The organism is Neoroseomonas eburnea, from assembly GCF_018129005.1.
GTDB classification, from domain to species: Bacteria; Pseudomonadota; Alphaproteobacteria; order Acetobacterales; family Acetobacteraceae; genus Neoroseomonas; species Neoroseomonas eburnea.
Map to the genome: position 1 here is coordinate 165,829 of NZ_JAAEDL010000002.1, position 55,224 is coordinate 221,052.

Sequence of the window (55,224 nt, forward strand, 5' to 3'; positions counted from 1 at the left end):
CGGCATTCCCTTCATCCAAGCAGCCCAGAACCAGAAGGAGGTGACCGCCAACGCCGCCTTCGAGGCGCTCGACGCCAGCGCTAATGCGGCGATCTCCATCGCCATGGGCGACACCAACATCACGCTCACCGACGCCCAGGCGCTGCGCGCCGGCCTCGTCACCCTGACCGGCAGCAACACTGGCGTGCGCAAGGTGACCCTGCCGAGCAAGGCGCGACGCATTGCCATCCAGAACAGCACTGGCGGCGCGCTCGACATCACCGTGGGCTACGCCACCGGCGCCACGGTCACGGTGGGCAACGGCGCCATCGTGCTGATCCAGGGGAACGGGACGAACTGCTATGGGGTGGGCGGCGCTGCCGCGCTCGGCGATCTCGCCGACGTGGTCGGGCCGTTCCTGAACGGCGACCTGCTGCAATTCGACGGCTCCGCCTGGCGGCCGCTGGGCACAGGCATTCTCTCGCGTGTGATGCTGCCGTTCAAAGGCGCGCTGGTGCGGCGGGCCACTACGCTCTCCATCACCACCACGCCGACATCGGTGCCCTTCACCGACGCGACCTACGATACGGACGGGTTCTGGAGCGGGGCACTGCCCACCCGTCTTACCGTGCCGGCGGGGGTGACCAAGGTCCGGCTTTGGGCGCGGCTGCGCTGGACCGGCGGCAGCGCCAATCACGGGGCGCGCATCTACAAGAACGGCGCCGCCTTCGTCGGCCAGGGCGATTTCAAGGCAGCCTCCGGCTACACCGACGCCGACTACAGTTTCGGATCCGCGGTCGTCGCCGTCACCGCCGGCGACTACTTCGAGCTGCAGCCCTACGCCTCGGCGACGCGGACGGGCGCAGCCAATGAGCTGCAGTTCGCCATCGAAGTGGTCGAAACCGCCGATGCGGCGAACCCGACCCTGCTGGCGCTGACCGACACGCCGGCCTCCTATGCCGGGGCGGCGGGAAAGCTGCTGCAGGTCAACGGCGCTGGCACGGGCGTGGAATTCGGACCCAAGCACAACCTCACCGCGACCGCGGCGCCCACCGCCACCGACGACAGCGCGGCCGGCTACGGCGTCGGCTCGTACTGGCTCGATTCCGTCGGCGCCAAGATCTGGTTCTGCACCGATGCGACCGCCGGCGCCGCGGTGTGGAAAGGCGTGACCATCGCCTGATCGGCCTGACCCCGCCCGGCGGTCCCCCGCAGCACCACGCCCCCCGCCGCCTGCCTCACACTCCCAGGAGAACATCATGGACCTCACACCGACCCTGCTCTGGCAGGTGGTGACGACGCTCGCCATCGCGCCGCTAGCCTATTTCCTGAAGGCCTCGCTCGACCGCCTGCGGCAGATGGAGCTCTGCCTGTCGCGCACGCGCGAGCAGCTGGCGCGCGAATACGCCACCAAGGCCGACCTGCATGCCGATGTCGGCCGCGTCCTCGCCCGCCTCGACAAGCTCGACGGCAAGCTCGACCGGCTGCTCACGGCGCGGTTCGGGGGTGGCGAATGACCCCCCGCCGCATCAGCGCCGAGGCGCTCGACCTGCTCAAGCGCTGGGAGGGCTGTGTCCTCCACGCCTATGACGACGCCGATCCGGCGCGGCCGCCGCGGTTCATTCAGCCTGGCGATGCCATCCGCGGGACGCTGACCATCGGCTACGGGCACACCCGCACCGTGCGGCCTGGGCAGCGCATCACCGCGGCCGAGGCCGAGCGGCTGCTGCTGGAGGATCTGGCGCCAGTCGAGGCGGCGATCGCGCGCAGCGTCACGGTCCCGCTGACGGACGGCCAGCACGGCGCGCTGGTGTCGTTCGCGTTCAACCTGGGGCACAACACCGCGGCGGGGAAGCCGCTGGCCAACATCGCGGCGACGCTGAACCGCGGAGACTACGACGGCGCGATCCGGCGCATGGGGCTCTACGTGAAGCAGCGGCAGCATGGCCGCCTGGTCACCGTGCCGGGGCTGGTGAACCGTCGCGCCGCCGAGGCCGGGCTCTGGGCGCGCGGGGAGTTCGTCGCCAGCCGGCATGTCGCGCCGGCGGCGCCGCCCACCGAAGGGGCCGAGGCGGCGAAGCTGGGCGGCTATGCCGCGGCGGCGGCAACCGCGGCACCCGCGCTGCAGGCGTTGGCAGGGGTGCCGGTTTGGATCGGCGTGGCGTTGGTACTCGCCATCGCAGCAGTAGCCGTGTCCGTCCTGCTGCGGCGGGAGCGCGCGGCGTGATCGCATGGCTGTGGGCGCGGGTTCAGGGCTGGCTCGCACTCGCTGGCGCGACGCTGGCCGCGATCGGTGCTGCGTATCTGGCGGGGCGTCGAGACGGTCATGACGCTGCGAAGGCAGATGCGGCCACAGCGGAGCGAACAACGAGGAGGGCAGCGGATGCAGCGGCTCGTGAGGCTGAGCGTGCTGGTGCTGCTGAGCGCCTGCGGCGCGGAGATTTCTGAGCGGCCCTGTCCGCGAGTGACGGAGTTCCCCGCCGATCTGCAGCGGCAGGCCGTCGCCGAACTCGCGACCGCGCCGGCGCTCGCGCGCATGATGGACGCGATGGCAGCGGATCGCGCGTTCAATCGGGCCATCTGCCGCTGACGGTCATCGCGCCGACCGTGCCCGGCGCTCCAGGCGTCACACGCCGAGCGGCAGCAGGCACGGTCGATCGCTCATGATGCGGCCGACCCTATGACGGCCGGCCTGGTGGGCACCAGCGGGTCCGCCGCCATTCCCACCGCCGCCCTTGATCCACCCCTCGTGTGGCGTCTCCGGCGGTCCCCGCGCTTTCGGGTCCGGGTCCCCATCGATGACGACCATAGGGGAGGCACTGACGCCTGGTCACGTAAGGAGACGAGCGTCAGTGCAATATGTTGAATCCGCGCAGAACGGAATCGTCGACTTCGATGTGCAGATCAAGCTTGGGGTGCGGCGGATGCTGCTCAACACGCGCCGCGACGTCGAGAACGGTATTCGGGCGCTGCTGCGCGACGTCGGGCTCAAAGTCGGCACGCCGAGCCGCAAAGCCTTCCCGGCGCGCGTGCGCGAAGTGGCCGCGGATGACGCGGTGCTGGCAAGCACGAGCGTCGCCAAGCGCCGAGGCATGGCACGCGCACGCGTCGCGGTCGCCCGCAAGCTGGCCGTAATCCTCCACCGCATGTGGGTCGATGGCGGCGAGTTCCGCTGGGCAAACAGCATACGGCGAAGGCGGTCGCTGTATGACGAGAGGAGTTTCAGTTCCTGTCGGACGACGACGGAGCCGCGCCGTTCCCGTGGGGACGATGGCGAGGCGATCTCGCTGAGAGTCCGCAGCCGGAGCGCAGCAATGCCTCGAAGGTCGCTGACCTGACCCCATTATGTGGCGACCGCACGTCGACCGCGAAGAGAAGCGAGTTGACCTACGGGAATGGCTCGAGGCGAGAGGGACGGGACAGAGGGACAGCTGGACGCCCACAACCCCAATCACAGAGGGCTCTCAGGTTACACAGCTTGCGGCCTTGCTCGAGGAGAAGGTCGTGGAGCTCGTCCTCGTCCGTTCGCGGCGTGACACCGGCCGAGCTTTTGGCGGCGCCGGCGCGCCGGGGGCTTCCCTCCCGCGCCGCGATGTGCTGCACCCGCACATCCATGCCTTCACCGGCGGCATTTTCCCGCGCCGGTCCGGGGCGCGCCGGGCGCGCGCGCCGCGCCATAACCGAGAGGACCTTAGGTGCGTATCGTCTCCCTGGCCTGCGCGACGCCTTCGATGCGGATCGACAACCCCACCTTCCTCACTCTGCTCGACGAACGGGTCGCCGCCGACGGAATGCCGCCGGCGGCGCGGGCCGAGGTGGCGGAGAAGGTGCGCCACATCTTCGACCGCGCCGGTACACGTGAGCGCTACATGCTCTACCCGCCGCGCCCGGGCTACGCTGCGAGCCTGCTGCAGCGCGCGGCGGAGGATGCTCTCGCCGCCGCCGGGCGCGACGCGGAGGACGTCGACCTGATCGTCTACTGCGCGGTGGCGCGCGGCTGGATGGAGCCTTCCACCGCCGCCGCCGCGCAGGCCCTGATCGGCGCGCGCAACGCCTCCTGCTTCGACGTGATGGAAGCCTGCGCCGGCTGGATGCGCGCCATCGAGGTGGCCGAGGCGCTGATGCGCTCCGGCCGCTACCGTAACGCCCTCGTCCTCGGAGTCGAGGCGGGCATGCAGGACACGATCATGCCGCGCGGCGGTCAGACGGCGGTCTTGGACGAGCACTTGGCGGGCTTCACCCTCGGCGAGGCGGCGTCCGCCGTGCTGCTCGAACCGGGGGAGGGCGCGTCGCCCGAGATCGTGCTGCGCTCGGATGGTGAGCTCTACGACGTGTGCATGATCCCGCTGCCGACGGTCTCCGCCTTCCTGCCGGCGGAGGCGGCTGCCCAGCCCGAGCCCGGCCGCTTCCTCTCCCATGCCGACCGCCTCTTCACCCGCGTCATCACCGCGCTGGTCGGCGTGATGCGTCCCCGCTTAGCCAAGGGCGGGCATGAGGGGATCGACCTCTTCATCCTGCACGCGGCCAGCTCCCGCGCGGGTGAAGTGGTGCGCCGCGCCCTCGACATCCCGCCAGAGAAGTGGCTCTGCCCGCACGACGTGTTCGGCAACACCGTCTCGATGTCCATGCCGGTGGCGCTCGACCACGCGCTCAGGACCGGACGCGTGAAGAAGGGCGACCGGGTGTGCTTCCTGGTCGGCAGCGCGGGGATCTCCTACGGCTACGGGATCCTGACAGTGTGAGGCGCGCCGCGGCGCTCCTACTGCCCGCCATGCTGGCGGCGGCGGTCGCCCTCGCGCAGGATGCGCGGGGCTTCGTCGCGGAGGTCGAGGCGCGGCTGCGCGCCGCGCGAGCCCTACCTGACCCGGCGGCGCGCCAGGCCGCGTGCCGTCAAGCGTTCGCGACGGCCTTCGACGCGCACGCGCTGGCGCAAACCGCCGCCGGGCCGCGCTGGGAGGGGTTCGATGCGGCGCTGCGGTCCGAACTGACCGCAGCCACGGGGGCGCGGCTCGGCCGGGAATGCGCCCCCCTCCTCGCGGCGCCGGAGGCGGGCGCGGCTGAGGTGGTGCGGGAGCGGGCGACCTCCTCGGGCTGGCGCCTGACGACGCGCCTCGCGCGCGCCGGGACCGGCGACCTGATCCTTGTCTGGGCCGTCGCGCCGGGCGGCGCGATGGGCTGGCGCCTGACCGACATGAGCGTGGACGGCGTCGGCTTCGGGGCCACGCTGCGCTCGGAGCTGGACGCGCTGCTCGCAGTGCACGAGGGCGACGCGCGCGCCGCGGTCGCGGCCCTCGCGGCGGGCAGCCGGCGATGACACCGCCCCTGCTGTCCCTGCGCGGCGTGCGTCGCACCTTCGACCACGGGCGGATCGTCGCGCTGGACGGAGTGGACCTCGCGATCGTGGCCGGCGAACGGCTGGCGATCCACGGGCGCAGCGGCAGCGGCAAGTCGTGCCTGATGAACATCGCCGCCGGCCTGGACCGTCCCGATGCGGGCTGCGTCGCTTGGCGCGGGCGGGAGGTGCGGACGCGGCGCGAATGGGCGGCGCTGCGTCGGCAATCCATCGGCATCGTCTTCCAGGAATTCCACCTGCTGCCGACGCTGACCGCCCAACTCAACGTAGAGCTCGCCCTGATGGGCAACGGCCTGGCCGCGACGGAGCAGGTCGCGCGGGCCGAGGCGGCGCTGCGGCGCGTCGGGCTCGGTGGCCGGCTCGGCCACCTCCCGAACGAGCTTTCGGGGGGCGAGCGCCAGCGCGTAGCGATCGCGCGGGCGATCGTGCGCGAGCCGGACCTGCTTTTCGCTGACGAGCCGACCGGGAACCTCGACCGCGCCAGCGCGGCGCAGGTGGCGAGCCTGCTGTTCGAACTGCAGGACCGCACCGGGATGGCACTCGTTATCGTCACGCACGACCCCGGCCTCGCCGGGCTGTGCGGGCGGCAGGTGCGTATCGAGGATGGCCGCGGGGCTGAGGAGGCGGCGGCATGACGCTGACCGGCTTCGCCCTGCGCAACCTGTTGCGCCGGCCGGCACGGACCATCCTCACGGTGCTCAGCATCGCGCTTGCGGCCGGAACCGTGGTCGGGCTGCTCGCTCTGGGGCGCGGCATCACCGAGAGCGTAGCGCGGGGGCTCGAAGAGAGCGGCGCGGAGTTGATGGTGGCGCAGCGTGGTGCGACCGAGATCATCAGCGCGCGCCTGCCCGAGAGCTACGGGGGCCGGATCGCGGCACTGCCCGGCGTGCGCTCGGTCTCGGCCGAGCTCTATGCCTTCGCGGCGACCGCCGAGGGCCGGCAGTTCCTGCTGGTCGGCTGGTCCACCGGCGCACCGTCCTGGGCGCGCGCGCCGCTCGCCGCGGGGCGACTGCCGCGGCCGGGGGCGCGGGAACTCCTGCTGGGCGACGTGCTGGCGGAAAGCCTCCGGCTCGGGGTCGGGGCGCGCCTCGAACTCTTTGAGGAACCCTTCGAGGTCGTGGGCATCACGCGCTTCGGCACGGCGATGAACCGCGGCCTCGGCATCCTGCCGCTCGATGTGCTGCAGGCCGCCGCGCTCCGCCCGGGGCAGGTCACCGCCTTCTCGGTCGGCGCCGCCGAGGGCGCGGACCAGGCGGCGCTGCGCGCCGCCATCGCCGCGGCATTGCCGGTCACCGTCTCGGACACGCGAGAACTGCTGGAAGGAGACCGCAACATCGGCATCCTGCGCGCGGTCTCGCGCGCCATCTATGCGGTGGCCCTGGTGATGGGCGGGCTGAGCCTGTTCTCGACCCTGCTGATGTCCGTCCAGGAGCGCACGCGGGAAATCGGCGTGATCGCCGCGATGGGGTGGTCTGATGTGCGTATCATCGGGCTGATCGCGCTGGAAGGGCTGATCCTGGGATGTGCCGGCTGCGCGGCGGGGCTGGTCGTGGGACTCCTCACCTCCAGCATCTTCGGAGCGCTACCGGCAATCGGCGACTTCGTGGCCTTCACGCCCGACCTTGCCGACATCGCGCTGCCGTTCCTGGCCGCGCTGCCGCTCAGCGCGCTGGCCGCGGCCTATCCGGCCTGGCGCGCGGTGCGGCTGATGCCGGCGGAGGCGCTGCGGCACTTGTAGGGCGCGGGCGGGCCGGACGCTGGCCTGCGCCGGGGCAAGCGGCGCCTTCCGGATCCCCGCACCATCCAGGAAGCCCGAACCCCGCGGCCCCCCTGGTGGAAGCCGAGCTCGATCAGTCGACCCTGCCCGGCAATGGGCTTGCCCCGCTTTTGTGGACACGGTTACGCGGCTATTGCCGCTGAATGGAACGCTGCTGCCTTCTGCTCGGGTGTGATGTAGCCGAGCGCGGAGTGCAAGCGGCGCTTGTTGTAGAAACCCTCGATGTAGTGGAACACATCGGCCCTGGCTTGGTCGCGCGTCTGGTAGTCGGCCTCCTCGACGAGTTCGCCCTTCAGCGTCGCGAAGAAGCTTTCCATCGGCGCGTTGTCCCAGCAGTCGCCCTTGCGGCTCATCGAGCAGAGCATGCCATGCGCCAGCAAGCGGGCGCGATAGCGATGCGCGGCGAATTGCACGCCGCGGTCGGCGTGGTGGATCAGGCCGGGCAGCGGCCGCTGGCGCGCGATGGCCATGTCGAGTGCGGCAAGCGCCAGTTCGTGGCCGAGGTGGTCGGCCATCGCCCAGCCGACGACCCTGCGCGTGTAGAGATCGAGCACCGCGGCGAGATACAGCCAGCCTTCCGCGGTCCAGATGTAGGTCAGGTCGGCAAGCCAGACCCGGTCCGGCGCCTCCGCCGTGAACTTGCGTCCGAGCAGGTTGAGCGCGATCGGGAAGGCGTGGCTGCTGTCTGTCGTCCGCCGGAAGCGGCGCCTGCGGCGCGCCGCCAGGCCCATGCCGCGCATCAGGCGGGCGACCCGCTTGCGGCCAACCCGGCGGCCGCGGGCGCACAGTTCGGCATGCACGCGCGGGCTGCCATAGCGGCCCCGGCTGGCCGCGTGGGCGGCCTGGATCTCGGCAGCCAGCGCCCGGTCGGCGGCCGCCCGCGCGCTCTCGGCCCGGCTTGCCCAGGTATAGTAGCCGCTGCGGCTGACGCCGAGCACCTCGCACATGACGTTGACGGGGAAATCGGCGGCGTGGTCGCGCATGAACATGAAGCTCACCTCCGGTCCGCCGCCTGGCCGAAGATGAGCGCAGCTCGCTTTAAGATGTCGCGCTCCATTCGAACGCGCTCGAGCTCCTTGCGCAGCCGGGCGATCTCGGCGGCCTGATCGGCCGGGCTCGGCCCGACGCGGCGCGCCGGCGCCGCCTGCTCTCGTCGGGGCGTCGGCGCCGGCGCGCCGCTTACCCCGGGCGAACGCCCCTCAGCCCAACGCAGCCAGGAACGGACCAGACGATCCGGCAGACCCAGTTCGGCCGCCACCTGCGATGCCGAGCGACCGCTACGCATCGCGGCAATCGCCTCCCATTTGAACGCGTCGGGGAAACTCCGACGCCGTTTCACGCCCTCCACCATCGTCACCTCCTGGCCCTTCAGCCTATCAAAGGTGTCCACTCAGGCGGGGCAGGCCCAATCCGCCGTTGGGCCTTGCCCGCGTGCGCGAGAGCGTTGCGTGCGAAGTGGACGCGGCAGCGCTGCCAGGTGGCCCGCAGCACTTTGGTCACCGCCGCCTTCAGGCCTTCGTGGGCGTCGGAGATGACGAGCTTCACGCCGGCCAGGCCGCGCCGCTTCAGGGTGCGCAGGAAGTCCAGCCAGAAGGGTTCCGCCTCCGAACTGCCGACCGCCATGCCGAGGACCTCGCGCCGCCCGTCGGCGTTGACGCCGACCGCGATGGTCACGGCCACGGGAACGATGCGGCCAGCCTCGCGGACCTTCACGTAGGTGGCGTCGAGCCAGAGATACGGCCAATCACCCTCAATGGGGCGGGCGAGGAAGTCGCGGACGCGGTCATCGATCTCGGCGCAGAGGCGGGAGACCTGGCTGCGGCTGATCCCCTCCATGCCTCGCGGAGAACGGGAGCTTCTTGCTGAAGGACGCCGATTCCGATCCGGATTACGGCGCTGCCTGTGGGCGCCATTGCCGTCCTCATAGTCAGCGGCGATCATCAGCAGGCGGAAGCGCAGCATGTCGGCAGGGCTGCGCCGGATCCGCTCCGGGTGTGGCGGATCGCTGATCCAGTCGGCGAGGCGCTTGGCCAGGCCACAGCACGCGTTAGCCTCGCGCAGCGCCGGAAGTCTGCGATCCGATGATGGGGCGCAGCCGTTGAGGCGGACGCCGGTCGGGGTCAGCGCTGGCCGGGGACAATACCGCTGCCCCCTGGAAGCGGTGAGCCAGCGCAAGAATCGGAGTGTCGACCGGCCAATGCTTTCCTAACGTGGCCCATCCGGCCATCACGGAACATGCCTGCCTGATGACTCAAGACCTCGCCGCACCCGATGCGCCGGATTCCCTCACAGGCTGGCTCGCCACCCTCTCCGCCTTCATCGCCGGTTTCGTGGCTTTCGGCGTGATGTACAGCTTCGGTGTGTTCTTCACGCCGATGGCGGCAGAGTTCGATGCCAGCCGCACCTCGACCTCCGCCTTCTTTGCGATCACCAGCGTCCTGTTCTATTTCTTCGGCTCGGTCACCGGCCGCCTCAGCGACCGATTCGGTCCGCGCCGCATCGTCTCGGCGGGCGCGGTCATCATGGCCGCCGGACTGGTGCTCACGGCCACGACGACGCAGATGTGGATTGGCTACCTGACCTATGGCCTTGGCGTCGGCATTGGGGCGTCCTGCGCCTATGTCCCGACGCTGGCAATCGTCGGCGGGTGGTTCAACCGCCATCGCACAACCGCCCTCGGCCTGGCCGCGGCCGGCACGGGCTGCGGGACATTGCTGATGCCCCCCGTGGCAGCGATGCTGATCGAGGCGCATGGCTGGCGGGCGGCCTACGCGGTGTTCGGCGCGGGCGCCTTCGTGCTGCTTCTGCTCTGCGCTTGGATTGCCCGCCCGCCGCCGCCCGCTCCGGAAAGCCCGGCAACGAAGCTGCGGCGCGTCGTGCGGTCGCGCTCTTTCGCGCTGCTCTATATCTCCTGGGTGCTGGCCACGACCGGCCTCACGGCGTCGATGGTCTTCCTGGCACCTTTCGCCCAGGCCACCGGCGTCAGCCCCGTCGCCGCCGCAATGCTGGTCTCGATCATCGGCGGAGCGAGCATCCTGGGACGGGGTGGCATCGGCATCATCAGCCAGAAGATGGGTTCAGTACGGCTGTACAAATCCTCGGTGCTGGTGATGGCTGTGAGCTATCTGCTGTGGCTGCCATTCACCGGCTACGGCTGGCTGGTGGCGTTCGCGGCGACGCTCGGGCTTGGCTACGGCGTAAGAATTGCGCTGACGCCGGTAATCTTGATCGAGTTCTTCGGTCTTGGAAATCGCGGCGCATTGCTGGGCGTGTTTCTCACCGCATCCAGCATATCGGCCGTGTGCGGTCCATTGCTGGCAGGCTGGATCATCGACCAGACCGGCAGCTATCAATGGGGCGTCGCATTCGCCCTGGTGATGGGGGGGCTTGGGTTCATTGCGATCGTACCGCTACGACGCGAGTGATCGTGGCGGCAGCGATCTCCGGCCACGGCCAGGGTTTATTGCCGTCCGTATTGGCACCAAGGCCGCACGCAATGACTCCACCTGCGGCACCGGTGCGACGGCGAAACGCCCGTACGTCGAACCTGTCGGAACGCTGACGCCCTGCGTCAGCCGGCCGACAGCGGTGCCACGCCAGTCTCCCGCGCATCGCCCTGCACCATGCAGCGCGAAGCCCCGGAGGACACAGATCCCATGCGCAAGTTCGTCATCGTCGCCACCGCCTTCGCGGCCGTCGGCACCCTCGCGGCCACCACCGCCCAGGCCGCCAGCCTCGGCCGCCCCTGCACCACGGCCCCGGAAGCCCAGTGGCTCTCGCTCGACACGCTGAGGGCCAGGGTCGAGGCGGCGGGCTACCGGGTCCAGAGGGCGAAGCTCAAGGCCGCCTGCGGCGAGATCTACGCCCTCGACCGGAACGGCGCGCGCGTCGAGCTGTTCGTCGATCCGACATCGGGCCAGATCGTCGCGACCCAGTGAGCAGGGGGAGATGACATGACCATCCGCAGCGATGCAGTGGTCAAAGCCGGCGGCGCGATGCCGCCGGCGACGGCTACCACCGCCGACGACCGGGACGCGGCGGCGGTGCAGACGGTCCCGGTGTGGGACCCGTTCGTGCGGGTCTTTCACTGGAGTCTGGTCGGCCTGTTCGCCCTCGCCTTCGCGACGGGCGACGAGATCGAGTGGCTGCACCTCACGGCCGGCTATGCCATCGCCGCCCTCGTCGCTCTGCGGGTCGCCTGGGGCTTCGTCGGCCCGCGGCACGCCCGCTTCGGCGACTTCGTCCGCCCCCCGCGGGAGGTGTGGACCCATTTGCGCGATGCCGCCCTGCTGCGGGCGCCGCGCCATCTGGGGCACAACCCAGCGGGGGGCGCAATGGTCGTCGCCCTGCTCGCCATGCTGGCCGGCACCGCCGCGACCGGTTTCATGATGACGACCGACGCGTTCTGGAGTGCGCAGTGGGTGGAGGACCTGCATGAGGCATTCGCCTACGCCACGCTGGGCCTCATCGGCCTCCACGTGGCCGGCGTCGCCTTCGCCAGCCTCGAGCACGGCGAGAACCTCGTCCGGGCGATGATCACCGGGCAGAAGCGGGCCCGGTGAGGATGTCACGGCGGGGGCGCCCGGGGTGGCCACCCCGCCGTGGCAGCCTCATCCCGGCAGCCCGGGAGCCGGATCTCGGCCCTCAGGCCGCCGAGGCTCGCGGATCGGTCAAGCCGGAGCCAGCCGCCATGGGCCTCCACCAGGTCGCCCACGATGGCGAGGCCCAGCCCGGCGCCGGGCTTCGTCGCGTCGAGCCGCTCGCCCCGCGCGAGCGCCCTCTCCGCCTCGTCTTCCGGGATGCCGGGTCCGTCATCCTCGACCAGGAGCAGGACCGCCGCATCGGCCGCATCATCGCGCCGGCCCGCGATGCGAATCCTGCTCCGTGCCCATTTCGCCGCGTTCTCGGCGAGGTTGCCGAGAATCTCCGCGAGGTCCTGCGCATCCACCGCGATGACGAGGCCGGCCGGGATGGCGATGTCCCAGTCCAGCGCCTGCCCCCGCGGCGTCCGGCGCAGAACGTCCACCACCTGCCACGCGACCTGCGCGGGCGCCGCATAGTGGCCGCCGCCCTCGGGCGCGGTCCGCGCCCGCGCCAACTCGCGCTCAACATGCCGCCGCATCGCCTCGGTGACCGCCTCGATCTCCTCCGCGATCCCGCCTTCACCCCGTTCCCGTAACTCCCGGGCATCGGCGGCGAGGACGGTGAGCGGCGTCTTGAGGCCATGCGCGAGGTCGGCGGCCCGCGCCCGCGCCCGGGCCAGCGCCGTGTCCTGCGCGTCGAGCAGGGTGTCTACCTCGGTGGCAAGTGGGCGCACCTCGTCCGGGAAGCCCGCCGCCCCGAGCCGCGCCTCCCGCCCCGCGCGGACGGCGGCGAGGCGGCGGCGCAATTCGCCGAGCGGCCGCAACCCGACCGCCACCTGCACCCAGGCGGCGGTGATGAGGATGGCGGCGAGCAGCCCGAGGGAGGGTGCCAATTCCACCGCGAAGGCACGCCCGGCGGCGCTGATCTCGGCCCGGTCCACCGCCACCGCGGCGCGCAGGCCGCCGCCGCCGAGGCTCGCCGGCAATGCGACGTGCCGCTCCACCGCGAGGAGCGAGGCGCCGCCGGGCCCTGGGGTGACGTGCTGGTGTACCTCCCCGCCCTGCAGCGCGTCAGGCGGCAGCCTCAACGTCGCGTCCCACAGCGAGCGCGAGCGCAACCCGGCCGCCGCGCCTGGCGCCTCCTCTGCGATCTGCCAGTAGAGCCCGCTGAGCGGCTCGGCGAAACGCGGCTCGGCCGGTAGGCGGGCAAGCCGCAGGGTGCCGTCCTCGGCGCGTTCCAACCCGTCGATCAGTTGCCGCAGATGCGCCTGCAACTCGATCGCCACGCGCCGCTCCACATGCCGCTCGAACAGCAGCACGAGGCCGGCGCCCGCCAGCGCCAGCGCCAGCAGCACGGACGCACTCGCCGCGACGAGCAGGCGCAGGCGCAGCGAGCCGCCGCGCCGCGTCATACCGGCCAGCCTTGTGGCTGACCCGGTATTCGAATCTTGGTTCTGCGCGCGACCGCGCCACCAGCTCCGCGCGCGGATACCGCTCGCCCTGCCAACGACGCATCATCGGCAAGGCTCGTCGGCATCACGCCGCCGGCCGCCGCTCGGGCACCAGGTAGCCGAAGCCGCGGCGGGTCTCGATCAGATCCACCCCGAGCTTGCGGCGCAGGCGCCCCATCAGCACCTCGACTGCGTTGGGGTCGCGGTCATGGTCGTGGTCGTAGAGGTGGTCCATCAATGCGGTCGGCGGCACCACCCGGCCGGCGTGGTGCATGAGGTAGCTGAGACAGCGGTATTCGAGCGCGGAGAGCGCCACCGGGACGCCCTCGACCGTCACCCGCATCTGCCGGGTGTCCAGCACGACCGGCCCGGCCGAAAGCATCGGGGAGGCGTGCCCGGCGGAGCGGCGCAGCAGGGCGCGCAGGCGCGCGAGCAGCTCCTCCATGGCGAAGGGCTTGGGCAGGTAGTCGTCGGCTCCGGCGTCGATCCCTTCCACACGCTCCGCCCAGGCGCCGCGCGCGGTCAGGATCAGCACCGGGAAGCCGCGCCCGCCGGCGCGCCACTTCCGCAGCACGGCGAGCCCTTCCATCTTCGGCAGGCCGAGGTCGAGCACCGCGGCGTCGTATTCCTCGGTGTCACCCTGGAACCAGGCCGCCTCGCCATCGGCGACGTGGTCGACCGCATAGCCCGCGGCCTCGAGCGCCACGCGCAGGCCGCGGGCGATCCGCGCATCGTCCTCGACCAGCAGGATGCGCATCACTCCGTCCTTCGGCTCAGTACCCGCGCCGTGGCGGCGTCCACATAGACCTCGACCAGGCGGCCTGTGGGGCCGATCACCTTGAATTCGTAGACCCAGCGGCCGCCGCGCTCGCGCTCGAAGTCCACGCCCACCACTTCCCCGCCCAGTTCGGGGCGCACCCGCGCGAGGACCTCGGCGAGCGGGAGTGCCTCGCCGCGTTCGAGCGCCTCGCGGGCGCGGTCGTGGTCGCGGTCGCGCCGCCCGCCGGCCTGCGCGGCGGGAGCGGCCAGGATTGCCCCGCCACCGGCCGTCGCGCAGAAGCCGCCGAAGCGGATCATGTACTGGCGGCGGGTCAGGGGATCATGTGTTCTCATGGCCGCATCCTGCCCGGTTGCGGCTGACGGATCGCTGACATGCATCAACAGCGGGCCGACAGCACGCCCCCGCTAGGGTCCGGCCATCGAATCCGGAATCGCTCCGGATCCACGGAACGGAGAGCGAAGATGCGAAAGACCCTGTTGACCGCCGCCCTGGCCCTCGGTGCCACCGCGGCGGCGCTGCCGACGACCGCCCCGGCCATGGCCGGCGAAGGGCGGAACGCCGGCCTCTACCACTGCCGCGTCGCCCCCGGCGAGACCCGGCTGCCGGCCGAGGCGATCCGCCGGACCCTCGAGGAGCTCGGCTATAGGGTGGACCGCATCCGGATGGACGATGGCTGCTACGACGCCCGGGCGGTGAACGACAGCCGCATCCCGATCGAGGCCCGCTACCACCCGGTCACCGGCGAACTCGTCCGCGCCCGGCTGCGGTCGTGAGGAGGCCGGTCCGACCAGCCCCGCAAGCGGATGCGCCCGGCGACCCTGCCGGGCGCATCAGCCCTCGCGGCGGCCGGCACCGCTCCAGGCTTCCAGGATCTCGGGCGCGATCACGCGGATCCGCCCGCGCGCCAGTTCGACCGCGCCCTCGCGCTCCAGGGCCTTGAGCGCGCGCTGCACCACCTCGCGCACCGTGCCGGTCATCGCCGCGAGTTGCTGCTGGGTGAGGTGGGCGCAGTGGTCGCCGGTGCCCTCGGCGAGCGGCGGCGCGCCACGGCTGCATTCCAGCAGCAGCCGCGCGACGCGCGCCGCGACGCCGCGCAGCGCGAGATCCTCGACCATCTCCGTCATCGCCCGCAGCCGCATCGCGACCATCCGGATGACCGCCGCCGCGACCTCCGGGCGTTCGCGCAGCAGGGCATGGACTCGCTCGGCCGGCAGCAGCCCGACGACGCTGTCTTCGAGCGCCGCGACGCTCGCCGGGTTGGGGCCGCCGTCGAACACCGGCACGTCGTTGAAGCTCCGGCCGGGGCCGAGGATGCGCAGCACCTGCTCGCGGCCGTCCTCCGACAGCTTGAACGCCTTCACCCGCCCGCGCACCACGAAGGAAAGCCCCTGGCAGGGGTCGCCCTCGGCCAGGATCAGGCTGCCGGCGGGGCAGTGCCTCTCGCGCGCATCGGCGGCGAGGCTAGCGAGCGTGGCGGCATCGAGCCCGTCGAAATAGGGCAGGCGGCCAAGGAGCGCGGCGAGGGACGACAAGCCGGAACCTCTGAAAACGACGGTGAAGGCGACTTTGGTCGCAGAGTGCCGGCGCAGCCTACGCCATCCTTTGATGGAACGAAGCCCTTCGCCGGAGGACCACGATATGCGCAGGCTGCTGATGCTGACCGTCTTTGCCGGGGCGTTGACCGCTGCTGTCGCCGCCCCTGCCTTCGCCCATTGTGACAGCGTGGACGGGCCGGTCGCCGGCGCGGCGCTGAGGGCGCTCGATGCGCGCAACGTTAATCTCGCGCTGCCTTATGCGCCGGCCATCGCGGAACCCGAGATCACGCAGGCCTTCGCGCTTGCGCAGGCCGCGCGCGGCCAGGGCGCCGAGGCCAAGGCGCTCGCCGACCGCTGGTTCATGGAAACCGTGGTGCGCCTGCACCGCGCCGGCGAACGCGCGCCCTATACCGGGCTGAAGCCGGCCGGCACCGACTTCGGCCCGGCGATCCCGGCGGCGGAGCGGGCGCTGGCGACCGGCGAGGCCGGGCCGTTGACGGCGATGCTCGCGCAAGGTGTGGAGCACGGCGTCGCCGAACGGATGGAGCGCGCGCGGGCGGCACGGGAAGCCCCGTCCGAGCCGCGGACCGCGGCCGAGGTGCCTCATGCCCGTGCGCGGGTAAGCGCCGAGTTCGCCTTCATCGAGTATGTCGAAGGCATCCACCAGGCGATGAAGGGTGCCGCGGCCCATGGCGGCGCCGAGGCAGGACACTAGCCTGGCCCGAGCCGCAAGCCGCGCCAGCCCCGGACGCTTGCGGCGGATCAAGGCGGCCGGCCGGTCGGAGCACCCAGGCTGGCCGGGCTGCAGGACGGGTGCCGGGGCGCTGTCGCGAAGGCACCCGCCGCATGGATGAAGGTATCCGCCGGAGGAGAGGCGTCATGACTCCCAGCATTCCCCAGCCGCTCAAGGCGGAACACGACGACCTCCACGAGGCACTGGTGCGGGCGATCCGCGCCGGCGGGCGCACCGGCGAGGCGGCGCGCGCCGTCGCCGGCGCGCTGCATCCGCACTTCCTCAAGGAGGAGGAATACGCCTTGCCGCCGCTCGGTCTTCTCGGGCGCGTCGCACGCGGGGAGGACGTGTCCGGCGCGGCGGAGGCGGCCATCGCGATGGCGGAGCGGCTGACGGCCGAATTGCCGGACATGCTCGGCGAGCATGGCCGGATCGTCGCGACGCTCGGGGCGCTGGTCGAGGCCGCGCGTGCCGAGGGACACCCCGAACATGTCCGCTTCGCGGAGGAGCTGATCCTGCACGCTAGGACCGAGGAGGAGGTTTTGTACCCCGCGACCATTCTCCTCGGCGAATACCTGAAGGCGGGCAGGAAGCCACTCGACCATGCTTGACCTTCCGGGCGGGCCGGCCAAGGCCCTCGCACCCACGGCAGCTCCCGGTGGCCGGTCAACCACGGAAGGAGCGCCCGCAGCGGAGGTGGCGCAGCAGCAGCCTGCCCCATCCGGCCCCGCGCAGGAGGCCCGCGCGCCGGCGCGGCGGTTCCGCCCGGGCCGCCGGACCGGCGTCGCGCTCCTCGTCCTCGCGGCCGCACTGGGGGCAGCGTATCTGCTGTTCGCCCAGCCCCTGGAGGTCGGCGTGGCGGCGCCTCGGCACGGCGTTCCGGTCGAGGTCTATGGGCTCGGCAGCGTCGAGGCGCGCGTGGTCGCGGTCATCGGCTTCGAGGTGCCGGGCACGATCCGCGAGTTGCACGCCGACCAGGGTGACCGGGTCGCGGCGGGCGCGCTGCTCGCCACGCTCGACACCCGCCAGCAGGCGGCCCGCGTCGCCTTGGCCGAGGCCGGCGTCACGCAGGCCCGCGCGGCGCTCGAGGAGGCCGGGTCGGGCCTCGGCCGGGCCGAGGTCGTGCTGGCGCAGGCACAGCGCACCAGCGCGCGGCGGCAGGAACTGGCGCGCGGGCGCATCGTCTCCGAGCAACTGGCCGAGGAGGCGCTGACCGCCGTCGAGACCGCGGCAGCCGAACGGTTGCAGGCGACCAGCCGGGTCCACGTCGCGCAGGCCAACCTCGAACAGGCCGCGGCGACGCTCGCGCGCGAGCGCACGCTGCTCGACCAGCACAGCCTCACCGCCCCCTTCGCCGCGGTCGTGGTGACGCGCCACCGCGAACGCGGCGCCCCGGCGCGGGCGGCCGACCCGGTCTTTGACCTCGTCGATCCGGACACGGTGTGGGTGCGCGCCTATGTGGACGAGGCGCTGTCCGGCCGCCTGCGCGTCGGCCAGCCGGCGTCGATCCGGCTGCGCTCCCTGCCGGGACAGGCATTCCAGGGTGAGGTCGCGCGCATCGGCATCGAGAACGACCGGGTCGGCGAGGAACGGCGGGTCGAGATCGCCTGCCGCGACTGCCCCGCCGACTTCCACCTCGGCGAGCAGGCGGAGGCGGTGGTCACCACGGCCCGGCTCGACCAGGCGCTGCTGGTCCCGCACGCGGCCTTCGAGGAGTCGGATGCGCGCGGCGGCGTCTTGTGGACGGTGGAGGAAGGGCGGCTGCGGCGGCGCCGGGTCGCCTTCGGTCACCGCACCCTGGATGGCCAGGTCGAGATCCCGGCCGGCGCGCTGCCGCCGGGTGCGCGCGTGGTGGCCGAGCGACCACGAGGGCTGCGGGAAGGGCGCAAGGCCATCGCGAAACCGTCCGAAGGGGGCGCGCGGTGAACCTCGCCTGGCGCGACATCCGCCACAACCTCGGCCGCTTCCTGTTGACCTGCCTCGGCGTCGGACTGCTGCTCGGCATCGTGCTGTCGATGATCGGCATCTATCGCGGCCTCGTGGACGACGCGCTGGTGTTGGTGCGGGCGCCGCAGGCGCAGATCTGGGTGGTCGAGGCCGAGCGGCGCGGCCCCTTCGCCGAGGCCTCCCGCCTGCCGCAGGACACGCGCGACATGATCGCCCGGCTCGAGGGCGTGGCCGCGGCGGGCGCCGTCACCTACCAGTCGGTGGAGGCGACGCTCGGGGAGCGCAAGCTGCGCCTCAACGTGGTCGGCCATGAACTCGGGCGGCCGGGGGAGCCGGCGGCGCTGGTCGCTGGCCGGCCGATCACGCGCGGGCACTACGAGTTGGTTGCCGACCGTCGCGCGCGGATCGCCCTCGGCACGACGATCCGGCTCGGGCGCAATGTCTTCACGGTGGTCGGCCTGACTGAAGGGCAGGTCGATTCCGGGGGCAACCCCGTCGTCCACATGACCCTGGCCGATGCGCAGCGGCTGCAATTCGAACTGGAAGGCGACGCCGCCCGGGCCCAGGCCGCACGCGGCACGGGGCGGACCCCGCCCACGGTCAATGCGGTCGTCGCGCGCCTCGCCCCCGGCGCCTCGGCCGAGGCTGTGGCCGCGACCATCCGGCGCTGGAAGCACCTCTCGGCGCTGACCCAGGCCGAGCAGGAGGCGATGCTGTTGGAATCCGTGGTGGAGAAGGCGCGGCGGCAGATCGGCCTGTTCACCGCCACGCTGCTGCTGGTCTCGACCGTGATCATCGCCCTGATCGTCTACACGCTCACGCTCGACAAGACGCGCGAGATCGCGACGCTGAAACTGATCGGCGCGCCCGACCGCACCATCGTCGGGCTGATCCTGCAACAGGCGCTGGCGATTGGCGCGATCGGCTTCTTCGCCGGCGCCGCGCTGCTGGTGAACCTCGTGGACATCTTCCCGCGCCGGGTCGTGCTGCTGCCGCAGGATGCGCTCGCGCTCGGGGGCGCGACGCTGGTGGTGTGCTTCATCGCCAGCGCGCTCGGCGTGCGCCTCGCGCTGCGGATCGACCCGGCGCGGGCGCTGGGTGGCTGAGATGGCGGGCCAGGGCGATGCCGGGCGGGCGGGGGCGCGGGTGCCGCGCGTCGAGCTGCGCGGCATCTCGAAGCATTTCGGCAGCGGCGCGGCGCGGGTCGATGCGCTGAAGGATGTCAGCCTCGACATCTTCGGCGGCAGCGTGGTCGGCCTGCTCGGACCGAGCGGCTCGGGCAAGAGCACGCTGCTCAACGCGATCGCCTGCATCACCGAGCCCAGCCGGGGGCGGATGCGCCTGGACGGGGATACGGTCTACGACAACCGCTGGCTGCGCCCCGACCTGCGGCGGCTGCGGCTCGAGAAGATCGGCTTCATCTTCCAGTTCCACAACCTGCTGCCCTTCCTGACCGCGCTCGAGAATGTGCGGCTCGTGCTCGACCTGGCCGGCTGGCCGCGTGAGGCGGCACGGCAGCGGGCGGCGGAACTGCTCGACTACCTCCAGGTCGGGGACCGCGGGCAGGCGCTGCCGGCGCAACTCTCGGGCGGGCAGGCGCAGCGGGTTGCGATCGCGCGGGCGCTCGCCAACCAGCCGCGCATCATCCTGGCCGACGAGCCGACCGCCGCGCTCGATTCCGAGCGGGCGGGGATCGTGATGGACCTGCTGCGCGGGGTCGCGCGGAAGAACGACGCGGCGGTGGTCGTCGTCACCCACGACGAGAAAATCTTCGACCGGCTCGACGAGATCTTCTACCTGAGGGACGGTTGGCTGGTCCCGCCGGAGGCCGCACCCACGCCGCCCCGGCTGGCGATCGCCTCCAGCGACATGCGCCTGTGATGATGTGGCGGGATCCCCGATAGAGAGCCCATCTCGCCTGCGGCTGGTGCTATGAGGTGGGTAACGACAGCGTACCTTGTCGGCGAAACTGAAGCGCAGGCCCAGTCGTGTCTCCGGGCCGAGCCCCGGCCATCACCGTGCTGTCCTGGTTCAGGCAGAGAATCAGGGCGTCACGGGCAATCGCCGGTGGTTCAGACCAGAGAGTGTTCGGTGGCGGTTCTCATTCCTACGCCACTTCCGCACTTCGCTACCTGTCTCTCCCCGGGTTAGGCCCGCCGAGAATGGCCGGTTTCGCGGGATTCTTCGCGACAGGGTGGCGGGCGCGCACATGGGGAAAGGCCGCGAGGCCGCTCTCTGCGGCCCCAGTTTCTCCGAACCTGGCGACCTATTCGATGCTCCGGCCGCGCTGGAAAGCTCAGAATTCCTTGGCTGATCAGGCGTAACGAGGCGGCCCGGTTAGCGAACCGTATGCCCCACCAATCGCCACTGCCCCGTGTCTTGGTGGCCGGCTACTACCACCCCTGCCTCATCCATTCGTCGATGTCCCGCGATGAAAGAACCTTCTCGGTGTACTCCCAGTCCAACCCCTGATCGTCAGCCACGTCACGAAGGTATCTCAGTTCCATCGGGGGCTTGTCCGGGTAGCCGACAGCGATGCTGGCTCGCCGCAGCGACTTTCGAATATCAGCAAGGCCGAGCTGCGGCACGCGCTTCCGGATCAAGGCGGCGAATGCATCGTCCTGAAAGGTCTGCTCCAGTGCCGCCTGAACCTGGCGGTCGACGTGCCAAGCCTGCCACAACTCATCGATGGCACGGGCGCGCATGTTGTCCCGGCCGAGCAGGCTGAGCACTCGGACCGCGTCGTCGAGTTTCTCGGGTACTTCGATCTTGACCGCGGTGAAGAGCTTCTGGTCGGCCTCGACCTGAGCGTGGACCTTGTAGATGCGCCATTCGGCGCCGTTGGTGAGTACGCACCAGTCCACCCCGGCGGCGTTGGCGTAGTTGATCGTCTGGACGATCCACTTCCTGTCATCCAGGGCATGACCGAGAGGCTTCGCCTCTACGAACAGCACCGGAGAGCGATTGAGAAAGAGAGCGTAGTCGACCGGGTTGTCAGCGGTGTTGTGCCGGTACTCGTTCCGAACCTCATCGATGTCGAGGATGTCCCATCCCAGCGCCGCGACAGTCGGCGTGATGAGGATGCGCTTGGTATCTTGCTCGGAAATGCGGCCGCCCTGGGCGCGAAGTCGCGGAATGCGGTCCGCGATCTGGCGAAGCGCGATGGTGATCTGACCGGCGGAAACCGCTGGCGGAACTGTGGCGGGCGACATGAAGGCGATGAACTCCGGCGGCACCCCCGCCTGAGCCGGAGGCTTCCAAGCGGCGCTTATCGTGCCCCGGGATAGCCAGAATGTCATCCGTTACGTCAGCAAGCTGAGGCGGACCGCCCATCAGGAGTTGCCGGCTATAGGAGGTTGCCCTGTCCAAATGGGCGCGTCCGCGCCCAGGAAATCTTGTAATTTCAGGCGGTCCGTGTCGCGTCCGTCCAGGACCGCCTCTCGGCCCCGGCCTCGCCGACCGTGACGCGCTCCACCAGCAGCCCGACAAACGGCGCCCATCAGGAGGCACGATGCCGCATGCTGGATCCAGACCAACATCGCCAGCCACGACGGGTCTGACCCTATCGGTGACCGCGGCGGGGGTGGCTTTTGTCCTGCTGGCTTGGCAGCCGCTGCTGCTGGCGCTCGGCGCGGCGGCGGAACCAGGTGGCTGGCATGAGAAGGCGGGGATCGCGCTCGGCCTCGTTGGCCTGTCGCTGCTGCTGCTGCAGTTTGCCCATTCCGGCCGCTGGCACCTCGTCTCAGGCCGCAACGGCATCGATGTTGCCATGCGCTTCCATCGCGCCGCCGCAATCCTGGTGCTCGTGATGGCGCTGCTGCATCCGGTGCTGTTCGTCCTGCCGCTGATGCTGGTCGAGGCGCCCTTCGCGATCATCTTCTCGACCGATGCGAACGTCGCGACCGTGCTTGAGGTTGCCGCGCTGTTCCCCGCGGAAAGCCATCCGGCCATCGCCTACCCCTTCGCGATCACGCGGCGTGCCGCCGGCAATGGCCAGGCGCGCGCTCTGCTCGATTTCATCACCGGACCGGAGACCGCCGCCACCTGGCAGCGCTTCGGCTTCACCCTGGCGGGCTGACGCCATGGTCCGGCCAGACCCCGTCCCTGCCCTGCTCTGGGGGGCTGCCATCGGTACGCTGGGCGGGCTGATCGGCCTGGGCGGTGCAGAGTTCCGCCTGCCCGTGCTGCTCGGTCTCTTCGCGCTGGCCGCACATGCCGCCGTGCGGCTGAACCTGCTGATGAGCCTCGCCACCCTCGCCGCTTCGGCGATCGGGCGGTTCGGCTTCGTGTCCTTCCCGGGGCTCGCTGGCCATTGGCCGGAGATTGTCGCCCTCATGCTGGCGGCAATGGCCGCGGCCTGGTTCGGCGCAGGCCTGCTCGCGCGCATCGATGCGCTGCGCCTGACGCGCATCATCGCCGTGCTGCTCGCTGCCATCGGCGTATTGCTGCTTGTCGAGGCCGCTGCGGGCGACGCGCTCCACCTCGGCGCCGACCCGGGCGGCTGGTGGCGCGCGCCGGCCGGTGCGGTGGCGGGTGTCGGGATCGGCCTCGTCTCGTCGCTGCTCGGCGTCGCTGGAGGCGAGTTCATCATCCCGACGCTGATCTTCGGTTTCGGGCTGGACATCCGCGCGGCGGGCACGGCGAGCCTGATCATCAGCCTGCCGGCCGTTGCGGTGGGCGTGATCCGTCACGCCCGATCCGGGGGCTATGCCGATCGGGCGATGGTGGCCGGCATCGGTCTGCCCATGGCGGCGGGTTCCGTTGTCGGCGCCCTGGCGGGGGCGGCGCTGCTGCGCTTTGTGCCGGCGGGCGCGCTGAAGCTGATCCTGGGCGCGATCCTGCTCGCCTCCTCGGTGAAGCTGTGGCGCAAGGGCGCGGCCAAGGCGGCGGCGGCACGGGCAGCGGCCGTGCGATGAGCGGGCTCGTGCTGATTCTCGGTGCCGGCGACATGGGCTCGGCGGTCGCCCATGCGCCGCTTGGTGCTGGATGGGCGGCGGCGATGCACGACGATCCGGCACCCCCCCATCTGCGCCTCCTCATGGCCTTCGCCGATGCGCTGTGAGACGGCGCGGCGCATCTCGCGGGGGGTCACGGCGCGGCGCGCGGATACGCCCGAGGCATTCGCAATGTTGCTCGCTGCGGGTGAGAACCTCGCCATCACCGCCCTGCCATCGACGCCGTGCCGGCGGCGCGCCCCTGGGTTGCGCTCGTGGATGCGCGGATGCGCAAGCGCGCGATCCCGCCTGACCGGCGGCCTCGCTCCACTCGCCATCGGCCTCGGCGTCGGCCTTCTCTCCGGCGGCAACGGCGACATCGCCATCGAGACGAATTGGGAGGCGCCCGGCCAGGTGGTGCACGCGGGTGCAACCCTGCCCCTGCGCGGCGAGCCGCGTGCCATTGCCGGGGTGGGGCGTGGACGCGCCGCCCATGTGCCGCAGTGTCATCCCCGGTTACACAGCGCAGGCGCGGCAGCCTTGCAGATGCTCCCGCCGCGAGGCTAGCAGTGGCGGGTCTCATGATGCCCCACGGCTTCATCGGCCGGGGATGCAGGGTTCAATGATGCATCTGCTTCTTGTCGCCTTCGGCGGCGCCGTCGGGGCCTGCGGGCGCTTCTGGCTTTCCGGCGTCGTCGCCCGCCGCGTGGGCGAGACCTTCCCATGGGGCACGCTGGTCGTGAACGTCACCGGGGCGACGGCCATCGGGCTGCTCGCAGCAGGTTTCATGACCGCCGACGGCGTCCTGGAACATTGGCGTGAGGCGTGGCTGCTGCTCGTGACAGGCATTCTCGGCAGCTACACCACGGTCTCCTCATTCAGCCTGCAGACGCTGGCCCTGGCGCGCGCCGGCGAGGCCTGGAGAGCGGCGCTGAACGTGATGCTCTCCCTCGGTCTGTGCCTTTCGGCGGCGCTCGCTGGTCACCAGGCAGGCCTCTGGCTGTTCGCAGGCTGAGGCATGGCGCCGCGCACCCGCCTTTACCTCGCCATCGCCGCCGGGGGCGCGCTCGGGTCGGTGGCACGCGACCTATGCGGCCTGATGGCGCTCGCCGGCTTCGGGCCGGCCCTCCCGTTCGGCACACTCGGCGTGAACGTCGCCGGTTCCTTCCTGATCGGCCTCTACGCCACGCTCACCGAGCCGGACGGCCGACTTTTCGCGACACCCGCCATGCGCCAGGGCGTGATGGGCGGCTTTTGCGGCGGCTTCACCACCTTCTCGGTTTTCAGCCTGGAGAGCATCCGTCTGCTCGAGGCAGGGCAATGGCCGCTGGCCGCGGGCTACGTGCTGGTCTCGGCTGCGACCTGGCTGCCCGCGGTCTGGCTCGGCCACCGCCTGGCGCAACGCATGAACCGCCTTCGGGGAACATGACCATGACGACAAGGACGACGCCCGCGAGCCTGTTGCGCGTCTTCATCGGCGAGTCGGACGAGTACCGGGGCCGCCCCCTGCACGAGGCGATCGTGCTCAAGGCCCGCGAGATGGGCCTCGCGGGTGCGACAGTTCTGCGCGGCCCGATGGGGTTCGGTCGGTCGAGCCGGCTGCACACCTCAAAGATCCTGCGCCTGTCCGAGGACCTGCCGCTGGTGATCGAACTGGTGGACGGGGAAGCGAAGATCGAGGCGCTGATCGAGGCGTTGCACCCCATGCTCGGCAGCGCGCTGGTCACGCTCGAAGCGGTGCGGGTGGTCCGCTACGGGCATGATGGCGGGCTGAATTGAACCGGCGTGCCGCACGCTGGCGGTGGGCGTGAGGGTTCGCTGACCAGCCCAACGCCGCGAAGATCAGGAAGTTGACTGCCGCATCTTCAAGGAAGTCGACGCTGTCCGCGAGCAGCGAAACGGAACCGATGGACAAGGCGACCGCGAACTCGACACCGAGATAACCAAGGTTCAGCAGCGCCACGAGCCGCACCGAGCGACTTCAGGCGGCGTCAGACGGTCATGCGATTACGCGCAGGCTCGGGCGGAACGCGATAGGCAAGGACGATCCATCGCGGCCGATCCCTGCGGCAGTCTTCATGGTCACGATCGCTGCATTCTCAATCGTATCGAGCGATCCAAACGGCAAATCGAGGGCAAAGGCTCCATGGCCTCTGCATCCTTCGATGCCTTCCCGGCAGCTCATGTAGCATTGACTACATCATCCTGATTTCTGCAGTATGCGCCCCATCCGGAGCGACACGATGCCGCAACGTCTACCCCATCGACTGCGATGTGAGGCTGCAGATCCCTTCGGCGAGCGCCTTGGCGCGGCCCTGCCGCGTCTATCGCCGGCCGGGCGCCGCGTCGCCCGGTTCCTGAACGAGAACCGTCCCCTGGCGCTGGCACTGTCCGCCATGGAACTCGCAGAGCGGGCCGGCACCTCCGACGCGACCGTGGTGCGCAGCGTCCAGGCGCTCGGCTTTCGCGGCCTGCCCGAACTCAAGCGCGAACTCGCCGCCGCCCTCGCGGCTCCTCCAACCAATCCGGCCGAGGCGATGCGCGGCACCCTGGCCGAGGCAGGCGAGGAATCCTGGCACGCCGTGGATCTCGCCATCGAGACACAGCGCGAGGCGGTGGAGGCGCTGGCGACATCCGAAGCCCGCGCGACCCTCCGGGCAGCCGTCGCGACCCTGCATCCGGCATGCCGGATCCTGGTGTTCGGCCTCGGTCCCTCGGCGGCCCTGGCGCGCTACCTGGCGACGCTGCTCGGGCGCGCGGGGCGCTCGGCGCGGGCGCTCGATGCGAGCGGCATCGCACTGGCGGACCAGATGCTCGACCTCGGACCTGGCGATGCGCTGCTCGTCCTCGCCTATGGCCGTGCCTACCGCGAGGTGGTGGCGCTGTTCGGCGAGGCGCGGCGACTGGCGCTGCCGGTCGTGCTGGTGACCGATAGCCTCGACGGATCCCTGGCGCGGCACGCCGATGTGGTGGTACCCGCGCGGCGTGGCCGCGCGCGCCGGGTCGCGTTGCACGGCGCGACGCTCGTCGCGCTCGAGGCTATCGCCCTCGGCCTGGCGGCGATGGACGGGGAGCGGGCGCTCGCCTCGCTTGACCGCCTCAATGACCTGCGCGCCGCGATCGCGGGAGGGCGCCATGATGCGGGCTGAGCTGCGTCCAGCCTGGCTGATGGCGGCGCTCGGCGTGGCCCAGGTCCCGCTGGAACGCAGCGCAGCGCGCCACCGCGTCGGCATCCCGTTGGCGAACGTCATGCGCGCCGCACGGAAGGGCCGCCTGGCAGCATCCGGTGGCTGACGCAGCCGGACCGACCGAAGGTCCTCCCGCTCCGCGACCGCGCATCCCGGGTGGCGTCTGGGCGCTCGGCTTCGTCTCGCTGCTGATGGACGTCTCCTCCGAGATGATCCACGCGCTGCTGCCGGTGTACCTGGTCGTCGGCCTCGGCGCCTCGACCCTTGCGGTGGGCTTCATCGAGGGCATCGCCGAAGCCACCGCGGCGATCACCAAGGTGTTCTCCGGCGCGCTGTCGGACCGGCTCGGCAAGCGCAAGCTTCTGGCCGCCACGGGCTATGGGATGGCGGCGCTGACCAAGCCGGTCTTCCCGCTGGCGCATACGGTCGGGTGGCTGGTCGCGGCGCGCTTCATCGACCGCGTCGGCAAGGGCATCCGCGGCGCGCCCCGCGACGCGCTGATCGCCGACATCGCGCCGCCCGGGATCCGCGGTGCCGCCTTCGGGCTACGCCAGGCGCTGGATACGGTCGGGGCCTTCGCCGGGCCGCTGCTCGCCATCGCCCTGATGTGGGCGACGGCGGACAGCTTCCGCTTCGTCTTCTGGATCGCGGTGCTGCCGGCGGCCGGCGCCTTCCTGCTGATCGTCTTCGCCGTGCGAGAACCGGCCCGCCCGCCTGCGACGGGCGAGCGCCGACTGCCGCTGTCGCGAGCGGAACTCGCCCGGCTGCCGGCGGCCTACTGGTGGGTCGTGGCCGTGGCTGCGGTCTTCACGCTGGCGCGATTCAGCGAGGCCTTCCTGATCCTGCGCGCGCAGCAGGCCGGGCTGGCGATCGTCCTGGTCCCCGCCGTACTCGTGCTGATGAATGTGGTCTATGCGGTCTCCGCCTATCCCGCGGGGCTGCTGGCGGACCGGATGGACCGCGGCAGGCTGCTGTCGTTCGGCCTGCTGTGCCTCATCGTCGCTGACATGATCCTGGCGGCATCCAGCGGGCTCGCCGGCATCGCGGTCGGGGTTGCGCTGTGGGGCCTGCACATGGGGCTGACCCAGGGGCTGCTCTCCACCCTCGTCGCGGACACCGCGCCGGCCGATCTGCGCGGCACGGCCTTCGGCATGTTCAACCTCGTCTGCGGCGTAACCATGCTGGCGGCGAGCGTGCTGGCCGGCGCGCTTTGGGACATGTGCGGGCCGGGCGCCACCTTCCTGGCCGGGGCGCTCCTGGCGATCGCATCGCTCGTCGGCCTCAACCGGCTTCAGGGGCGGTTCGGGATCGCAACCGGCAGAGGCCGATAGCGACGGGCTGCCGCCAAACGTCTCCTTCGCGAGAAGTTCGGGGCCCGCTTCCCTTTCCTACGCCTCGGATTTCCCGGATTCCCGCCACCTTCATCCACCGACATCCGCGGTGCATCGAAGGCCGATGCTCCGGCCGAGGGCGTGACCCGACGGCTTCACCTCGGATTCCGCCACATGCCGCAGCAGCAAGGCACCAGCGGCCGCACGGGTGACCACGACCCTGGCAGCCATGATCCGGGCTCCTTCAAAGCGAGGGTCGCAGTCAGGCCGGGCACGCAGGTTCCCGCAGCGCGTCCGGCCGCCTTGCGTTGCGGCACCATCACATCACGCATATTGTGTAGCGTCGCTCGTCACCAGCGATCGACCCAATTGGTGCAAGGCAGCACACCCCGTGACGATGACTGCCGCACAGTGCCGCGCCGCGAGGGCCCTCCTGAATTGGTCGCAGGATCAGCTCCAGGCCGGGGCGAAGGTCGCCCCGGAAAGCGATCGCGGACTTCGAGCGTGAGGCGCGCCAGCCCTTCCCTCGGACGCTGGAGACGCTGCGCATCGCCCTCGAAGCCGCCGGGGTCCAGTTCATCGCAGAGGATGGCGGGGGCCCAGGCGTGCGGCTGCGAAAGACGGCCGCGCCGGGCATCAGGAGCGAGCCGTCCGATGCGGCGGACCACCTGCAAACCGAAGAGGACCAGGCGGCATATCCGGCGGAGGCCGGCGCGCGTGGCGAGCCAGCCTTGATCGCGACGGCGAAGGCCGCGGTCGCCCCCCGCGCGCCCCCGGTCGAAGCGCCGAGGCGTTCGGCCGAAGAAGGGCGAGTGACGTCACCCATGCCGGCGCTGGAGGTTGCCGCCACCCTCGGGACCGCCGGCGTCGAGTTCAACGAAGAGGACGCGTGCCCGAGCCATGAACGAGTTGCCGCCTCACCCAGCACTCGCCCGTTACTATGACCGGCAGAGCCGGCGGGAGAGCTTCGTCCGCACGCTCTTCGACCGCGGTGCGCGCGCATATGACCAGATCGACAGGGTCTTCTCCCTGGGTTCCGGTCCGCGCTACCGGCGCGATGCCCTCCGGCGCAGCGGACTGGCACCGGGTCACCAGGTCCTGGACGTCGCGATCGGCACGGGCCTCGTCGCGCGCGAGGCGCTGCGGATCCTCGGGCACCCGGCCGGCGTCATCGGGCTCGACGTCAGTGCCGGCATGCTCCGCGAGGCGCGGCGCAACCTGCCCGTGCCGCTGCTGCAGGCGCGGGCCGAATCCATCCCCTTGGCGGATGCGGCGATCGACCTCGTCACAGTCGGCTACGCCTTGCGGCACTTCGCGGATCTCAACCGGACCTTCGCCGAGTTCCATCGCGTGCTGCGGCCGGGCGGCAGCGTGCTGATCCTTGAGATCGACCAGCCCGAAAGCCGTGCCGGCCAGGCCGCGCTCCAGCTCTATCTGGGCCGCATCGTGCCCACGCTCTCCCGCTGGCTCGGCGGCGGCAGGGATGCCGGGGAGATGATGCGGTACTTCTGGGACACGATCGACGCCTGCGTTCCATCTGCGGCCATCGAGAAGGCGCTCGCCGGGGCTGGCTTCGCGCAGGTGTCCTGCGAGGTGCAGCTCGGCATCTTCCGCGCCTATCGGGCGAGCATCGGCGGCGGGCCCGGCGCGCAACCGCCGAACGTCAGTGCGTGACTGTCGTGCGCCCTCCCGACACCTCACCGATCCCGGCCGCCTGGCTGGCCTTCGCGCCCTCGAGGCGGCATGGGCGGCGGCGCGGGCGGTGATCGGGAGCGCAGCCCTGGCAAGGGGACCTGCTCTAGAGCGGTTTCCGTTCGCCCTGGCTCACGGCAACCGCTCCAGCCTTCTGTTTTCGCGAGCATCTTTGCCCGATCAGGCGATTCCACCTGATCGGGATCTGCTCTAGCCCTCCGCCTCGGCCAGCCCGCGGATCTGGCGGATCAGCGTGCGCGTGGCCGGCGCCGTCTCCGCGCGGCGGAAGGCGGCGACGATATCGGCGAGGATCGGCGCGCCGCGCAGCGGCCGGTAGGTCACGCCCGGCAGGGCGAGGGTCTGGCACAGGCTTTCCGGCACCACCGCCACGCCGAGTCCTAGCGCCACCAGCGTCGCCACCGCGATCAGGTCCCGCCCCCGATGCGCGAGCCGCGGCGCGAAGCCGCCACGCTCCGCCACGGCGAGGGTGTGGTGGTGGAAGCTCATCCCGGCCTCCTGGTCGGGGATGATGAAGGCCTCGCCGGCGAGCGCCGCGGCCGGCACGGAGGGCTCGGCGATCAGCGCATGGTCCGGCGGCAGGGCGATGAAGACCGGCTCCCGCCGCAGCCGCGCGGTGACGATGCCGGGCGGCGTGGTCACCGGCGCGCGGACGAAGCCGATGTCGAGCCGGCCCTCGGCCAGCGCCTCGATCTGCGGGGCTGATTCCATCTCGTGGAGATGCAGCTCCACCTCGGGATGTTCGCGCCGCCAGGCGGCGATCGCCTGGGCCAGCACACCCGAGAGCGCGGCGGAACCCGCGAAGCCGATCTCGATGATGCCGCGTGCGCCACGCCCGGCGAGGCGCGCCACGCGCTCCGCACGGTCGAGCTGCTCGAGCGCGGGGCGCAGTTCCTCGAGGAACAGCTTGCCGGCGTCGCTCAACGCCACCGAGCGCTTGGTGCGGACGAAGAGCCGCGCGCCGAGCCGGCGTTCGAGCTCCTGCACCTGTTCGGTCAGGGAGGGCGGGGAGATGCCGAGCCTTTCGGCGGCGCGGGCGAAATGCAGCGTCTCGGCAACGGTGGCGAAGGCGCGCAGCAAGCGAAGCTCCATGCCCGCAGACTAGGTCGGATTATTCGGCTGCGCCGAATTTTTTTGCGGTGCAGCAGCAATGACCCTGTCAATGTTTCTGACCTAAATTGCGGCACGCGGCCATCGCATCCGCCAAGATTGCTCAGGGAAACGGCGTCCAGCCCATTCCAGGAGCAGTTCTGCCGTGAGCAGCACAGTCGCCGGCCCCGTCACCCTCCCCGCCCAGCCCGCAACGGCGACGCCCCATATCGAGCGCGGCACGGCCGCCTTCATCCGCACGAGCATCGCGCTGTTCTGCGCGGGGCTCGCGACCTTCACCCTGCTCTACTGCACGCAGCCGCTGCTTCCGGTCTTCTCGCGGGAATTCGGCGTCAGCGCCGCCTCGGCGAGCCTTGCGATCTCGCTCCCTTCGATCGCGCTCGCGATCGGCACGCTGGTGGCGAGCTCGCTCTCGGAGAGCTTCGGCCGAAAGCCGCTGATGGTGGGTTCCGTCTTCGCCTCGGCCGGGCTGACCTTGGTCTCCGCCTTCGCGCCGAGCTGGGAAGCCTTCCTCATCCTGCGCGCGCTGCAGGGCCTGGCGCTGGCGGGCCTGCCGGCCGCGGCCATGGCCTATCTCGCCGAGGAAGTGCATCCGCGCTCCATCGGCCTGTCCATGGGGCTCTACATCAGCGGCAACGCGCTGGGCGGCATGGCCGGACGCGTCGGGGCAGGGCTGTTGAGCGAGTTCGTCTCCTGGCATGTCGCCGTGGGCGCCATGGGTGCGCTCGGCCTGGTGACGGCGACGGTCTTCCTGGTGAACCTGCGGCCATCCCGCCATTTCACGCCGCGGCCGCTGCGGCTCGGCAGCCTCGCCCAGGGCTTCGCGGGCCATCTGCGCGAGCGGGGGCTGCGCGCGCTGTTCCTGACCGGCGCCCTGCTGATGGGCGGCTTCGTGACGATGTACAACTACATCGGCTATCGGCTGGTGGCGCCGGAGATCGGCCTCTCGCCGAGCATCGCGGGACTCGTCTACTCGGTCTATCTCGTGGGCATCGTCGCTTCGGTCAGCATCGGCGCGCTGGCCGACCGGCTCGGCCGGGCGCGGATCTTCTGGATGAACCTGGTGGTGATCCTGGTCGGGCTCGGCGTCTCCCTGTTGCCCTCGGTGACCGGGGCGGTGGTGGGGCTGGCGTTCCTGACGCTCGGCTTCTTCGGCGCGCATGCGATCGCCTGCGCCTGGGTCGGGCGGCGCGCGCTGAAGGCCAAGGCGCAGGCTTCCTCGCTCTATCTCTTCGCCTGCTATGGCGGCTCGGCCGTGCTCGGCACCTTCGGGGGCTGGGCGCTCGAGGCCTGGGGCTGGGCCGGCGTGGTCGGGCTGATCGCCGTCTGCACGCTGGTGGCGCTGGTCGCGGCGCTTTGGCTCTCGCGGCTGAAGCCGCTGGCGCAACCGGTGGCCTGAACGATCCCGCGCACCCGGCGCAGCCCGATCGTGCGCCGGGGGCCCGGATGTCCGATCCGTCCCGGTGGCCTGATCCGGAAGTCCTGCGCGCTTCGCGGCAAGCAGGCCGTTGAAGGCAAAGGCTAGAGCAGATCCCGATCAGTTGGAATCACCTGATCGGGCAAAGATGCTCGCGAAAACAAGAGGCTGGAGCGGTTTCCGTTCGCCTTGGCTCACGGCAACCTCTCACGCCCTCTGCGTTCGCGAGCATCTCGGCCCTAGGCGGCCTCCAGCGCCAGCGCGATGCCTAGGCCGCCCCCGATGCACAGCGTGACCATGCCGCGGCGCAGCCCGTCTCGCCGCATCCCATGCAGCAGCCGCGTCACCAGCACCGCGCCGGTGGCGCCGATCGGGTGGCCGTGGGCGATGGCGCCGCCTTCAGGGTTGATGATGTCCTCGGGCAGGCCGAGTTCCTGTGCCACGGCGAGGGGCACGGCGGCGAAGGCCTCGTTGATCTCGATGCGCTCCAGGTCGCCGATCGCCCAGCCCGCCCGCTCCAGCGCCCGCCGTACCGCCGGTACGGGGCCGAGGCCGAACAGGCCGGGTTCCACCGCCGCGACGCCATAGCCGACCAGCCGCGCGCTGGGTTGCAGGCCGGTCGCCTCGGCGAAGGCGCGGCTGCGGGCGGAGTGATCGCGCTCCGGACCCGGGTCGGGGGGTGCTCCGGGCAGGATCAGCCGAACGTGCCGGCGGCGCTCAGCGTGGCGATCTCCTCCTCGGCCAGCCATCCCGAGAGCGCCTCGGCCACGTGAACCGGATCGGCTTCGCATGGCGGCGTCGGCGCCTCCGGCACGGTGCGGCTGAAGCGGGGTGCCGGGCCGGGCTGCACGACGCCCTCGACCTCGATGTAGGTTCCGCGCGCGACCATGTGCGGGTGCCGTCGTGACTCCTCCATGGTGAGCACCGGCGCAAAGCACCCGTCCGTGCCTTCAAGCAGTTCGCACCATTCCGCCCTGCTCCTCGTGCGGAAGACGGCGGCCAGGCGCGCACGCGCCTCCGGCCAGCGGGCGCGATCGTGCTGCGCGGGGAAATCCTCCGCCGCGATGCCGAGGCGGCGCAGCAGCTCCGCGTGGAAGCGCCCCTCGATGGGCGCGACCGAGATCCAGCCCCCGTCGGCGCATGCGTAGCAGTCATAGAAATAGGCGCCGGAATCGAGCAGGTTCGCGCCGCGCTCCTCCTGCATCATCCCGGCGGCGAGCAGGCCATGGAAGCCGGTCATGAGATGGGCGGTGCCGTCCACGATGGCGGCATCCACCACCTGGCCCCGCCCCGATACGCGCGCTTCCAGCAGCGCCGACAGCACCCCGACCGCGAGGTAGAGGGAGCCGCCCGCGAAATCCCCGACCAGGTTGAGCGGCGGCGTGGGCGGCTGTCCCGCGCGCCCGATCGCGTGCAGCGCCCCGGTCACGGCGATGTAGTTGAGGTCATGGCCCGCTGCCTGGGCAAGCGGCCCCGCCTGCCCCCAGCCCGTCATGCGGCCGTAGACGAGGCGCGGATTGCGCGCATGGCACGCCTCCGGCCCCAGGCCGAGGCGCTCCGTCACACCGGGGCGGAAGCCTTCGAGCAGGCAATCCGCCGTCTCGACCATGCGCAGCACAAGTTCCCGCGCTTCCGGCCGCTTGAGGTCGAGCGCCACCGCCTGCCGCCCACGCAGCGCGAGGTTCGCACGGATCGGCCGCTTCACGCCGAGATCCTGCGGATCCGGCCGGTCGATGCGCAGCACGGTCGCACCGAGATCGGCCAGCAGCATCGCGCACATCGGCAGCGGGCCGATGCCGGCGAGTTCCAGGATCCTGATCCCGGCGAGCGGTCCCATGGCGATCCCTGCCCGCTCAGTTCATCTCGAGCACGAGGCCCTCGCGCCGGACGACGTCGCCCCATTTGGCGACCTCGGCAGCGACGAAGGCGGCGAATTGCTCCTGCGTGGTGACATGCGGATCCGAGCCGGCCTGGCGCAGCCGCGCGACCGTCTCCGGGTTCTGCAGCATGGTCCGCGCTTCGGCGTTCCAGGCGAGGATCGCGTCGCGCGGCGCCGCGGCGTGGCCGAACAGCGCCGCCCAGGTGCTGACGTCGTAGGCGCCGAGGTCCGGCGCAGTCTCGCGCAGCGCCGGCAGGTCCGGGAAGAGCGGGCTGCGCGTGGCGGAGGTGACGGCCAGCGCGCGCAGCCGGCCCGCCTGGATATGCTGGGCCGCCGCGATCAGGTTCTCGAACATGAACTGGATGTTGCCGGCCAGGAGCTCGGTCAGCGCCGGGGCGGAACCGCGGAACGGCACATGCGTCGCCTGCGCGCCGGTGAGCTGCAGGAACCACACGGCCGAGAGGTGCGGCGACTGGCCGATGCCCGACGACCCGTAGTTCAGGGGCTGCGAGCTGCGGCGCAGCAGGGCGACGAATTCGGCGACGGTGTTCGCCTGCACCGAGGGATGCACGACCAGCACGTTCGGCCCGCGGATGAGGCCGGAGGTCGGCATGAAGGCGTCCGGCCTGTAGGGCAGGTTGCGGAACAGGGAATAGGCGGTGGCCTGCGGCCCAATGTTGCCGACCAGCATGGTGTGCCCGTCCGGCGCGGCGCGGAGGAATTCCGTGGTACCGATCACGCCGCCGCCGCCGGCCTTGTTGTCCACCACGCAGGGCTGGCCCCAGGCTTCCTGCACGCGCCCGGCCAGCAGCCGCGCCGCGATGTCGGTGATGCCGCCCGGCGGCGCCGGGACGACGATGCGCGTGGGCCGCGCCGGGCGCCATTCGCTCGCCCGGGCCGCTGGCGCGACGGCCGTGAGCGCGGCAGCGCCAAGCAGGGTGCGGCGTGTGATGTCAGCCATGGTCGTTCGTCTCCCGGTTCTTCCCGATGGGGTGGTGCGGCGTCGTCGCCGATCAGTTCACCTGGCGCGCAAGGCCCTGCCACCAGGGCGCGCGCAGCGCCGCCTTCTGGACCTTGCCGGTGCCGCTGCGGGGCAGCGGCTCGGTGCGGAGCTCGATGGTCTTGGGGCATTTGTAGCCGGCGATGCGCGTGCGGCAGTGGGCGATGAGGCCGGCCTCCGAGAGCTCCATCCCGGCGCGCGCGACGACCACCGCGTGCACCGCCTCCCCCCAGCGTTCATGGGGCACGCCGAAGACGGTGCATTCCAGGACCGCGGGATGGTCGTGCAGCGCGTTCTCGACCTCGGCGCAATAGACGTTCTCGCCGCCGCTCACGATCATGTCCTTGAGCCGGTCGACGAGGAACAGGTAGCCGCGCGCATCGAGGTATCCGGCATCGCCCGTGTGCATCCAGCCGCCGGCGAGGGCGCGCGCGGTCTCCTCGGGACGGTTCCAGTAGCCGGCCATCACCGTCGCGCCGCGCACCTGGATCTCGCCCACCGCGCCGGGCGGGAGCGGATGGTCCTGCGGATCGGCGATGCGCAGCTCGACATTCGGCACCACCTGGCCGGCGGAGCGCAGCAGGGCCGAACCCGCCACGTGGTCGCGCGACGACAGCATGGTCGCGACCGGCGACAGTTCCGTCTGGCCGTAGGATTGCATGAGGCCGACATGCGGCAGCCGGTCGAGCAGCGCCTCGATCAGCGCCTGCGGCATCGGCGCCGCGCCGTAGCTCAGGGTGCGCAGGCTCGACAGGTCGTGCGCGGCGAAATCCGGCACGCCGAGCAGGGCGGTGACCATCGCCGGCACCACCACGGCCATGGTCACGCCATCCTCCGCGATGGTGCGCAGCACGGCGGCGGCATCGAAGCGCGGCAGCACCACATGCGTGCCGGCGAACACCGTGGTCGAGTAGACGCGCGCCCCGGCGCCGAGATGGAACAGCGGCCCGCAATGCAGGTGCACGGTCTCGCTCGTCATGCCGAGCATGGAGGAGACGTTGAGCGCGTTCGTCACCAGGTTCGCGTGCGTCAGCATCACGCCCTTGGCGCGCCCGGTGGTGCCGCCGGTGTAGAACAGGCAGGCGAGGTCGCCGCCGCCGCGGCCGGCATCCTCGGCCGGTGCCTGCGCGGCGATCATCGCTTCGAGATCCGCGCCGATCGTCACCACCCTGGGCGGCGCGGCCATGTCGCGCGCGAGGCTGGCGGCGAGCTCGGCATGCGCGGCATCCGCGAGCAGCACGCGTGGCGTCGCATCCTGCAGCATCTCGAGCATCTCGGCCGGGGCGAAGCGGCTGTTCACCGGGGCGAGGACACCGCCCGCCCAGGGGATGGCATGGTAGGCCTCGACATAGGCATGGCTGCTGTCGGCCAGGATCGAGACCCGGTCCCCGGGCCCGACGCCGAGGGCGCGCAGGGCGGCGGCCATCCGCGCCACGCGGTCCGCATGCTCGCGCCAGGTGAAGCGCCGCGCGCCGTCCACGACCGCGGTGCAGTCACCGCGGATGGCGGCGGCGCGCGCCACGCCGGCTGTCAGGCTCAAGGCTGCGCCGCCGGTCACGCCGCGGCCTCGCCCTCGGCCAGCCGGGCGGTGCTGTGCCGGCCTCGCTGCCCTGCGCCGGTGGCGCACGTCACCCTGCCCGCGCGTTCCATCCGCCGGCGCTCCTCCGCATTTTCGGTGAGGCTAGGTCACCTCCGTCGGAATGCGCAAGGTTGATCTTCTGTCCAAGAAAAGAAATTCTATTAGTCGAAGCTCGTGGCCCGGCGGATGTCCACCCCCAGGGTGACGAGCTCCACCCCGATCCGCTCCAGCGAAGCGACATCGTGCTGCCCGCCGAACATGGTGGCGCTGACGACGGAGAGCCCATCCGCCCCGTGTTCCGCCACCGGCGCCGAGAGGGTGGTGACACCCAGCACGTAGTGGCCCTCATCCAACGCCCAGCCGCGGCGGCGGGTGTCCTCCACCTGCATGAGGAAGGCCTCGAAGCTGAACGGGCGCTGCCAGCGCAACCCTTCGAAGCGCCGCCGCAGCTCCGCTTCCGGCATGCCGCCGAAGGCGCCGGCGACGCGCCCCATGGCGCCGATCAGCAGCGGCAGGCGCTGCCCGACGCCCATGCGGATGCGCATCACCTGGTCGCTCTCCGCCACCTGCGTCAGCACCATGCGATCCGGGCCGGCGGGCCGCCACAGCGACACCGTCACCCCGTGGCGGAGCGCGAGTTGCCGCATCATCGGCAGCACGTGCGTGAGTTCAGCCCCCTTCGCGAAGGCGGCGCGCGCCAGGTCCACGAGGCCGAAGTCGAGCGCGTAGGTCTTCGCCTCCGCATCGAAGCGGACCAGTTCCCCCTGCGCCAGCGTGCGCAGGATGTTGAAGCAGGTGGAGGTGTTCAGGCCGAGCGCACGCGCCAGCGGCGTGACCCCCAGCGGCGCCGGCGCGGCGGCGAGGTGTTGAAGGATGCGGATCGCGGCCGCCACGGCGGGAACCTCCGCCCTGGCGGCAGGGGGCCGTTCGGCCACCCCGACCATCTCCTGCCCGTCCATCCTCATCCCCGCTCACGGATCGCTTGCAAGAATGGTATTCCTTCCACAGAATGTCCAGAACAACGGTGAGGAAACGCCCTGGTGATCCCGCGAACCCTCTTTTCCGAAGAGCACACGCTCTTTCGCGAGCAGGTGCGGCGCTTCGTCGAGCGTGAACTCACGCCCCACCACGCCGCCTGGGAAGAAGCCGGCGTCGTCCCGCGCGAGGCCTGGCGCAAGGCCGGCGCCGCCGGGCTGCTCTGCTGCAACATCCCCGAGGAATACGGCGGCATGGGAGGGGATTTCCTGCACAGCGCCATCGTCATCGAGGAGATGTCCCGCGCCGGCGTGACCGGCCCGGCCTTCTCGCTGCACTCGGACATCGTCGCCCCCTACCTGCTGCACTACGGCACCGAGGCGCAGAAGCGCCACTGGCTGCCCCGCATGGCGCAGGGCGACGCGCTGGCGGCCGTCGCCATGACCGAGCCGCAGGGCGGCAGCGACCTGCAGGCCATCCGCACCACCGCGCTGCGCGACGGCGACGACTACGTCATCAGGGGCCAGAAGATCTACATCACCAATGCGCAGGGCGCCGACGTGATCGTGGTCGCCGCCAAGACCGACCCGTCGGCGCGGGCCAAGGGCATCAGCCTGATCCTGGTCGAGACCGGCCGCCCCGGCTTCGCGCGCGGCAAGCCGCTCAAGAAGGTCGGCTGCAAGGCGATGGACACCTCCGAGTTGTTCCTCGACGAGGTGCGCGTGCCGGTCTCGAACCTGCTCGGGGAGGAAGGGCGCGGCTTCTTCCAGCTCATGACGGAACTCGCGCAGGAACGCCTGGTGCAGGCGGTGCGCGCCGTCGCGGCCGCCGAGGCGGCGCTGCAATGGACCATCGACTACACCACGGGCCGCAACGCCTTCGGGCAGACCGTCGCGGATTTCCAGAACACCCAGTTCCGCCTGGCGGAGATGCGCGCCGAGATCGCCGTGCATCGCGTCTATGTGGATCGCTGCATGGAGGTGCATCTGGAAGGGCGGCTCGATGCCGTGGATGCGGCGATCGCCAAGATGCAGGCCACGGAGCTGCAGGGCCGCGTGATGGACCGCTGCGTCCAGCTCCATGGCGGCGCCGGCTACATGTGGGAATACCCGATCGCCCGCGCCTGGGCGGATGCGCGCATGGCGCGCATCGCCGGCGGTTCGGTCGAGGTGATGAAGCAGATCATCGCCCGCAGCATCCTGCCCAAGCAGGAGCGGCGGCGCGACAGGTCGCAGGCGGCGTGAACGGAACCTCCGCGACCGGCATCCGGCGCGGACGGACCATGAGGGAGAACCAGGAATGACCGAGCTTCTCCGTCGACGGGCGCTGCTTGCGGCCCCTGCCGTGCTGCTCGCCCCACCGGCCGGGGCGCGGCCGCGCTATCCCGGCCAGCAGGCGGTGACGATCGTGCTGCCCTATACGCCGAGCGGGCTGCCGACGCTGCTCGGCAACATGATGACGCAGGGGCTGGCACAGCGGCTCGGCGGCAGCTTCGTCGCCGACTACCGGCCGGGGGCCTCGACCTCGATCGGCGCGCGCCAGGTCGCGCGGGCGCGGCCGGATGGGACCACGCTGCTGATGGGCAGCGTCACCACCTTCACCGTGGTGCCGCATGTCATCCGCAACCCCGGCTACGATCCGCTGGCCGACTTCGACCACCTGACGATGATCGGCAACACTCTGTCGATGCTGATCGGCCATCCGCGCTGGACCGACCTCGCCGCGGTGGTGGCGGAGGCGCGGCGCCGGCCCGGCGAGCTGAGCTACGCGACCTTCGGCAATGGCTCCAGCGCGCATCTCGTGATGCTGGACTTCCTGCGGCGCGCCGGCATCGAGATGCTGCACGTGCCCTTCGGCGGCTCCGGCCCGGCGATCACGGAGATCCTGGCCGGGCGCGTGGACGTCATGTTCTCCACCTTCGCCTCGGCCAGGCCGCATGTGGAGGCCGGGCGCCTGCGCGGCTTCGGCGTGCCGAGCGCGGCGCGGGTCCGCTCCATGCCGGAGATCCCGACGATGATCGAGCAGGGCTACGAGGGCTTCACCTTCGACGCCTGGCTGAGCGTCGCGGCGCCCGCGGGGACGCCGGAACCGATCCGCACGGTCCTGGAGGCCGCCTTCATCGAGACCTTCGCCGATACGGACAACCGGGCGCGGCTCGCGGGGCTGGGGCTTGAACCCTCGCCGCCTGGCGCGGCGGCCGTGCGTGAGAGCATCCGGCGCAACCTCGCACTCAACCGGGAGCTGCTGGCGCAGGCCGGGGTGACGCCGGAATAGCCGGGCCGGGACCGTGGTGCCCACGATGCTCGCCATCGGTCGCTTCGTGGCTCGACCCTCGGCGACCAGCGCGGAAGCCTGGGCAACGCGGCGCCCCTCGCGCATGCCGCCACCAGCGCGTGCGCCCCTTCACGCCGCCGCATGGGCGGCGAAGGGAATGATGCCAACGGCCGCTATTCGCGACCGCTGGCATGGGGCTTTTCGTGCCCTCAGGCGCCGGGCGCAAACCACCGGTCTGCTTGGCTTCGCGGGACCACCGGCGGGCCGCATTCCGAATTCCCGGTCACCTTGCAAGGCAAGGTGGCTGGGTGCCCGTCGCGGCCTCGGCAGCGTCAGGAACTCGTCCGCTGGTATGACAGCGAATCGCTGATCGGCGACCCTTCCCCCGCTGGCTGATGGCCTTCGATAGGCATCCGCCGCCGAAGCGCCAGCCCCTGGACTGGACGCGATGGGGGATGGCTTGATGGCCATTCTGTGCAGCGAGTGCAGAAGCGAGGGGAGCGCCATGCGCATGTCCGTCCTTTCTCCCTGCCACCGGGGCCATGTGCGGCGCCTCGGACTGGTCCGCCCCGCCGGCTTGGCGCTGCTGCTGTGGGTGCTGATGCCGCTCACGGCCCGCGCCGCCCCCCTCGCGCTGGAAGACGGCGCGAACCGCTTGACCGTCGATACCGCGACGCTGTTGGCCCGCCCGGATGCGGCGGAGATCAGCGTCCCGGCCGATATCGGCTACGGCGGCGTGCAGCGGCGCTATCGTGCCGTGCCCCTGGCCTCCGTGCTCGCCCTGCTGCCGGCCCCGCCGCCGCCAGGCGGCGTGCTCGAGGCCGCGGCCACCGACGGTTTCGCGGCCCAGGTGCCGCTGCACCTCATCCTGCAGACGACGCCCGGCGGCCCCCGCGCCTGGCTCGCGCTCGAGGAACCGGACTCGCCCTGGCCGCACCTGCCGGGCAAGCAGGCCAGTGCGGGCCCCTTCTACATCGTCTGGGAACGGCCCGAGGCGGGACGGATCTCGCCCGAATACTGGCCCTATCAGCTTGCGGCGCTGCGCTTCGTGCAGCGCCCGGCGGTGCGCTGGCCACAGATCGCGGCGGACCCGTCGCTTCCCGCCGATCACCCGGCGCGACGCGGGCAGGACGTCTTCACCTCGATCTGCCTCGCCTGCCATCGGATGAACGGAGGTGGGTCGGCAGACATGGGCCCCGACCTGAACCGGCCGATGGGCCCGACGGAGTATTTCCAGCCTGGCGCACTGCGCCGATACCTCAGGGATCCGGCGAGCGTCCGGAACTGGCCGGAGCAGAAGATGCCGGGCTTCGCGGCCGATCAGATCAGCGAGACGGAACTCGACGCGCTGCTGGCCTACCTCTCCCATATGGCCGCTCGGCGGCCTGCCGGAGCACGGTGAAGGTCGTCGCCAATGCTTCTCCGCACCGCCCGGGGCTCAACTGCGCCGAGTTGACGAAGGGCCGAGGAATTGCGGCTATGCTGCGTCCGGTGTCACTCGCCGCAGGGAATGATTGCAGCCGGTTGCAGCCGCGGCGCCGCGTCCCTTGCCATGGAGCCCCCTCATGACCGATGCCGCGACGCCGATCGGCGTCGTCACCGTCTCCGACCGCGCCAGCCGCGGCATCTATGAGGACAAGGGTGGGCCGGCGATCGAAGCGGCGCTGGCACGCATCCTCGCCTCCCGCTGGCGTGCGGTGCGGCGCCTGGTGCCGGACGAGCGGCCGGCGATCGAGGCGACGCTGCGCGACTTGGCCGATGCGGAAGGCTGCGCGCTGATCGTCACCACCGGCGGCACCGGCCCTGCCCCGCGCGATGTCACGCCTGAAGCGACCGAAGCCGTCTGCGAGCGCATGCTGCCCGGCTTCGGGGAACTGATGCGCGCCGTGTCCCTGCGCGCCGTGCCGACCGCAATCCTCTCCCGCCAGACGGCGGGCACGCGCGGACGCAGCCTGATCGTCAACCTGCCGGGGAAGCCCTCGGCGATCGGCGAATGCCTGGACGCCGTCTTTCCGGCCATCCCCTACTGCATCGACCTGATCGGCGGGCCGCGGCTCGACACCGACCCCGCTGTCTGCAGGGCGTTCCGCCCCGCCGGGGCATGACCGCGCGGCAGCCGGCCGCGGTGACGCGAGTCACTTGACCCGTACGGCGCGGAAGCTGTTCCGTCATCGCGACAGGAAACCGGCAGCGCGAAAGGAGCCCCGACCATGCCCGGCGACGGCGGCCAGACCGGCCAGAACAAGAGCACCACGGTGACGGTATCGCGCATGGACGAGAAGGCGCGCGACCTCCTCCAGGCCGTCCTGCCGGCCTCCATCGCGAGCGGCTTCGAGAAGGGCGCGGTGATCTGCCGCGGCAACAGCAACGGCGCGCTCTCCTCGAGCGATGTCCGCACCGGCACCGTCAAGCATACGGTCGATGTCGGCCTGGGGGAGTGGAACTGCGGCTGCCCGGCCGGCACCACGCCCGTCGCCTACTACCACACCCACCCGACGCCGCCCGAGAGCATCGATCCTGCCTCCGGCATGCGGGGCAGCCCGGACTTCAGCGACGACGACAAGTTCATCGCCTACGATGCCGGCATCGTCGCCTATGTCGCCGGGCATGACGGCACCATGCGCCGCTACAACCCGCCGCCGGTGCCGACCGTGATGGTCGAGGGAAGGCCCGTCCGGACCATTCCGACCGACGAGGAAGGCAGGATCCTGCCCGTCCCCGACGTGCCGGTGGTCACCTTCAACTGGACGCTGAAGACGAAATGACTGGAGCAAATCCCGATCAGGCGGACTCCCCTGATCGGGTTGGGATGCTTGCAGGAACAAGAGATCGGAGCGCCTGCGGTGAGCCAAGGCGAACGGCAACCGCCCTAGCCCGCGAGGTCGCTCGCCAGATGGAACAGGCAATCGCCGCGCTTGGTCCGCGCGGGGATGCGTTTGCACATGACGATGCCGCCGGCCTTGAAGGCGATCTCGACCGGCGGCAGCCAGGGCGTCTCGGGCATGTGGATGCGCGCGGCCGGCGTTCCGGGCACGACCGCGTCGCCGAGCTCGACCAGTGGCTCGAAGACGCCGTTCTCAGGCGCATAGACGTACATCTCGGGACCGCGCACATCGAGGAAGCGCGTTGCGACCGGCGGTTCCACCCAATGCTCCCTGCCGAGGATGCCGAGATGGACGAGCAGGTTGCGCAGGCCCCGTTCCGCGATGGCGAGCCCTGACGCGTTCACCGCCCCCGCACCACCGAGTTCCGTCCCCAGCGCGATGCTGCCGCGCCGGTCCGCCCCGCTGCCGAGCGTCTGATCCCCGCCCTGCCCCTGCGCGCCGCCCTGGATGTAGGTGTAGGGCGCGCCGAAGGCACGCAGCGCCGCAAGCTGCTTCTGGTACAGCACGGGATCGGCCGACTGCTTGGCCAGCGCCGTCGGGATGTAGTTCAGCGACGACCCGCCCGAATGCAGGTCGATCACCAGGTCGGCGAGCGGAATCAGCTCGCTGTCGATGTAGTGCGCGATTTGCCGCGTGACGGTCCCGTCCGGATCACCCGGGAAGATGCGGTTCATGTTGAGGTCGTCGATCGGCGAGACGCGCCGCCCGATCAGCGCCGCCGGATAATTCGCCATCGGCATCATGATGACGCGGCCCCGGATCATCCCGGGCTCAAGGAACTTGATCAGGTTGGTCAGCGCGACCTGGCCCTCGTACTCGTCGCCGTGGTTGCCGGAGGTGAAGAGCGCCGTCGGCCCCTCCCCGTTCTTCACCACCACGATCGGGATCGGCAGGAAGCCGTAGGCGGACTCATGCGTCGAGTGGAACAGGCGGATGAATCCCGCCTGCTTGCCGTCCTTGCCATAGTCCACTTCCGGGACGAGGCGGGACTTGCGGGTCTGCGACATGGCGTTCCTCAGGCTTTGGGCGTCTCGATCAGGTGGCAGGCAACCTGGTGGCCGGGCGCGGGGTCGGTGAGCGCGGGCGCGCGTTCGCGGCAGACCGACATGACGTGCGGGCAGCGCGTATGGAAGCGGCAGCCGGATGGCGGGTTGAGCGCAGAGGGGATGTCGCCGGCGATGCGTTCCCGCTTGCCGCGGGAGCGCTGCGCCGGATGCTGCGCCGGCACGGCGGCGATCAGCGCGCGCGTGTAGGGGTGCAGCGGCGCGGAGTAGATCGTCTTCTTGTCCGCCACCTCGACCACCTTGCCGAGATACATCACCGCGACGCGGTCGGAGATGTGCCGCACCACGGACAGGTCATGCGCGATGAAGAGGTAGGTCAGCCCCATCTCCCGCTGCAGGTCCTGCAGCAGGTTGACGATCTGCGCCTGCACCGAGACGTCGAGCGCCGAGACCGCCTCGTCGCAGACGATCAGCCGCGGATGCAGGATCAGCGCGCGGGCGATGCCGATGCGCTGGCGCTGGCCGCCGGAGAATTCATGCGGGAAGCGGTCGAGGGCGCGCGCCGGCAGGCCGACCTTCTCCAACATCTGCGTGACCTTGCGGCGCGTCTCCGCGCCCGGCTTCGCACCGTGGATGATCAGCGGCTCGGCGATGATGTCCTCGACCGACATGCGCGGATTGAGCGCGCCATACGGGTCCTGGAAGATGATCTGCATGGAGCGGCGGAAGGCGCGCATCTCCATCCGCCCGATGCCGGTGATGTCGTTGCCGTCGAAGGTGATGCGGCCCGAGCTCGGCTCGATCAGCCGCAGCAGCAGGCGGCCGAGGGTCGACTTGCCGCAGCCGGATTCACCGACCAGGCCGAGCGTCTCGCCGGCGTTGATCGAGAACGAGACCTCATCCACCGCGCGCAGGCTCATCGGCTTGCGCAGCCCGAACAGCCCGCCGCCGCCGATCTCGAAATGCTTGGCGAGCGCCGTTGCCTCGACGAGCGGCGTGGTCATGGCAGGGCAAGCTCCCGCGCGCGGAAACAGGCGGCGGTGTGGGCGGGCTCCAGGGCTTCCAGCGTCGGGATCGCCTCCGAGCAGGCCGGCTGCGCGTGGCGGCAGCGCGGGCCGAAGCGGCAGCCGGGCGGCCGGCGCGCGGGTTCCGGCAGCGTGCCGGGAATGGCGACCAGGCGCGGCCTGTCCTCGATAAGCGACGGCACGCATTCCAGCAGCCCGCGCGTATAGGGGTGCAACGGTCGGTCGAAGACGCTGGCGACCGGCGCTTCCTCGATGACCCGGCCGGCGTACATCACCAGCACGCGGTCGGCGGTCTCGGCGATCACGCCCATGTTGTGCGTGATGATCATGATCGCCATGCCGAACTCGTCGCGCAGGTCCATCAGCAGGTCGAGGATCTGCGCCTGGATCGTCACATCGAGCGCGGTGGTCGGCTCATCCGCGATCAGCAGCTTCGGCTGGCAGGCGAGCGCCATGGCGATCATCACGCGCTGCCGCTGGCCGCCCGACATCTGGTGCGGGTAGTCGTCCAGCCGGCGCGCGGCGGAGGGGATGCCGACCTTGTCCAGCATCCCGATCGCGCGCTTGCGCAAGTCCGATTGCGACAGGCGCTCATGCGCGGCGATCGTCTCCATGATCTGGTCGCCGATGGAGAAGACCGGGTTCAGGGAGGTCATTGGCTCCTGGAAGATCATCGAGATCCCCGGGCCGCGGATCGCCTGCATCTGGCGGTCGGACAAGCCGGTCAGGCGTTGGCTGTTGAACACCACCTCCCCGGCCGCGACGCGCGCCGGCGGCTGCGGCAGCAGGCCCATGATCGTCAGCGCGGTCACCGACTTGCCGGAGCCGGATTCACCGACGATGCCGAGGATCTCGCCTTCCTTCAGGGAGAAGGAGACCTCCTCGATGGCGTTCACCTCGCCACGCCCGGTCATGAAGGCCGTCGTCAGGCCGCGGACCTCGAGCAGGTTCACTGCTGGATCCTGAGCCGTGGGTCGAGCACGTCGCGCAGCCCGTCGCCGAGGAGGTTGAGCCCCATCACCGTGATCATCAGCGCCACGCCCGGGATGGTGATGATCCAGGGCGCTTCGCGCATGAAGTCGCGCCCCTCCGCCATGATGTTCCCCCAGGTCGGCGTCGGCGGCACCGCGCCGACGCCGAGGAAGGACAGCGTCGCTTCCGACAGCACCGCATAGGCGAACAGGAACGAAAGCTGCACGATCATCGGCGCCATGGCGTTGGGCAGGATGTGGTGGCGCAGGATGCGCCAGTGCCCCGCGCCGGCGGCGACGGCGGCCTGCACGTATTCCATCTCCCGCAGCACGATGACCGAGGACCGCACGATGCGCGCCGTGCGCGGGATGTAGACGATCGACAGCGCGAGGATGACGTTGAGCGTGGACGGCCCCAGCACCGAGGTGACGGCGATGGCGAGCAGGATCGCCGGGAAGGCCATCAGAGCGTCGTTCACCCGCATCAGGGCGTTGTCGAGCCTGCGGAAGTAGCCCGCAGCCGCGCCGATCAGCGTGCCGAACACCGCGTTCAGCGCCACCACCGAGGCGCCGATGACCATCGAGAGCTGCGCCCCCCAGACCACGCGCGACCACAGGCTGCGACCGAAATTGTCGGTGCCGAAGAGCCAGGTCTCGCCTGGCGGCAGGAACTTGTTGCGCATCGACAGCCGTTGCGGATCCACGCCCGCGATCCAGGGCGCCGCGGCGGCGATGCCGGCGATGATGCCGAACAGGATCAGCCCCGTGACGAACAGCCGGTGGTGGAACAGCCGCCGCAGCGCCGCGCGCGCGGGGTGCTCGCGCTTGTAGGCAATGCCTTCCGCGTCCGCCGCCTCACTCATAGCGCACCCGAGGGTCGAGCAGGGCGTAGAGCACGTCCACCGTGATGTTCACCAGCACGAGGAAGGTCGTCACCAGCAGCAGCCCCCCCTGCACCATCGGGTAGTCGCGGCTCAACACCGCCTGGGTCAGCAACTGCCCCATGCCGGGCAGCGAGAACAGCGCCTCCGTCACCACCGCGCCGGAGAGCAGCAGGGAGACGATGATGCCGACCACCGTCACGATCGGGATCAGCGCATTGGCGAGCGCGTGCTTCAGGATCACCTGCCGCTGCGGCAGCCCCTTGGCGCGCGCCGTGCGGATGTAGTCCTGGCGCAGCACTTCGAGCATCGAGGACCGCGTGATGCGCGCGAGCAGGCCGGCCTGCAGCAGCGCGAGGGAGAAGGCCGGCATCGTGGTGCTCGCGAGCCAGCCGGCGGGGTCCTGGCTGAAGGGCACGTAGCCGCCGCTCGGCAGCCAGCCGAGATGCACGGCGAAGAGGATGATCATCAGCAGGCCGAGGAAGAAGTTCGGCACGGAGATGCCGATCATGGCGAACATCATCGCCGCCTGGTCGATGATGCTGTTCTGCCGCAGTGCCGCGACGATCCCGCTGGCGATGCCGATCAGCAGGGTGAAGACGAGGGCATAGAGCGACAGCCCGATCGTCACCGGCAGGCGTTCCATCGTCGCCGCGAAGACGCCCTTGCCGAGCAGCAGCGACCTGCCGAGATCGCCCCGCGCCAGGCCGCCGTAGTACTCCAGCAACTGCATGTGGAAGGGCTGGTCCAGCCCGAGGTCGCGGCGCAGCTGCTCGATCTGCGCCGGCGTCGCGGCCACCCCGGCAATGGCTGCGGCCGGGTCGCCCGGAATGAGCCGCATCAGCCCGAAGCTGATGAGGCTGACGATGAGGAGGACCGGGATCGCGCTCAGCGAGCGCCGGGCCGCGACCCCGATCACGGCGCTACCGCTGGATCCATACGTTGGAGAAGCGCGGTATCCGGAACGGCACGAAGCCCTGCACGTTGGATCGCACCGCCTGCACCTTGGTCAGCGCTCCGAAGGGGAAGGCGTAGGCGCGCTCCAGCACCAGGCGCTGCATGGTCGCGAAGGCCGCCTGGCGCGCTTCCGGCGAACGCTCGTTGTTCATGGCGTTCCAGGCCGCCAGCACGTCCGGGTCGTCGCGGTCGTCGCGCGGATGGTAGGCGGCATTGGGCGCGACGAGGAACTGCATGGTCGCTAGCGCGCCGAGCGCCGGCTGCGTGCCCCAGCCGGTATGGAAGAAGTGCCACTCGTCGCTGTTCACGCGCTGGGACATCTGGACCGAGGTCGGCCAGTCTACCACGCGCAGGCTCGCGTTGATCCCGATGGCGCGAAGCTGCTGCTGCATGACCAGCGCGGAGTTGTACATCGGCGGATAGTCGCGGTTGGTCAGGATGGTGATCGGCTCGTTGCGGTAGCCGGATTCACGCAGCAGCGCGCGGGCCCGCGCCTGGTCGTTGATGTTGTAGGTCTCCTTGCCGGCATCCGTGTAGGAGGGCTGGTTCGGATACTGGAAGCCGACATTCAGGCGGAAATTCCCGTCCGTCGCCGCATCCATGATGTCTTCCATGCCGAGCGCCGCCTGCACGGCGCGGCGGAAGGCCAGGTTATTGGTCGGCGGGATGGCGGTATTGGGCAGCGCTATCTGGATCCACCAGTTCTGCAGCGGCAGGATGGTGATTGCACTGTTGCGGCGCAGCCCTTCCAGGGAGCGCGTCGGCACGTCCTCCACCGCCTGCAGGGCGCCGGTTTCCAATCCGGCGACGCGCGCGCTCGCCTCCGTCACGATGCGGAAGGTCACGGTGTCCACGCAGGCGACGCGATAGCCGCCGAAGCCGGTGCGCTGCTCGAAGGCGGTGTTGGGCTGGTATCCCTCGAAGCGGCCAAGCCGCGCATGGCTGCCCGGGACGAACTCCATCAGCCTGAACGGTCCGGTGCCGACGGTGCGAAGCTGCTGCCGCTCGTCGTTCTCGTGCTCCGACGGGATGATGACGATGGGCACGGAGAAGGAGGAGAGCGCCTCGATGAAGGTCGGCTGCACCTGCTTCATGCGGATGACGAAGGTGTGCGGGTCCGGCGTGTCCCACCCCGCCACGTTGTCGAGCGTGCTGCGCTGCAGCCCGATCCGGTTGTAACGGTTGAAGGAGGCCGCGACGTCCGCCGACGTCATCGGCTTGCCGTTGTGGAAGGTGATGCCGCGGCGCAGGCGGAAGGTGTAGGTCAGCCCATCGCCGGATTCCTCCATGCTCTCCGCGAGCTCGAGGATGGGACGGTTGTTCTCGTCCCGCGTCATCAGCGATTCGTACATGTTCATCGCGATGTTGCGGGTGGAGATCGTGCTCGACGTGTGCTGGTCGAGCGAATTCACATTGGCTTCCTGCCCGAAGACGATGTCTCCGCCCCGGCTCGGGCAGGTGAAGGGCGCCGCGAGCAGCGGCCCCGCCGGCAGCGCCATGGCCGCAACGGCGAGCGTGGACGCAAGGCTTAGGCGCTTCATGGGCAGTGTCCCCCGTTGATGCGTGGCCTCAGTCGTTCTTCAGACTGTCCGACGCGATGGGCGGGTCGTCAACACTCTCCGTTCAAGCCACGGCGAAGCGGCGCAGGACGTTCTCCATGATGCGGCTGACCGGCCCGTCGAAGGCGCCGTCCTTCCACAGGCTGCCGCACCAAGTGATGGAGCCGGTGGCGAAGACGGCCCCGCCGCCGGGCGTGCCGAAGAGGACGATCTCGGCGCGCTTCAGCTCGTCCACCTTCTCCCCGCTGACGGTTGCGATGTGGGAGAGCAGTTCCTCGGGCACGGTGACGAAGGAGGATGGCGGATCCTCCGACCGCGCCAGGATCGCCGCGCCTTCCGGCGTGCCTAGGGTGAAGTCCGCGCGGTCCAGTTCGAAGCCCGCGGCGCCGCCGCCCGACAGGCCGTAGTCCCCGAAGGTCTCGCCCTCCACGCCCTCGAAGATCCAGGCGTGCTTCGGGTCGCGGGCGGCGGGCAGCAGGCGGTAATGCGTGCCCTCGAACAGCCCCTGGCCTGAGAAGCCGACGCCGGCGAGCATCTGCGGCGGCCGCCGGTTGCGTCGCCACAGCCCGCCATAGCCGCCATCGGTCTGGTGGTAGTACTCGCCCGGCTCGGCGGCCCAGGCGCGGATGCCGCCTTCCGCGCGGCGCAGCTCCATCACGCCGGGCAGCGTCTGCGTCACCGCGATGCGCCAGTAGAAGCCGTTGCCGCCGAGATACATCATCCGCCCGCCATCGCGCGTGTAGGCGGTGAGCGCGTCGAGCGTCTGCGGCGTGTGGTATTCCGGGTGCGATCCGGTCAGCACCACGCGGTAGGGCTTCAGCAGGTCCGCGCCTTCCTCGTGCAGGTCCTCGTCGGTGACGATGTCGAAGGCGATGTCCTTGGCCTCCAGCCAGGCGAGCAGGTGCGTGTCCGCCGGGTAGTGCCTGAGGCCCGAGCCGCGCGCGTCGTTGAAGGTCAGGAAACCCGGCCGCATGGTCAGGATCGGCCGCAGGCGGGACGAGAACGCGATCCCGCTGCCGTCCGGATGCTTGTTGTAGGTGGACCGCCCGTAGATCGGGTAGTCGTCCGGATTGTGCGGATAGGCGCCCCAGGCAGCGACGCGCGCCTTGTAGGCGGCATCCGCATTGCCGCGCGCGTGGTTGGCATAGGCCTGGTAGGTGAAGGTCGAGGCGAGGAACACCACCGACGCCCTCGCCTGCCCGCGCGGCGGCAGCACGTAGAAGGGCAGCCAGTCCTCCCCGGCCGCGCAGGTGAGGTGGAAGGCGTAGGCGCCGGAGGGCAGGTCGGCGGGGACCTCGAAGGTGAAATCGGTCTGCCAGCCGCAATCGCCGAGGTCATCGGCGTGGAAGTGGATGGCGGCGTAGTCGGCGGGGGCGTGGCGCCAGCACATCTCCGCGCCGGACCAGCGGGCGCCGACCACGGCGCGGGCCGGGATGTTCACCAGATGGCCGTCGCAGGCCTGCGGGCCGACATCGACGATGCGCTGCGTCGGGATGTCGCGGGAGAAGTCCCAGCCCGCCAGCAGTTCCGGCGCCAGCGTGGCGAGGGTCGCGTCAGGATGCGCCCAGGCGTCGCGGTAGCCCGCAAGCAGCGCGGGATCCTCGATCTTGCCCGTCAGGTGGCCGCCGGCCGGGGAGGCGCCGTCCGCGGCGATGGCGATGCGCCCGCCGCCGCTGGGCACGCGCAGCCCCTGCACCACCGCGGTCGCGACCGACGCCGCGCCGCCCTCGAAGGGCACGCAGCCCACGGCGACGCGGCCGGTGCCGGGATCGGCGCTGAGCCACAGGCGATGCCAGCGCCTCAGCGCGGGCGCCTTGCCCGTCGCGACCGCCACGGCGTTCTGCGCGCCGGTGACGATGCCCGTGACGCCGTCGCGCCCGATCGCCAGCCGGGCGACCGTGTCGCCGTCGGTCTCGCAGATCACGGTTGCTTCGGCCTGCGGCGCGGCGGCGAGCCAGACAAGCGCGGTCCAGGTGCAGGGCCCGGCCTCGCGCCGCGGCGCGCGCGGCACGACGGCATGGGAGCCGAGACGGATCGGCTGCCGGCGCCCCGCGAAGGTCAGGTCGAGGCGATGCGCGAGGTCCTCGAAACGCAGGCCCGGCCCCGCCGGGTTGGGATCGCCGGAGATCACGCGCACCAGCCGCGCGCGCGCCTGCCCGCCGTCACGCACGCTCACGCGCACCTGGAAGGTCTCGCCGGGGCGGTGGGAGAAGCGGTCGAGATAGCCGGTGATGGGCAGTTCCGCGATGGGCTTGGGTGGCGGCATGGCGGTGCTCTTGGCGGTTCTCACGGCGAAGCGTCGTCCGCGGAACCGCGCCCGTCAATCCGCCGGCGCTTGGCGTGCACGCGCGGAACGTGCCAGCCTTCCCCGACCCAGGCAGGGAAGGTCGCAGATGGCGAACATGGTCCAGAGCCTTACCAGCAGCCGCGCCGAGGAACGCGAATGGGCGCTGCGCTGCGACATGGCGGCGGTGTTCCGCATCGGCGCGCGGCTCGGCTGGAACGAGCACATCGGCAACCACAACAGCCTGATGCTGCCGGAGGAGTCGGAGCCGCGCTTCCTCATCAACCCGCGCGGCTACCTGTTCCAGGAGCTGCGGGCGAGCGACCTGATCGTCTGCGACCTGGACGGCCGCGTGCTGCGCGGCAAGGGGGAGCTGCGCAAGGTCGCCTTCCACATCCATTGCCGCATCCACCTCGCCAACCCGAAGGCCGCCTGCGTGGTGCATGTCCATCCGCGCTGGCTGACGGCGCTGTCGATGATCGAGGGCGCGGAATTCGCGCTGTCGCACCACAACAGCCTGCTGCTCAACGACCGCGCGGTCTATGACAGCGAGGGAGACCAGCCCGTGCACAGCAGCGAGGAAGGCGACCGCATCGCGCGGCTGATGGGCGACAAGACCATCATGGTCATGCGCGGCCACGGCGTGACGGTGGTCGGCCCCACCGTGCACGACGCCTTCGACGAGACCTACATGGCCGAGCGCACGACCATGTACCAGATGACGGCCATGCAGACCGGCCTGCCGCTGCACAGGCTGCCGGAGGGCCTGCGCCGCCACCATACCGGCGCCTGGGGCGAGAAGCTCGATGCACGGCTGCACCTCGACGCCTGGCGCCGGGTGCTGGACCGCGAGGAGCCCGACTACGCGACCTGAACGTCAGGCGCCGAACAGCGCGCGGCCGGGGATCGCCTCGATCAGGCTGCGCGTATAGGCGCTGCGCGGCGCGGCGAAGACCTCGCCGATGCGGCCGGCTTCCTCGACCACGCCGCCGCGCATCACCGCGACCTCGTCGCAGAGCTGGGCCGCGACACGCAGATCGTGGGTAATGAACAGGATCGAGAGGCCAAGCCTCTCCTGCAATTCGCGCAGCAGCGCCAGCACTTGCGCCTGGACGCTGACATCGAGCGCTGAGACCGGCTCATCCGCCACCAGCACCTGCGGCTTCATCGCCAGCGCCCGCGCGATGCCGATGCGCTGGCGCTGGCCGCCGGAGAATTCGTGCGGGAAGCGGTCCACCGCATCCGGATCGAGGCCGACGGTGCAGAACAATTCGCGCGCCTCGGCCAACGCCTGCGCACGGCGCGCGCCGGCCGCAATCGGCCCCTGCGCCACCTGGGCACCAACCTTCCGGCGCGGGTTCAGCGAGGCATAGGGGTCCTGGAACACCATCTGCACCAGGCGCGCGGCCTCGCGCCGCTTCGCCGGCAGCGGCGCGCCGCCGATGACGACCTGCCCTCCGTCGCTGCCGAGCAGCCCGACGACGCAGCGCGCGAGCGTCGATTTCCCCGAACCGCTCTCGCCCACCACCGCCAGCGTCGAGCCGCGCTTCAGCGTCACCGAGACCGCATCCAGCGCCTTCACCGGCTTGCGGCGACGGAAGATGCCACGGGAGGCATAGGTCTTGGTCAGGCCACGCACCTCCAGCACCGCCTCCTCCGCCAGAGCGCGTGGAGCTGGCGCGGCGAGCCCGGGCACGGCGCGCAGCAGGGCGCGCGTGTACTCGTGCTGCGGCGCGGTCAACACATCGCGCGCCGTGCCCTCCTCCACCACACGGCCGAGCCGCATCACCGCCACCCGGTCGGCGATCTCCGCCACGACGCCGAAATCGTGGGTGATGAACATCACCGCCGTGCCGTGGCGCCTCTGCAGGTCCTTGATCAGCGCCAGAACCTGCGCCTGTGTCGTCACGTCGAGCGCGGTGGTCGGCTCATCGCAGATCAGCACCTGGGGTTCGAGCGCCAGCGCCATGGCGATCATCACGCGCTGGCGCTGACCGCCGGAGAGTTCATGCGGATAGGCGCGGAGCGCGCCTTCCGGGTCGGGCAGGTTGACCTCGCGCAGCGCGGCGACGGCGCGGCGCTCCGTCTCCTTCGCATCGAGGCCGAGATGGACGCGCCACATCTCGCCGATCTGCGCGCCCACCGTCATCAGCGGGTTGAGCGCCGTCATCGGCTCCTGGAACACCATGGCGATGCGGCGGCCGCGGATGGCGCGCCATTCCTCCGGCGACTTGGCGCGCAGATCCTCGCCGCACAGCGCCATCTGGCCGGATGCGATGGACAGCCCCGGCGCCAGCAGGCCCATGGCGGCGGAGGCGGTGACGGATTTCCCGGACCCGCTCTCGCCGACGACGCAGAGGATCTCCCCCGCCGCGACGGTCAGCGCGACCTCCTCGATCGCGAACTCCCGGTCCGCACCTTTGGGAAGGCGGATGGTCAGCCCTTCGACGGCGAGGCGTGTCGTCATCGGCCGCTCGCGATGCGCGGGTTGAGCGCGTCGTTCAGCCCCTGCCCCACCAGCGAGACGCCGAGGATGGTCAGCAGGATGGCAACGCCCGGGATGGCCGAGACGTACCACTCCGTCCGCAGCACGTTGCGGCCGAGGCCGATCAGGTTGCCCCAGGACGGCACGTTGGGATCGGAGAGCTGCAGGAAGGCGAGCGCGCTCTCCAGCAGGATCGCCACCGCCATGACGACGGAGGCGTAGACGATCACCGGCGGCAGGGCGTTCGGCAGCACTTCGCGCAGGATCAGGTGCGCATCGCCCAATCCCTGGACACGGCAGGCCTGGACGAAGTCCCGCGTGCGCAGGCTGAGGAACTCCGCTCGCGTCAGCCGCGCAACGGGTGGCCAGGAAACCAGGCCGATGGCGATGGTCACCGTCTCGATCGTGCTGCCGAAGACGGCAACCAGCACCAGCAGAAGCAGGAAATTCGGCAGTGTCTGGAAGGCCTCGGTCACGCGCATCAGCATCGTGTCGGTCGCGCCGCCGTAGAAGCCGGCCACCGCGCCGATGGCGATGCCGATCACCACGGCGATCGAGGTCGCGACGAATCCGATCAGCAGTGAGATGCGCGCCCCGTGAAAAAGTTGCGCCGCGATGTCCCGCCCCGACGGGTCGGTGCCGAGCGGGAAGCGCGGACTGGCCCCCGGCCATTGCAGCGGCCGGCCGGCGAGGCCGAGCGGATCGCCGGGATAGAACCACTGTGCCCCGACGCCCATCACAAGGACGGCGAGCAGGATCGCGGTGCCGATCAGCGCCGCCGGGCTGCGGAGATAGGCCTTGAACGCGCGCATCAGGATTCCGTCGAGATGCGCGGATCGAGCCGCGCATAGAGGATGTCCACCAGGAAGTTGATGGTGATGACGAGGATCGCAGAGACGAAGACGATGCCGAGCAGGGTATTGAGGTCCCGCTGCACCACGCTTTCATAGGCGAGCCGCCCAAGCCCCGGCAGGGCGAAGACGCTCTCCACCACCACCGAGCCGCCCAGCATGGTCCCGGCCTGCAGCCCGATCAGCGTTACCATCGGCAGCATGGCGTTGCGCAGCACGTGCCTCGCCACCACGCGCGTCTCGCTCAGCCCCTTCGCCCGTGCGGTGCGCACGAAGTCGAGGCTCAGCACCTCCAGCATCGAGGCGCGCATGATGCGCAGGTAGATGGCGAGGAAGATCAGCCCGAGCGTCAGCGTCGGCAGCACCAGGTGCCGGGCGACGTCCAGCACCGCGGCGATGCCGGTGTAGCCCATCGTGATGTCCGAGAAGCCGCCGGCCGGCAGCCATTGCAGATAGACGCTGAACAGCACGATCGCCATCAGGCCGAACCAGAAGGAGGGTGTCGCGTAGAACACCAGGCCCAACGTCGAGATCAGCGTGTCCGGCCAGCGGTTCACCCGCCGTGCCGCCACCACGCCCAGCACCAGCCCGAAGAAGAAGGCGAAGGAGAGCGAAGAGGCCATCAGCAGGATGGTCGGTGGCAGCCGCTCCAGGATCACGGTCGCGACCGGCTTGCCGTAGATGGCGGAGAAGCCGAGGTCGAGCGTCGCCAGCCGCGTCAGGTAGTTCCAGAGCTGCGCCGCGATGCCGGCATCGAGGCCGTAGAAGCGCCGCATCTCCTCGGCG

Annotated in this window: 57 protein-coding genes and 2 pseudogenes (2 of these 59 cut by a window edge); 35 read left to right on the forward strand and 24 right to left on the reverse strand. The window is 70.8% G+C overall.

The features are described 5' to 3' along the window. The 9 genes and pseudogenes from GXW74_RS03125 to GXW74_RS03165 form a co-directional block, all read left to right on the forward strand. Positions 1-1,162 carry the 3' portion of a hypothetical protein gene (locus GXW74_RS03125; RefSeq protein WP_211844822.1) on the forward strand. 20 nt of this gene lie to the left of the window's left edge, so the window shows 1,162 of its 1,182 coding nt (coding positions 21-1,182); the start codon falls outside the window, past its left edge; its stop codon occupies positions 1,160-1,162. A 76-nt stretch (positions 1,163-1,238) separates the two neighbouring features. Continuing rightward, complete coding sequence (locus tag GXW74_RS03130; RefSeq protein ID WP_184487162.1) at positions 1,239-1,496, forward strand: hypothetical protein; 258 nt, start codon at positions 1,239-1,241, stop codon at positions 1,494-1,496. Continuing rightward, positions 1,493-2,206: a lysozyme gene (locus GXW74_RS03135; RefSeq protein ID WP_211844823.1), complete on the forward strand. Its 714-nt coding sequence runs from the start codon at positions 1,493-1,495 to the stop codon at positions 2,204-2,206. The genes GXW74_RS03130 and GXW74_RS03135 overlap by 4 nt, the downstream gene beginning before the upstream one ends. Positions 2,207-2,362: 156 nt before the next feature. Further along, positions 2,363-2,569, forward strand: a complete 207-nt coding sequence (locus tag GXW74_RS03140; protein ID WP_211844824.1) for a hypothetical protein — start codon at positions 2,363-2,365, stop codon at positions 2,567-2,569. A gap of 484 nt (positions 2,570-3,053) precedes the next feature. Then, positions 3,054-3,158, forward strand: a pseudogene (locus GXW74_RS28745) (IS110 family transposase); the annotation flags it as partial. 516 nt (positions 3,159-3,674) lie between these two features. Next, positions 3,675-4,721, forward strand: coding sequence for a 3-oxoacyl-ACP synthase III family protein (locus GXW74_RS28570; protein WP_211844825.1), 1,047 nt, complete (start codon positions 3,675-3,677; stop codon positions 4,719-4,721). Then, a complete protein-coding gene (locus tag GXW74_RS03155; protein WP_211844826.1) occupies positions 4,718-5,293 on the forward strand; it encodes an ABC transporter substrate-binding protein in 576 nt (191 codons plus the stop codon). Before GXW74_RS28570 ends, GXW74_RS03155 begins: the two co-directional genes overlap by 4 nt. Further along, entirely contained in the window at positions 5,290-5,967 is a 678-nt protein-coding gene (locus tag GXW74_RS03160) for an ABC transporter ATP-binding protein (RefSeq protein WP_211844827.1), read from the forward strand. The genes GXW74_RS03155 and GXW74_RS03160 overlap by 4 nt, the downstream gene beginning before the upstream one ends. Next, entirely contained in the window at positions 5,964-7,070 is a 1,107-nt protein-coding gene (locus GXW74_RS03165) for an ABC transporter permease (protein ID WP_211844828.1), read from the forward strand. Before GXW74_RS03160 ends, GXW74_RS03165 begins: the two co-directional genes overlap by 4 nt. Positions 7,071-7,231: 161 nt before the next feature. Here the strand turns inward: GXW74_RS03165 and GXW74_RS03170 are convergent. Both GXW74_RS03170 and GXW74_RS27845 read right to left on the reverse strand, forming a co-directional pair. After that, positions 7,232-8,460, reverse strand: a protein-coding gene (locus GXW74_RS03170) for an IS3 family transposase (RefSeq protein ID WP_246522797.1) whose coding sequence is annotated in 2 segments (ribosomal slippage) — positions 7,232-8,119 and positions 8,122-8,460 — 1,227 coding nt in all. Because the reading frame shifts where the segments join, the coding sequence is not laid out codon by codon here. Positions 8,461-8,516: 56 nt separating this feature from the next. Next, a pseudogene (locus GXW74_RS27845) lies at positions 8,517-8,948 on the reverse strand (IS256 family transposase); the annotation flags it as partial. Between the two features lie 407 nt (positions 8,949-9,355). Here GXW74_RS27845 and GXW74_RS03180 point away from each other — a divergent pair. The 3 genes from GXW74_RS03180 (at position 9,356) to GXW74_RS03190 (ending at position 11,671) form a co-directional block, all read left to right on the forward strand. Next, positions 9,356-10,534, forward strand: a complete 1,179-nt coding sequence (locus tag GXW74_RS03180) for an MFS transporter (protein WP_211844830.1) — start codon at positions 9,356-9,358, stop codon at positions 10,532-10,534. 231 nt (positions 10,535-10,765) lie between these two features. Next, positions 10,766-11,047: a PepSY domain-containing protein gene (locus tag GXW74_RS03185; protein WP_211844831.1), complete on the forward strand. Its 282-nt coding sequence runs from the start codon at positions 10,766-10,768 to the stop codon at positions 11,045-11,047. 15 nt (positions 11,048-11,062) lie between these two features. Beyond that, entirely contained in the window at positions 11,063-11,671 is a 609-nt protein-coding gene (locus tag GXW74_RS03190; RefSeq protein ID WP_246522799.1) for a cytochrome b/b6 domain-containing protein, read from the forward strand. 5 nt (positions 11,672-11,676) lie between these two features. Here GXW74_RS03190 and GXW74_RS03195 read toward each other — a convergent pair whose 3' ends face one another. The 3 genes from GXW74_RS03195 to GXW74_RS03205 form a co-directional block, all read right to left on the reverse strand. Further along, positions 11,677-13,104: a sensor histidine kinase gene (locus tag GXW74_RS03195; RefSeq protein WP_211844832.1), complete on the reverse strand. Its 1,428-nt coding sequence runs from the start codon at positions 13,102-13,104 to the stop codon at positions 11,677-11,679. Positions 13,105-13,228: 124 nt separating this feature from the next. Next, positions 13,229-13,900, reverse strand: a complete 672-nt coding sequence (locus GXW74_RS03200; protein ID WP_211844833.1) for a response regulator transcription factor — start codon at positions 13,898-13,900, stop codon at positions 13,229-13,231. After that, positions 13,900-14,256: a PepSY domain-containing protein gene (locus GXW74_RS03205; protein ID WP_246522801.1), complete on the reverse strand. Its 357-nt coding sequence runs from the start codon at positions 14,254-14,256 to the stop codon at positions 13,900-13,902. The genes GXW74_RS03200 and GXW74_RS03205 overlap by 1 nt, the downstream gene beginning before the upstream one ends. Positions 14,257-14,385: 129 nt before the next feature. Here GXW74_RS03205 and GXW74_RS03210 point away from each other — a divergent pair, with 129 nt between their 5' ends. Continuing rightward, a complete protein-coding gene (locus GXW74_RS03210; protein ID WP_211844834.1) occupies positions 14,386-14,697 on the forward strand; it encodes a PepSY domain-containing protein in 312 nt (103 codons plus the stop codon). Positions 14,698-14,754: 57 nt separating this feature from the next. On the opposite strand, the gene GXW74_RS03215 is transcribed toward GXW74_RS03210, so the two are convergent. Continuing rightward, positions 14,755-15,456 carry a Crp/Fnr family transcriptional regulator gene (locus tag GXW74_RS03215; RefSeq protein ID WP_211844835.1) on the reverse strand — a complete coding sequence of 234 codons (702 nt, stop codon included), beginning with the start codon at positions 15,454-15,456 and terminating at the stop codon, positions 14,755-14,757. A gap of 106 nt (positions 15,457-15,562) precedes the next feature. On the opposite strand from GXW74_RS03215, the gene GXW74_RS03220 reads away from it, so the two are divergent. The 5 genes from GXW74_RS03220 to GXW74_RS03240 all read left to right on the forward strand — a co-directional run bounded on the left by GXW74_RS03220 (position 15,563) and on the right by GXW74_RS03240 (position 20,020). Next, positions 15,563-16,174 carry a DUF6448 family protein gene (locus tag GXW74_RS03220; protein ID WP_211844836.1) on the forward strand — a complete coding sequence of 204 codons (612 nt, stop codon included), beginning with the start codon at positions 15,563-15,565 and terminating at the stop codon, positions 16,172-16,174. Positions 16,175-16,338: 164 nt separating this feature from the next. Then, positions 16,339-16,803, forward strand: a complete 465-nt coding sequence (locus tag GXW74_RS03225; protein ID WP_211844837.1) for a hypothetical protein — start codon at positions 16,339-16,341, stop codon at positions 16,801-16,803. A gap of 85 nt (positions 16,804-16,888) precedes the next feature. Then, positions 16,889-18,118, forward strand: coding sequence for an efflux RND transporter periplasmic adaptor subunit (locus GXW74_RS03230; RefSeq protein ID WP_211844838.1), 1,230 nt, complete (start codon positions 16,889-16,891; stop codon positions 18,116-18,118). After that, positions 18,115-19,245 carry an ABC transporter permease gene (locus GXW74_RS03235; protein WP_211844839.1) on the forward strand — a complete coding sequence of 377 codons (1,131 nt, stop codon included), beginning with the start codon at positions 18,115-18,117 and terminating at the stop codon, positions 19,243-19,245. The genes GXW74_RS03230 and GXW74_RS03235 overlap by 4 nt, the downstream gene beginning before the upstream one ends. A gap of 1 nt (position 19,246) precedes the next feature. Beyond that, a complete protein-coding gene (locus tag GXW74_RS03240) occupies positions 19,247-20,020 on the forward strand; it encodes an ABC transporter ATP-binding protein (RefSeq protein ID WP_211844976.1) in 774 nt (257 codons plus the stop codon). A gap of 512 nt (positions 20,021-20,532) precedes the next feature. Here the strand turns inward: GXW74_RS03240 and GXW74_RS03245 are convergent. Further along, on the reverse strand, positions 20,533-21,438 hold the full coding sequence (locus tag GXW74_RS03245; RefSeq protein ID WP_211844840.1) for a type I restriction endonuclease: 906 nt from the start codon (positions 21,436-21,438) through the stop codon (positions 20,533-20,535). A gap of 284 nt (positions 21,439-21,722) precedes the next feature. Here GXW74_RS03245 and GXW74_RS28575 point away from each other — a divergent pair, with 284 nt between their 5' ends. From GXW74_RS28575 to GXW74_RS03275, 6 genes are all read left to right on the forward strand, one after another. Continuing rightward, a complete protein-coding gene (locus GXW74_RS28575) occupies positions 21,723-22,217 on the forward strand; it encodes a molybdate ABC transporter substrate-binding protein (RefSeq protein ID WP_211844841.1) in 495 nt (164 codons plus the stop codon). 4 nt (positions 22,218-22,221) lie between these two features. Further along, positions 22,222-23,055: a sulfite exporter TauE/SafE family protein gene (locus tag GXW74_RS03255; RefSeq protein ID WP_211844842.1), complete on the forward strand. Its 834-nt coding sequence runs from the start codon at positions 22,222-22,224 to the stop codon at positions 23,053-23,055. Further along, positions 23,052-23,201, forward strand: coding sequence for a hypothetical protein (locus tag GXW74_RS03260; RefSeq protein ID WP_211844843.1), 150 nt, complete (start codon positions 23,052-23,054; stop codon positions 23,199-23,201). The genes GXW74_RS03255 and GXW74_RS03260 overlap by 4 nt, the downstream gene beginning before the upstream one ends. Positions 23,202-23,695: 494 nt before the next feature. Then, positions 23,696-24,088 carry a fluoride efflux transporter CrcB gene (gene crcB, locus GXW74_RS03265; protein ID WP_246522804.1) on the forward strand — a complete coding sequence of 131 codons (393 nt, stop codon included), beginning with the start codon at positions 23,696-23,698 and terminating at the stop codon, positions 24,086-24,088. A 3-nt stretch (positions 24,089-24,091) separates the two neighbouring features. After that, on the forward strand, positions 24,092-24,502 hold the full coding sequence (locus GXW74_RS03270) for a fluoride efflux transporter FluC (protein ID WP_211844844.1): 411 nt from the start codon (positions 24,092-24,094) through the stop codon (positions 24,500-24,502). A gap of 2 nt (positions 24,503-24,504) precedes the next feature. Next, positions 24,505-24,852: a DUF190 domain-containing protein gene (locus tag GXW74_RS03275; protein ID WP_211844845.1), complete on the forward strand. Its 348-nt coding sequence runs from the start codon at positions 24,505-24,507 to the stop codon at positions 24,850-24,852. Here GXW74_RS03275 and GXW74_RS03280 read toward each other — a convergent pair. Beyond that, a complete protein-coding gene (locus GXW74_RS03280) occupies positions 24,797-25,045 on the reverse strand; it encodes a cation transporter (RefSeq protein ID WP_211844846.1) in 249 nt (82 codons plus the stop codon). The two genes, GXW74_RS03275 and GXW74_RS03280, sit on opposite strands and share 56 nt — an antisense overlap. A 271-nt stretch (positions 25,046-25,316) precedes the next feature. On the opposite strand from GXW74_RS03280, the gene GXW74_RS03285 reads away from it, so the two are divergent. The 4 genes from GXW74_RS03285 (at position 25,317) to GXW74_RS03300 (ending at position 29,266) form a co-directional block, all read left to right on the forward strand. Next, positions 25,317-26,222, forward strand: coding sequence for a MurR/RpiR family transcriptional regulator (locus GXW74_RS03285; RefSeq protein WP_211844847.1), 906 nt, complete (start codon positions 25,317-25,319; stop codon positions 26,220-26,222). Then, positions 26,209-26,367: a hypothetical protein gene (locus tag GXW74_RS03290; RefSeq protein WP_211844848.1), complete on the forward strand. Its 159-nt coding sequence runs from the start codon at positions 26,209-26,211 to the stop codon at positions 26,365-26,367. Before GXW74_RS03285 ends, GXW74_RS03290 begins: the two co-directional genes overlap by 14 nt. Continuing rightward, a complete protein-coding gene (locus GXW74_RS03295) occupies positions 26,360-27,592 on the forward strand; it encodes an MFS transporter (protein WP_338148121.1) in 1,233 nt (410 codons plus the stop codon). The genes GXW74_RS03290 and GXW74_RS03295 overlap by 8 nt, the downstream gene beginning before the upstream one ends. 900 nt (positions 27,593-28,492) lie before the next feature. After that, positions 28,493-29,266 (forward strand): class I SAM-dependent methyltransferase, encoded by a 774-nt coding sequence (locus GXW74_RS03300; RefSeq protein ID WP_211844849.1) that lies wholly within the window; start codon positions 28,493-28,495, stop codon positions 29,264-29,266. A gap of 228 nt (positions 29,267-29,494) precedes the next feature. Here the strand turns inward: GXW74_RS03300 and GXW74_RS03305 are convergent, their stop codons facing one another. Further along, positions 29,495-30,394 (reverse strand): LysR substrate-binding domain-containing protein, encoded by a 900-nt coding sequence (locus GXW74_RS03305; protein ID WP_211844850.1) that lies wholly within the window; start codon positions 30,392-30,394, stop codon positions 29,495-29,497. Between the two features lie 163 nt (positions 30,395-30,557). On the opposite strand from GXW74_RS03305, the gene GXW74_RS03310 reads away from it, so the two are divergent. Next, entirely contained in the window at positions 30,558-31,811 is a 1,254-nt protein-coding gene (locus GXW74_RS03310; protein WP_211844851.1) for an MFS transporter, read from the forward strand. A gap of 257 nt (positions 31,812-32,068) precedes the next feature. On the opposite strand, the gene GXW74_RS03315 is transcribed toward GXW74_RS03310, so the two are convergent. The 5 genes from GXW74_RS03315 to GXW74_RS03335 all read right to left on the reverse strand — a co-directional run bounded on the left by GXW74_RS03315 (position 32,069) and on the right by GXW74_RS03335 (position 37,222). After that, positions 32,069-32,578: a beta-ketoacyl-[acyl-carrier-protein] synthase family protein gene (locus GXW74_RS03315; protein ID WP_246522806.1), complete on the reverse strand. Its 510-nt coding sequence runs from the start codon at positions 32,576-32,578 to the stop codon at positions 32,069-32,071. Next, positions 32,524-33,666 (reverse strand): CaiB/BaiF CoA transferase family protein, encoded by a 1,143-nt coding sequence (locus tag GXW74_RS03320; RefSeq protein WP_211844853.1) that lies wholly within the window; start codon positions 33,664-33,666, stop codon positions 32,524-32,526. Before GXW74_RS03320 ends, GXW74_RS03315 begins: the two co-directional genes overlap by 55 nt. A 16-nt stretch (positions 33,667-33,682) precedes the next feature. Next, a complete protein-coding gene (locus tag GXW74_RS03325) occupies positions 33,683-34,669 on the reverse strand; it encodes a Bug family tripartite tricarboxylate transporter substrate binding protein (protein WP_211844854.1) in 987 nt (328 codons plus the stop codon). Between the two features lie 52 nt (positions 34,670-34,721). Then, positions 34,722-36,248 carry a long-chain-fatty-acid--CoA ligase gene (locus GXW74_RS03330; protein WP_211844855.1) on the reverse strand — a complete coding sequence of 509 codons (1,527 nt, stop codon included), beginning with the start codon at positions 36,246-36,248 and terminating at the stop codon, positions 34,722-34,724. 200 nt (positions 36,249-36,448) lie between these two features. Beyond that, positions 36,449-37,222, reverse strand: coding sequence for an IclR family transcriptional regulator (locus GXW74_RS03335; RefSeq protein WP_211844856.1), 774 nt, complete (start codon positions 37,220-37,222; stop codon positions 36,449-36,451). 105 nt (positions 37,223-37,327) lie between these two features. Here GXW74_RS03335 and GXW74_RS03340 point away from each other — a divergent pair, with 105 nt between their 5' ends. The 5 genes from GXW74_RS03340 to GXW74_RS03360 all read left to right on the forward strand — a co-directional run bounded on the left by GXW74_RS03340 (position 37,328) and on the right by GXW74_RS03360 (position 42,301). Beyond that, positions 37,328-38,506: an acyl-CoA dehydrogenase family protein gene (locus tag GXW74_RS03340; RefSeq protein WP_211844857.1), complete on the forward strand. Its 1,179-nt coding sequence runs from the start codon at positions 37,328-37,330 to the stop codon at positions 38,504-38,506. 55 nt (positions 38,507-38,561) lie between these two features. Next, positions 38,562-39,536, forward strand: coding sequence for a Bug family tripartite tricarboxylate transporter substrate binding protein (locus GXW74_RS03345; RefSeq protein ID WP_211844858.1), 975 nt, complete (start codon positions 38,562-38,564; stop codon positions 39,534-39,536). 511 nt (positions 39,537-40,047) lie between these two features. Beyond that, the gene (locus tag GXW74_RS03350) at positions 40,048-40,938 is read left to right on the forward strand and encodes a c-type cytochrome (RefSeq protein WP_211844859.1); all 891 of its coding nucleotides are present in this window, start codon (positions 40,048-40,050) and stop codon (positions 40,936-40,938) included. Between the two features lie 163 nt (positions 40,939-41,101). Continuing rightward, positions 41,102-41,641 carry a molybdopterin adenylyltransferase gene (gene mog, locus GXW74_RS03355; protein WP_211844860.1) on the forward strand — a complete coding sequence of 180 codons (540 nt, stop codon included), beginning with the start codon at positions 41,102-41,104 and terminating at the stop codon, positions 41,639-41,641. Between the two features lie 105 nt (positions 41,642-41,746). Beyond that, on the forward strand, positions 41,747-42,301 hold the full coding sequence (locus GXW74_RS03360) for a DUF4329 domain-containing protein (RefSeq protein WP_211844861.1): 555 nt from the start codon (positions 41,747-41,749) through the stop codon (positions 42,299-42,301). 104 nt (positions 42,302-42,405) lie between these two features. On the opposite strand, the gene GXW74_RS03365 is transcribed toward GXW74_RS03360, so the two are convergent. The 7 genes from GXW74_RS03365 to GXW74_RS03395 form a co-directional block, all read right to left on the reverse strand. After that, positions 42,406-43,428, reverse strand: a complete 1,023-nt coding sequence (locus tag GXW74_RS03365) for a succinylglutamate desuccinylase/aspartoacylase family protein (RefSeq protein WP_211844862.1) — start codon at positions 43,426-43,428, stop codon at positions 42,406-42,408. Between the two features lie 8 nt (positions 43,429-43,436). After that, positions 43,437-44,429 (reverse strand): ABC transporter ATP-binding protein, encoded by a 993-nt coding sequence (locus tag GXW74_RS03370; protein ID WP_211844863.1) that lies wholly within the window; start codon positions 44,427-44,429, stop codon positions 43,437-43,439. Continuing rightward, on the reverse strand, positions 44,426-45,403 hold the full coding sequence (locus GXW74_RS03375; RefSeq protein ID WP_338148122.1) for an ABC transporter ATP-binding protein: 978 nt from the start codon (positions 45,401-45,403) through the stop codon (positions 44,426-44,428). The genes GXW74_RS03370 and GXW74_RS03375 overlap by 4 nt, the downstream gene beginning before the upstream one ends. Beyond that, positions 45,400-46,284, reverse strand: coding sequence for an ABC transporter permease (locus GXW74_RS03380; protein ID WP_211844864.1), 885 nt, complete (start codon positions 46,282-46,284; stop codon positions 45,400-45,402). Before GXW74_RS03380 ends, GXW74_RS03375 begins: the two co-directional genes overlap by 4 nt. After that, the gene (locus GXW74_RS03385) at positions 46,277-47,221 is read right to left on the reverse strand and encodes an ABC transporter permease (RefSeq protein WP_211844865.1); all 945 of its coding nucleotides are present in this window, start codon (positions 47,219-47,221) and stop codon (positions 46,277-46,279) included. Before GXW74_RS03385 ends, GXW74_RS03380 begins: the two co-directional genes overlap by 8 nt. A gap of 4 nt (positions 47,222-47,225) precedes the next feature. After that, complete coding sequence (locus tag GXW74_RS03390) at positions 47,226-48,800, reverse strand: ABC transporter substrate-binding protein (RefSeq protein WP_211844866.1); 1,575 nt, start codon at positions 48,798-48,800, stop codon at positions 47,226-47,228. A gap of 82 nt (positions 48,801-48,882) precedes the next feature. Beyond that, entirely contained in the window at positions 48,883-51,108 is a 2,226-nt protein-coding gene (locus GXW74_RS03395; RefSeq protein WP_211844867.1) for a N,N-dimethylformamidase beta subunit family domain-containing protein, read from the reverse strand. Between the two features lie 103 nt (positions 51,109-51,211). Between GXW74_RS03395 and GXW74_RS03400 the strand changes: the two genes are divergently transcribed. Continuing rightward, positions 51,212-51,976 carry a class II aldolase/adducin family protein gene (locus GXW74_RS03400; RefSeq protein ID WP_211844868.1) on the forward strand — a complete coding sequence of 255 codons (765 nt, stop codon included), beginning with the start codon at positions 51,212-51,214 and terminating at the stop codon, positions 51,974-51,976. A gap of 3 nt (positions 51,977-51,979) precedes the next feature. On the opposite strand, the gene GXW74_RS03405 is transcribed toward GXW74_RS03400, so the two are convergent. The 3 genes in view from GXW74_RS03405 to GXW74_RS03415 are tightly spaced (each overlapping or abutting the next) and all read right to left on the reverse strand, a layout consistent with a single transcriptional unit that may run on beyond the window. Beyond that, entirely contained in the window at positions 51,980-53,569 is a 1,590-nt protein-coding gene (locus tag GXW74_RS03405; protein WP_211844869.1) for a dipeptide ABC transporter ATP-binding protein, read from the reverse strand. Beyond that, complete coding sequence (locus GXW74_RS03410) at positions 53,566-54,399, reverse strand: ABC transporter permease (protein WP_211844870.1); 834 nt, start codon at positions 54,397-54,399, stop codon at positions 53,566-53,568. Before GXW74_RS03410 ends, GXW74_RS03405 begins: the two co-directional genes overlap by 4 nt. Continuing rightward, positions 54,399-55,224, reverse strand: the 3' portion of a protein-coding gene (locus tag GXW74_RS03415; RefSeq protein ID WP_211844871.1) for an ABC transporter permease. Its footprint extends 152 nt past the window's final position; only the last 826 of its 978 coding nucleotides appear in the window; the start codon falls outside the window, past its right edge; the stop codon is at positions 54,399-54,401. Before GXW74_RS03415 ends, GXW74_RS03410 begins: the two co-directional genes overlap by 1 nt.

Bases quoted from the DNA above. Each gene is read 5' to 3' on its own strand.
- GXW74_RS03130 (WP_184487162.1), top strand. From the start codon at position 1,239: ATGGACCTCACACCGACCCTGCTCTGGCAGGTGGTGACGACGCTCGCC.
- GXW74_RS03135 (WP_211844823.1), top strand. From the start codon at position 1,493: ATGACCCCCCGCCGCATCAGCGCCGAGGCGCTCGACCTGCTCAAGCGC.
- GXW74_RS03140 (WP_211844824.1), top strand. From the start codon at position 2,363: ATGCAGCGGCTCGTGAGGCTGAGCGTGCTGGTGCTGCTGAGCGCCTGC.
- GXW74_RS03160 (WP_211844827.1), top strand. From the start codon at position 5,290: ATGACACCGCCCCTGCTGTCCCTGCGCGGCGTGCGTCGCACCTTCGAC.
- GXW74_RS03165 (WP_211844828.1), top strand. From the start codon at position 5,964: ATGACGCTGACCGGCTTCGCCCTGCGCAACCTGTTGCGCCGGCCGGCA.
- GXW74_RS03180 (WP_211844830.1), top strand. From the start codon at position 9,356: ATGACTCAAGACCTCGCCGCACCCGATGCGCCGGATTCCCTCACAGGC.
- GXW74_RS03185 (WP_211844831.1), top strand. From the start codon at position 10,766: ATGCGCAAGTTCGTCATCGTCGCCACCGCCTTCGCGGCCGTCGGCACC.
- GXW74_RS03190 (WP_246522799.1), top strand. From the start codon at position 11,063: ATGACCATCCGCAGCGATGCAGTGGTCAAAGCCGGCGGCGCGATGCCG.
- GXW74_RS03195 (WP_211844832.1), bottom strand. From the start codon at position 13,104: ATGACGCGGCGCGGCGGCTCGCTGCGCCTGCGCCTGCTCGTCGCGGCG.
- GXW74_RS03200 (WP_211844833.1), bottom strand. From the start codon at position 13,900: ATGCGCATCCTGCTGGTCGAGGACGATGCGCGGATCGCCCGCGGCCTG.
- GXW74_RS03205 (WP_246522801.1), bottom strand. From the start codon at position 14,256: ATGAGAACACATGATCCCCTGACCCGCCGCCAGTACATGATCCGCTTC.
- GXW74_RS03210 (WP_211844834.1), top strand. From the start codon at position 14,386: ATGCGAAAGACCCTGTTGACCGCCGCCCTGGCCCTCGGTGCCACCGCG.
- GXW74_RS03220 (WP_211844836.1), top strand. From the start codon at position 15,563: ATGCGCAGGCTGCTGATGCTGACCGTCTTTGCCGGGGCGTTGACCGCT.
- GXW74_RS03225 (WP_211844837.1), top strand. From the start codon at position 16,339: ATGACTCCCAGCATTCCCCAGCCGCTCAAGGCGGAACACGACGACCTC.
- GXW74_RS03240 (WP_211844976.1), top strand. From the start codon at position 19,247: ATGGCGGGCCAGGGCGATGCCGGGCGGGCGGGGGCGCGGGTGCCGCGC.
- GXW74_RS03245 (WP_211844840.1), bottom strand. From the start codon at position 21,438: ATGACATTCTGGCTATCCCGGGGCACGATAAGCGCCGCTTGGAAGCCT.
- GXW74_RS03255 (WP_211844842.1), top strand. From the start codon at position 22,222: ATGGTCCGGCCAGACCCCGTCCCTGCCCTGCTCTGGGGGGCTGCCATC.
- GXW74_RS03260 (WP_211844843.1), top strand. From the start codon at position 23,052: ATGAGCGGGCTCGTGCTGATTCTCGGTGCCGGCGACATGGGCTCGGCG.
- crcB (WP_246522804.1), top strand. From the start codon at position 23,696: ATGATGCATCTGCTTCTTGTCGCCTTCGGCGGCGCCGTCGGGGCCTGC.
- GXW74_RS03270 (WP_211844844.1), top strand. From the start codon at position 24,092: ATGGCGCCGCGCACCCGCCTTTACCTCGCCATCGCCGCCGGGGGCGCG.
- GXW74_RS03275 (WP_211844845.1), top strand. From the start codon at position 24,505: ATGACGACAAGGACGACGCCCGCGAGCCTGTTGCGCGTCTTCATCGGC.
- GXW74_RS03285 (WP_211844847.1), top strand. From the start codon at position 25,317: ATGCCGCAACGTCTACCCCATCGACTGCGATGTGAGGCTGCAGATCCC.
- GXW74_RS03290 (WP_211844848.1), top strand. From the start codon at position 26,209: ATGATGCGGGCTGAGCTGCGTCCAGCCTGGCTGATGGCGGCGCTCGGC.
- GXW74_RS03300 (WP_211844849.1), top strand. From the start codon at position 28,493: ATGAACGAGTTGCCGCCTCACCCAGCACTCGCCCGTTACTATGACCGG.
- GXW74_RS03305 (WP_211844850.1), bottom strand. From the start codon at position 30,394: ATGGAGCTTCGCTTGCTGCGCGCCTTCGCCACCGTTGCCGAGACGCTG.
- GXW74_RS03315 (WP_246522806.1), bottom strand. From the start codon at position 32,578: ATGGCTGGCCGAGGAGGAGATCGCCACGCTGAGCGCCGCCGGCACGTT.
- GXW74_RS03320 (WP_211844853.1), bottom strand. From the start codon at position 33,666: ATGGGACCGCTCGCCGGGATCAGGATCCTGGAACTCGCCGGCATCGGC.
- GXW74_RS03325 (WP_211844854.1), bottom strand. From the start codon at position 34,669: ATGGCTGACATCACACGCCGCACCCTGCTTGGCGCTGCCGCGCTCACG.
- GXW74_RS03345 (WP_211844858.1), top strand. From the start codon at position 38,562: ATGACCGAGCTTCTCCGTCGACGGGCGCTGCTTGCGGCCCCTGCCGTG.
- GXW74_RS03350 (WP_211844859.1), top strand. From the start codon at position 40,048: ATGTCCGTCCTTTCTCCCTGCCACCGGGGCCATGTGCGGCGCCTCGGA.
- mog (WP_211844860.1), top strand. From the start codon at position 41,102: ATGACCGATGCCGCGACGCCGATCGGCGTCGTCACCGTCTCCGACCGC.
- GXW74_RS03360 (WP_211844861.1), top strand. From the start codon at position 41,747: ATGCCCGGCGACGGCGGCCAGACCGGCCAGAACAAGAGCACCACGGTG.
- GXW74_RS03365 (WP_211844862.1), bottom strand. From the start codon at position 43,428: ATGTCGCAGACCCGCAAGTCCCGCCTCGTCCCGGAAGTGGACTATGGC.
- GXW74_RS03370 (WP_211844863.1), bottom strand. From the start codon at position 44,429: ATGACCACGCCGCTCGTCGAGGCAACGGCGCTCGCCAAGCATTTCGAG.
- GXW74_RS03380 (WP_211844864.1), bottom strand. From the start codon at position 46,284: ATGAGTGAGGCGGCGGACGCGGAAGGCATTGCCTACAAGCGCGAGCAC.
- GXW74_RS03390 (WP_211844866.1), bottom strand. From the start codon at position 48,800: ATGAAGCGCCTAAGCCTTGCGTCCACGCTCGCCGTTGCGGCCATGGCG.
- GXW74_RS03400 (WP_211844868.1), top strand. From the start codon at position 51,212: ATGGCGAACATGGTCCAGAGCCTTACCAGCAGCCGCGCCGAGGAACGC.
- GXW74_RS03405 (WP_211844869.1), bottom strand. From the start codon at position 53,569: ATGACGACACGCCTCGCCGTCGAAGGGCTGACCATCCGCCTTCCCAAA.
- GXW74_RS03410 (WP_211844870.1), bottom strand. From the start codon at position 54,399: ATGCGCGCGTTCAAGGCCTATCTCCGCAGCCCGGCGGCGCTGATCGGC.